This window comes from Kordia sp. (genome assembly GCF_022447245.1).
Classification (GTDB): domain Bacteria; phylum Bacteroidota; class Bacteroidia; order Flavobacteriales; family Flavobacteriaceae; genus Kordia.
Map to the genome: position 1 here is coordinate 1 of NZ_JAKVBC010000033.1, position 57,671 is coordinate 57,671.

At 32.8% G+C, this 57,671-nt stretch carries 63 protein-coding genes, 2 tRNA genes and 1 pseudogene (1 of these 66 running past the window's edge); 32 read left to right on the forward strand and 34 right to left on the reverse strand.

What is annotated here, in order from left to right; genetic code table 11:
* The first annotated feature begins 9 nt into the window (after positions 1-9).
* The 4 genes from MK119_RS18720 to MK119_RS18735 all read left to right on the forward strand — a co-directional run bounded on the left by MK119_RS18720 (position 10) and on the right by MK119_RS18735 (position 3,179).
* The gene (locus tag MK119_RS18720; RefSeq protein WP_290682199.1) at positions 10-672 is read left to right on the forward strand and encodes a Crp/Fnr family transcriptional regulator; all 663 of its coding nucleotides are present in this window, start codon (positions 10-12) and stop codon (positions 670-672) included.
* A gap of 284 nt (positions 673-956) precedes the next feature.
* On the forward strand, positions 957-1,850 hold the full coding sequence (locus MK119_RS18725) for an anti-sigma factor (RefSeq protein WP_290682025.1): 894 nt from the start codon (positions 957-959) through the stop codon (positions 1,848-1,850).
* Positions 1,851-2,117: 267 nt separating this feature from the next.
* On the forward strand, positions 2,118-2,696 hold the full coding sequence (locus MK119_RS18730) for a TlpA disulfide reductase family protein (protein WP_290682028.1): 579 nt from the start codon (positions 2,118-2,120) through the stop codon (positions 2,694-2,696).
* A 24-nt stretch (positions 2,697-2,720) separates the two neighbouring features.
* Positions 2,721-3,179, forward strand: coding sequence for a TPM domain-containing protein (locus MK119_RS18735; RefSeq protein WP_290682031.1), 459 nt, complete (start codon positions 2,721-2,723; stop codon positions 3,177-3,179).
* A 45-nt stretch (positions 3,180-3,224) separates the two neighbouring features.
* On the opposite strand, the gene MK119_RS18740 is transcribed toward MK119_RS18735, so the two are convergent.
* The 4 genes from MK119_RS18740 to MK119_RS18755 are packed head-to-tail and all read right to left on the reverse strand — an operon-like array spanning position 3,225 to position 6,939.
* Positions 3,225-3,677 carry a sterol desaturase family protein gene (locus MK119_RS18740; RefSeq protein WP_290682034.1) on the reverse strand — a complete coding sequence of 151 codons (453 nt, stop codon included), beginning with the start codon at positions 3,675-3,677 and terminating at the stop codon, positions 3,225-3,227.
* Between the two features lie 10 nt (positions 3,678-3,687).
* Complete coding sequence (locus MK119_RS18745) at positions 3,688-4,527, reverse strand: phytoene/squalene synthase family protein (RefSeq protein WP_290682037.1); 840 nt, start codon at positions 4,525-4,527, stop codon at positions 3,688-3,690.
* On the reverse strand, positions 4,511-5,995 hold the full coding sequence (gene crtI / locus MK119_RS18750; RefSeq protein ID WP_290682040.1) for a phytoene desaturase family protein: 1,485 nt from the start codon (positions 5,993-5,995) through the stop codon (positions 4,511-4,513). The genes MK119_RS18745 and crtI overlap by 17 nt, the downstream gene beginning before the upstream one ends.
* A gap of 47 nt (positions 5,996-6,042) precedes the next feature.
* Positions 6,043-6,939 (reverse strand): MerR family transcriptional regulator, encoded by an 897-nt coding sequence (locus MK119_RS18755; protein ID WP_290682043.1) that lies wholly within the window; start codon positions 6,937-6,939, stop codon positions 6,043-6,045.
* A gap of 1,102 nt (positions 6,940-8,041) precedes the next feature.
* Between MK119_RS18755 and MK119_RS18760 the strand changes: the two genes are divergently transcribed.
* From MK119_RS18760 to MK119_RS18815, 12 genes are all read left to right on the forward strand, one after another.
* Positions 8,042-8,407 carry a hypothetical protein gene (locus MK119_RS18760; protein WP_290682046.1) on the forward strand — a complete coding sequence of 122 codons (366 nt, stop codon included), beginning with the start codon at positions 8,042-8,044 and terminating at the stop codon, positions 8,405-8,407.
* 28 nt (positions 8,408-8,435) lie between these two features.
* The gene (locus tag MK119_RS18765; protein WP_290682202.1) at positions 8,436-9,254 is read left to right on the forward strand and encodes a hypothetical protein; all 819 of its coding nucleotides are present in this window, start codon (positions 8,436-8,438) and stop codon (positions 9,252-9,254) included.
* 126 nt (positions 9,255-9,380) lie between these two features.
* Positions 9,381-10,340 (forward strand): peptidase, encoded by a 960-nt coding sequence (locus MK119_RS18770; protein ID WP_290682049.1) that lies wholly within the window; start codon positions 9,381-9,383, stop codon positions 10,338-10,340.
* A gap of 134 nt (positions 10,341-10,474) precedes the next feature.
* The gene (locus tag MK119_RS18775) at positions 10,475-10,927 is read left to right on the forward strand and encodes a hypothetical protein (RefSeq protein WP_290682052.1); all 453 of its coding nucleotides are present in this window, start codon (positions 10,475-10,477) and stop codon (positions 10,925-10,927) included.
* A gap of 85 nt (positions 10,928-11,012) precedes the next feature.
* Positions 11,013-11,534, forward strand: coding sequence for a DUF2975 domain-containing protein (locus tag MK119_RS18780; protein WP_290682055.1), 522 nt, complete (start codon positions 11,013-11,015; stop codon positions 11,532-11,534).
* A 2-nt stretch (positions 11,535-11,536) separates the two neighbouring features.
* On the forward strand, positions 11,537-11,740 hold the full coding sequence (locus MK119_RS18785; RefSeq protein ID WP_290682058.1) for a helix-turn-helix transcriptional regulator: 204 nt from the start codon (positions 11,537-11,539) through the stop codon (positions 11,738-11,740).
* A gap of 598 nt (positions 11,741-12,338) precedes the next feature.
* Positions 12,339-12,572 carry a thioredoxin family protein gene (locus MK119_RS18790; protein ID WP_290682061.1) on the forward strand — a complete coding sequence of 78 codons (234 nt, stop codon included), beginning with the start codon at positions 12,339-12,341 and terminating at the stop codon, positions 12,570-12,572.
* A 52-nt stretch (positions 12,573-12,624) separates the two neighbouring features.
* Positions 12,625-13,347 (forward strand): hypothetical protein, encoded by a 723-nt coding sequence (locus tag MK119_RS18795; protein ID WP_290682064.1) that lies wholly within the window; start codon positions 12,625-12,627, stop codon positions 13,345-13,347.
* A 2-nt stretch (positions 13,348-13,349) separates the two neighbouring features.
* The gene (locus tag MK119_RS18800; RefSeq protein WP_290682067.1) at positions 13,350-13,613 is read left to right on the forward strand and encodes a DUF2024 family protein; all 264 of its coding nucleotides are present in this window, start codon (positions 13,350-13,352) and stop codon (positions 13,611-13,613) included.
* A 54-nt stretch (positions 13,614-13,667) separates the two neighbouring features.
* Positions 13,668-14,270 carry a MarR family winged helix-turn-helix transcriptional regulator gene (locus MK119_RS18805; RefSeq protein ID WP_290682070.1) on the forward strand — a complete coding sequence of 201 codons (603 nt, stop codon included), beginning with the start codon at positions 13,668-13,670 and terminating at the stop codon, positions 14,268-14,270.
* Positions 14,271-14,340: 70 nt separating this feature from the next.
* A complete protein-coding gene (locus MK119_RS18810; RefSeq protein WP_290682073.1) occupies positions 14,341-14,526 on the forward strand; it encodes a hypothetical protein in 186 nt (61 codons plus the stop codon).
* A 228-nt stretch (positions 14,527-14,754) separates the two neighbouring features.
* Positions 14,755-16,410 carry a DNA mismatch repair protein MutS gene (locus tag MK119_RS18815; protein WP_290682076.1) on the forward strand — a complete coding sequence of 552 codons (1,656 nt, stop codon included), beginning with the start codon at positions 14,755-14,757 and terminating at the stop codon, positions 16,408-16,410.
* Between the two features lie 35 nt (positions 16,411-16,445).
* Here the strand turns inward: MK119_RS18815 and MK119_RS18820 are convergent, their stop codons facing one another.
* The 6 genes from MK119_RS18820 to MK119_RS18845 all read right to left on the reverse strand — a co-directional run bounded on the left by MK119_RS18820 (position 16,446) and on the right by MK119_RS18845 (position 21,277).
* On the reverse strand, positions 16,446-17,735 hold the full coding sequence (locus MK119_RS18820) for a hypothetical protein (RefSeq protein ID WP_290682078.1): 1,290 nt from the start codon (positions 17,733-17,735) through the stop codon (positions 16,446-16,448).
* 407 nt (positions 17,736-18,142) lie between these two features.
* Positions 18,143-18,280, reverse strand: a complete 138-nt coding sequence (locus tag MK119_RS18825) for a hypothetical protein (RefSeq protein WP_290682080.1) — start codon at positions 18,278-18,280, stop codon at positions 18,143-18,145.
* A gap of 353 nt (positions 18,281-18,633) precedes the next feature.
* Complete coding sequence (locus MK119_RS18830) at positions 18,634-20,106, reverse strand: serine hydrolase domain-containing protein (protein WP_290682082.1); 1,473 nt, start codon at positions 20,104-20,106, stop codon at positions 18,634-18,636.
* A 601-nt stretch (positions 20,107-20,707) separates the two neighbouring features.
* On the reverse strand, positions 20,708-20,881 hold the full coding sequence (locus MK119_RS18835) for a hypothetical protein (protein WP_290682084.1): 174 nt from the start codon (positions 20,879-20,881) through the stop codon (positions 20,708-20,710).
* A 185-nt stretch (positions 20,882-21,066) separates the two neighbouring features.
* Positions 21,067-21,150: transfer RNA gene (locus tag MK119_RS18840), tRNA-Leu, on the reverse strand.
* Positions 21,151-21,204: 54 nt separating this feature from the next.
* Positions 21,205-21,277 (reverse strand) — tRNA-Lys (locus MK119_RS18845).
* 148 nt (positions 21,278-21,425) lie between these two features.
* Between MK119_RS18845 and MK119_RS18850 the strand changes: the two genes are divergently transcribed.
* Entirely contained in the window at positions 21,426-21,941 is a 516-nt protein-coding gene (locus MK119_RS18850) for a shikimate kinase (RefSeq protein WP_290682087.1), read from the forward strand.
* Here the strand turns inward: MK119_RS18850 and MK119_RS18855 are convergent.
* Together MK119_RS18855 and MK119_RS18860 are read right to left on the reverse strand one after the other, a co-directional pair.
* Positions 21,933-22,433, reverse strand: a complete 501-nt coding sequence (locus tag MK119_RS18855) for a phosphoribosyltransferase family protein (RefSeq protein ID WP_290682205.1) — start codon at positions 22,431-22,433, stop codon at positions 21,933-21,935. The two genes, MK119_RS18850 and MK119_RS18855, sit on opposite strands and share 9 nt — an antisense overlap.
* 72 nt (positions 22,434-22,505) lie before the next feature.
* The gene (locus MK119_RS18860) at positions 22,506-22,898 is read right to left on the reverse strand and encodes an RNA-binding S4 domain-containing protein (protein ID WP_290682090.1); all 393 of its coding nucleotides are present in this window, start codon (positions 22,896-22,898) and stop codon (positions 22,506-22,508) included.
* Between the two features lie 80 nt (positions 22,899-22,978).
* On the opposite strand from MK119_RS18860, the gene MK119_RS18865 reads away from it, so the two are divergent.
* Positions 22,979-23,980: a hypothetical protein gene (locus tag MK119_RS18865; RefSeq protein WP_290682093.1), complete on the forward strand. Its 1,002-nt coding sequence runs from the start codon at positions 22,979-22,981 to the stop codon at positions 23,978-23,980.
* Positions 23,981-24,160: 180 nt separating this feature from the next.
* Positions 24,161-24,553 carry a hypothetical protein gene (locus tag MK119_RS18870; protein WP_290682096.1) on the forward strand — a complete coding sequence of 131 codons (393 nt, stop codon included), beginning with the start codon at positions 24,161-24,163 and terminating at the stop codon, positions 24,551-24,553.
* 188 nt (positions 24,554-24,741) lie between these two features.
* Here the strand turns inward: MK119_RS18870 and MK119_RS18875 are convergent, their stop codons facing one another.
* The 4 genes from MK119_RS18875 to MK119_RS18890 are packed head-to-tail and all read right to left on the reverse strand — an operon-like array spanning position 24,742 to position 27,884.
* Positions 24,742-25,326 carry an outer membrane beta-barrel protein gene (locus tag MK119_RS18875; RefSeq protein WP_290682099.1) on the reverse strand — a complete coding sequence of 195 codons (585 nt, stop codon included), beginning with the start codon at positions 25,324-25,326 and terminating at the stop codon, positions 24,742-24,744.
* A 50-nt stretch (positions 25,327-25,376) separates the two neighbouring features.
* Positions 25,377-26,330 (reverse strand): transketolase C-terminal domain-containing protein, encoded by a 954-nt coding sequence (locus MK119_RS18880; RefSeq protein ID WP_290682102.1) that lies wholly within the window; start codon positions 26,328-26,330, stop codon positions 25,377-25,379.
* The gene (locus tag MK119_RS18885) at positions 26,327-27,037 is read right to left on the reverse strand and encodes a hypothetical protein (RefSeq protein WP_290682105.1); all 711 of its coding nucleotides are present in this window, start codon (positions 27,035-27,037) and stop codon (positions 26,327-26,329) included. Before MK119_RS18885 ends, MK119_RS18880 begins: the two co-directional genes overlap by 4 nt.
* Before the next feature lies 1 nt (position 27,038).
* The gene (locus MK119_RS18890) at positions 27,039-27,884 is read right to left on the reverse strand and encodes a transketolase (RefSeq protein ID WP_290682108.1); all 846 of its coding nucleotides are present in this window, start codon (positions 27,882-27,884) and stop codon (positions 27,039-27,041) included.
* Between the two features lie 331 nt (positions 27,885-28,215).
* Here MK119_RS18890 and MK119_RS18895 point away from each other — a divergent pair, with 331 nt between their 5' ends.
* The 11 genes and pseudogenes from MK119_RS18895 to blaOXA all read left to right on the forward strand — a co-directional run bounded on the left by MK119_RS18895 (position 28,216) and on the right by blaOXA (position 37,950).
* Entirely contained in the window at positions 28,216-28,434 is a 219-nt protein-coding gene (locus MK119_RS18895) for a hypothetical protein (protein WP_290682111.1), read from the forward strand.
* The gene (locus tag MK119_RS18900) at positions 28,434-28,634 is read left to right on the forward strand and encodes a type II toxin-antitoxin system RelE/ParE family toxin (protein WP_290682114.1); all 201 of its coding nucleotides are present in this window, start codon (positions 28,434-28,436) and stop codon (positions 28,632-28,634) included. Before MK119_RS18895 ends, MK119_RS18900 begins: the two co-directional genes overlap by 1 nt.
* Positions 28,635-28,947: 313 nt before the next feature.
* Positions 28,948-30,078, forward strand: a complete 1,131-nt coding sequence (gene tgt / locus MK119_RS18905) for a tRNA guanosine(34) transglycosylase Tgt (RefSeq protein ID WP_290682117.1) — start codon at positions 28,948-28,950, stop codon at positions 30,076-30,078.
* A gap of 6 nt (positions 30,079-30,084) precedes the next feature.
* Positions 30,085-31,164 (forward strand): LptF/LptG family permease, encoded by a 1,080-nt coding sequence (locus MK119_RS18910; protein WP_290682120.1) that lies wholly within the window; start codon positions 30,085-30,087, stop codon positions 31,162-31,164.
* The gene (locus MK119_RS18915) at positions 31,151-32,062 is read left to right on the forward strand and encodes a DMT family transporter (protein ID WP_290682123.1); all 912 of its coding nucleotides are present in this window, start codon (positions 31,151-31,153) and stop codon (positions 32,060-32,062) included. Before MK119_RS18910 ends, MK119_RS18915 begins: the two co-directional genes overlap by 14 nt.
* Positions 32,063-32,113: 51 nt before the next feature.
* Positions 32,114-33,067, forward strand: coding sequence for an acetyl-CoA carboxylase carboxyltransferase subunit alpha (locus MK119_RS18920; protein WP_290682126.1), 954 nt, complete (start codon positions 32,114-32,116; stop codon positions 33,065-33,067).
* Positions 33,068-33,225: 158 nt separating this feature from the next.
* Positions 33,226-34,775: pseudogene (gene dnaB / locus MK119_RS18925) on the forward strand (replicative DNA helicase).
* 60 nt (positions 34,776-34,835) lie between these two features.
* Positions 34,836-35,984, forward strand: a complete 1,149-nt coding sequence (locus MK119_RS18930) for a lycopene cyclase family protein (protein WP_290682129.1) — start codon at positions 34,836-34,838, stop codon at positions 35,982-35,984.
* Between the two features lie 12 nt (positions 35,985-35,996).
* The gene (locus MK119_RS18935; RefSeq protein WP_290682132.1) at positions 35,997-36,362 is read left to right on the forward strand and encodes a hypothetical protein; all 366 of its coding nucleotides are present in this window, start codon (positions 35,997-35,999) and stop codon (positions 36,360-36,362) included.
* Between the two features lie 101 nt (positions 36,363-36,463).
* On the forward strand, positions 36,464-37,087 hold the full coding sequence (locus MK119_RS18940) for a hypothetical protein (RefSeq protein WP_290682135.1): 624 nt from the start codon (positions 36,464-36,466) through the stop codon (positions 37,085-37,087).
* A complete protein-coding gene (gene blaOXA / locus MK119_RS18945) occupies positions 37,084-37,950 on the forward strand; it encodes a class D beta-lactamase (RefSeq protein ID WP_290682138.1) in 867 nt (288 codons plus the stop codon). Before MK119_RS18940 ends, blaOXA begins: the two co-directional genes overlap by 4 nt.
* A gap of 128 nt (positions 37,951-38,078) precedes the next feature.
* Here the strand turns inward: blaOXA and MK119_RS18950 are convergent, their stop codons facing one another.
* The 11 genes from MK119_RS18950 to MK119_RS19000 form a co-directional block, all read right to left on the reverse strand.
* Positions 38,079-38,558: a DinB family protein gene (locus tag MK119_RS18950; protein ID WP_290682141.1), complete on the reverse strand. Its 480-nt coding sequence runs from the start codon at positions 38,556-38,558 to the stop codon at positions 38,079-38,081.
* 233 nt (positions 38,559-38,791) lie between these two features.
* Positions 38,792-39,478 (reverse strand): hypothetical protein, encoded by a 687-nt coding sequence (locus MK119_RS18955; protein ID WP_290682144.1) that lies wholly within the window; start codon positions 39,476-39,478, stop codon positions 38,792-38,794.
* Between the two features lie 7 nt (positions 39,479-39,485).
* Positions 39,486-41,291: a PASTA domain-containing protein gene (locus MK119_RS18960; RefSeq protein ID WP_290682147.1), complete on the reverse strand. Its 1,806-nt coding sequence runs from the start codon at positions 41,289-41,291 to the stop codon at positions 39,486-39,488.
* Between the two features lie 2 nt (positions 41,292-41,293).
* Positions 41,294-42,004 (reverse strand): hypothetical protein, encoded by a 711-nt coding sequence (locus MK119_RS18965; RefSeq protein WP_290682150.1) that lies wholly within the window; start codon positions 42,002-42,004, stop codon positions 41,294-41,296.
* 10 nt (positions 42,005-42,014) lie between these two features.
* On the reverse strand, positions 42,015-43,418 hold the full coding sequence (locus tag MK119_RS18970; protein ID WP_290682153.1) for a hypothetical protein: 1,404 nt from the start codon (positions 43,416-43,418) through the stop codon (positions 42,015-42,017).
* 2 nt (positions 43,419-43,420) lie between these two features.
* Positions 43,421-43,915: a hypothetical protein gene (locus MK119_RS18975; protein WP_290682156.1), complete on the reverse strand. Its 495-nt coding sequence runs from the start codon at positions 43,913-43,915 to the stop codon at positions 43,421-43,423.
* A 6-nt stretch (positions 43,916-43,921) separates the two neighbouring features.
* The gene (locus tag MK119_RS18980) at positions 43,922-44,833 is read right to left on the reverse strand and encodes a hypothetical protein (protein ID WP_290682159.1); all 912 of its coding nucleotides are present in this window, start codon (positions 44,831-44,833) and stop codon (positions 43,922-43,924) included.
* A 20-nt stretch (positions 44,834-44,853) separates the two neighbouring features.
* Complete coding sequence (locus MK119_RS18985; RefSeq protein ID WP_290682162.1) at positions 44,854-45,378, reverse strand: hypothetical protein; 525 nt, start codon at positions 45,376-45,378, stop codon at positions 44,854-44,856.
* 6 nt (positions 45,379-45,384) lie between these two features.
* A complete protein-coding gene (locus MK119_RS18990; RefSeq protein WP_290682165.1) occupies positions 45,385-47,196 on the reverse strand; it encodes an OmpA family protein in 1,812 nt (603 codons plus the stop codon).
* Between the two features lie 16 nt (positions 47,197-47,212).
* Entirely contained in the window at positions 47,213-47,755 is a 543-nt protein-coding gene (locus MK119_RS18995) for a hypothetical protein (protein WP_290682168.1), read from the reverse strand.
* Positions 47,756-47,757: 2 nt separating this feature from the next.
* Positions 47,758-48,819, reverse strand: a complete 1,062-nt coding sequence (locus MK119_RS19000; RefSeq protein WP_290682171.1) for a hypothetical protein — start codon at positions 48,817-48,819, stop codon at positions 47,758-47,760.
* A 319-nt stretch (positions 48,820-49,138) separates the two neighbouring features.
* Here MK119_RS19000 and MK119_RS19005 point away from each other — a divergent pair, with 319 nt between their 5' ends.
* Together MK119_RS19005 and MK119_RS19010 are read left to right on the forward strand one after the other, a co-directional pair.
* Complete coding sequence (locus tag MK119_RS19005; RefSeq protein ID WP_290682174.1) at positions 49,139-50,410, forward strand: asparagine synthetase B; 1,272 nt, start codon at positions 49,139-49,141, stop codon at positions 50,408-50,410.
* An 873-nt stretch (positions 50,411-51,283) separates the two neighbouring features.
* Entirely contained in the window at positions 51,284-51,523 is a 240-nt protein-coding gene (locus MK119_RS19010) for a hypothetical protein (RefSeq protein ID WP_290682177.1), read from the forward strand.
* Between the two features lie 43 nt (positions 51,524-51,566).
* Here the strand turns inward: MK119_RS19010 and MK119_RS19015 are convergent, their stop codons facing one another.
* The 7 genes from MK119_RS19015 to infC form a co-directional block, all read right to left on the reverse strand.
* Positions 51,567-53,912, reverse strand: coding sequence for an ATP-binding protein (locus tag MK119_RS19015; RefSeq protein WP_290682180.1), 2,346 nt, complete (start codon positions 53,910-53,912; stop codon positions 51,567-51,569).
* 524 nt (positions 53,913-54,436) lie between these two features.
* A complete protein-coding gene (locus tag MK119_RS19020) occupies positions 54,437-54,580 on the reverse strand; it encodes a hypothetical protein (RefSeq protein WP_290682183.1) in 144 nt (47 codons plus the stop codon).
* A 406-nt stretch (positions 54,581-54,986) separates the two neighbouring features.
* Positions 54,987-55,154 (reverse strand): hypothetical protein, encoded by a 168-nt coding sequence (locus MK119_RS19025; RefSeq protein ID WP_290682186.1) that lies wholly within the window; start codon positions 55,152-55,154, stop codon positions 54,987-54,989.
* 695 nt (positions 55,155-55,849) lie between these two features.
* Positions 55,850-56,125, reverse strand: a complete 276-nt coding sequence (locus MK119_RS19030) for a hypothetical protein (protein ID WP_290682189.1) — start codon at positions 56,123-56,125, stop codon at positions 55,850-55,852.
* A gap of 351 nt (positions 56,126-56,476) precedes the next feature.
* A complete protein-coding gene (rplT, locus tag MK119_RS19035) occupies positions 56,477-56,821 on the reverse strand; it encodes a 50S ribosomal protein L20 (protein WP_046744546.1) in 345 nt (114 codons plus the stop codon).
* 121 nt (positions 56,822-56,942) lie between these two features.
* Positions 56,943-57,140: a 50S ribosomal protein L35 gene (gene rpmI / locus MK119_RS19040; RefSeq protein ID WP_290682196.1), complete on the reverse strand. Its 198-nt coding sequence runs from the start codon at positions 57,138-57,140 to the stop codon at positions 56,943-56,945.
* A gap of 82 nt (positions 57,141-57,222) precedes the next feature.
* Positions 57,223-57,671: the 3' portion of a translation initiation factor IF-3 gene (gene infC / locus MK119_RS19045; protein ID WP_290682208.1), read on the reverse strand. The gene runs 64 nt beyond the window's last position; 449 of the gene's 513 nt are visible here — the last part of the coding sequence; the start codon falls outside the window, past its right edge — the gene reads right to left on this strand; it ends in the stop codon at positions 57,223-57,225.

Below are 57,671 nucleotides of genomic sequence, written 5' to 3' on the forward strand. Positions count from 1 at the left end.
GATACAATTATGAATTCTCTTTGGTATTTTAATGATGTAAATCTCTTTAATATCTTATGTCCGCACAAGTTCAAAAAGTATAAAAAAAGTCACCAATTTGATACATATAAAAAGCAAGATTATATTTATTTTGAAGATGATTTTGCCAATAAAGTATATCTAATTGATAAAGGAAAAGTGAAGTTAGGATACTATACAGCAGATGGAGAAGAAGTGGTAAAATCCATTTTATCGAAAGGTGAATTGTTTGGGGAAAAAGCAATATTAGGAGAAGAAAAACGAAATGAATTTGCTCAGTCTGTAGATAATTCAACATCTATATGTCCGATCTCAGTTGATACGATGCACGACTTAATGAGAGACAATCAAACCTTTACATTAAAGATCTATAAATTCATTGGTTTTCGTATCAAAAAATTAGAAAGAAGGTTACAATTATTATTGTTCAAAGATACCAAAACACGCCTCATAGAATTCTTAAAAGAGCTCTGTGAAGAGTACGGATACGAATGCGAAAATACAGGGGATCATCTAGTGAAGCATCCATATACGCAGAAAGATATTGCAAGCTTAATTGGAACTTCGCGCCCTACACTAAACATCATAATGAACGAATTGAAAGAAGCAAATATCATCGATTTTAATCGAAAAGAAATTCGTTTTATTAACTAAAAAATAATATCTTTAAGAGCAACAAGAAGGTTAGATTTACAGCCCAAAAGAAGCCCGAAATTGACATGACATCATGACAGTTTCGGGCTTTGGTTTAGTATTGTTGTTTTTGGTTAATTATTTGGTTTCCATTTTTTTATGATATTTAAAAGTTGCATTTTATTAAATGTTGTAAAATGAGTTTTTTAGAAAAAGTGTAAATTTTTTCAGAAGTGTTAGCTAGCTAACATTTTACGTGATTTTACTACAATACATTTGTATCATAATCATAAAAAATACTCGCAATGATAAAAAAAATGTTTTTGGGATTAGCGTTAGGATTCTTCGCAATCTCATGTAGTAATGATGATGATGCCACAGTTGCGTTATCAAACTTAAATGTGAATTTAAACGGATTAGAAAATCTAGGAAGTGACTTTGTATATGAAGGATGGATTATTGTAAATGGAAGTCCAGTATCAACAGGAACATTTACAGTAAATGATTCAGGAGCTTTATCAAGAACTTCTTTTGCAGTGAATTCAGATCAATTAGCAGCAGCAACAGCATTTGTACTTTCAATTGAGCCAACAGTTGATCCAGATCCAGCACCAGCACCAACAAAATTATTAGCTGGAGATTTTTCAGGAAATACAGCAACCGTAGGACTAGGTCCTGTGACAAGTACGGGAGACTTTAATAACGCTTCGGGAGTATTCTTTTTAAGAACTCCAACAGATGAAGCACCAGGATCAGGAGACAACGGAAACGATCATTATGGTGTTTGGTATGGTACACCAGGAATGCCACCAACATCAGGTTTGAACTTGCCACCTTTAGCAGATGGTTGGAAATACGAAGGATGGGTTGTAGTTGACGGTGTAGGTCCATTAACAACTGGAACGTTTACAGGATTTGATACTGCTGATGAATCGAATAGATTCAGTGGAACAGAAAACAATGCTGGACCTCCAATTCCAGGAGAAGATTTTTTCCTTAATGCACCTGATGGTTTTACATTCCCACTTGATGTACGCGGACGTACCATAGTAATCTCTGTAGAGCCTTACCCAGACAATAGTCCTGCACCATTCCTATTAAAGCCCCTAGTAGGAACAGCAGGAAATGATACGGCACCAGCTACACACGACTTTAACCTAAATGCCGCGTCATTTCCAACTGGAACAATAGTGCGATAATCTTTATGATTAAGTATCGTTAGATGGAAGACACGTTATCAGTAATGGTAGCGTGTTTTTTTTGGTCGCTTCGAGTATTATTGAGATCGAAATATATTTCGATTAAAAATACCAAGCAAATTTGTATTGAGAAGTACTTGGAATTTATTTGTTTCTAAAATAGTATGGATTGTTCGTTAAAATAATCAGCAACAAATTAACAAATCATTATTATGAAAGTTCACATATAACCAACGACTAATCCGTATCTTTCAATTTTTAAATCTTATGAAACTCAAAAGAAAACATTGGAGCAATATAATTTTTGTAGCCATCATCGCATTGATCATTTTTACACCTATTGGAACTTTTGTCAAAGTAAAACTGAATCAAGCAAAGATGTTATTCTTTAGTCCAAGCGCTATTGAGGAAATAAATAGAGTCAATATAAGCAACTTTGATTGGAATTTGGTAGATAGTTCAGGAAAAACGGTTAACTTCAAGGAAATGGAAGGAGACATTATTCTAGTGAACTTTTGGGCAACTTGGTGTCCGCCATGTGTTGCTGAAATGCCAAGCTTGAATGAATTGTACAAAGATTATGGTGATAAAATCACGTTTGTTTTTCTTGCGAATGATAAAATTAAAAGCGTCAATTCGTATCTAAAAAAGAACGAATATAATTTACCAGTGTATTATAGTAAAGATAACGAGCCAGAAGAATTACGCTCACCAAATATTCCAACTACTTATTTGATTGACGATCAGGGAAACATTGTGATGAAAGAAGTTGGTTCCTACAATTGGAATAGTACTAATGTCCGAAATCAAATTGATGAAATGTTAGCGTTTTTGTTGGCGGAGTAAATTCTTGTGTAAATCCTGAAACAAATGAATAATCGGAAAGCAAAGTATACCTTATTTAAAATCAATGTGCTAAAGAAAGTATGTTACTTTGCTTACAGAATAAAGTCTGCTTTTGGAATCAGAACTATTGGATTTAAAGATTTGGATACCTTAGTTTTGATGGAATTGTTGACGCGATATAAACCTGATCTTTTTAGTGTTAGCGTAGCGTCTGTAAAAGATGACTTAGACACTGTAGATCTTGATGTTATTCATGATAAAGGAATTCGTTATGACAAAGCAGATTATTTATCAATTATATTAAATGCAAAAGATCGACAAGTTAGAATTGTAAAGGGCGAAAATCTAAATAACTATATAAGTGATGCTGTTGAATCAGAAATCGTCAAAACCATGCAGCATAAAGTCTCAAACGGAGAAATTCTCTTGGGACTTCATTTGGGAATAAAGCGGCTTCAAAAATGTCTTGTTGCACCAAATTAGGGTACAAGAAGTTAATAAAGCAGGTAAACTTTTGGGTTAACTAGTTTATTTACGTTTAAAGTATTTTCTAGGAACCCATAACATTCCAAAACATTCGCCATCACCTTTGCCTAAGTGTTTGTGATGAATTTTATGTGCTCTACGAATGCCCCTTGCATACCAATTATTGGCATTTCGGAACATTTTAAAACGCTGGTGAATAAATATGTCATGTACCATAAAATAGGCGAGTCCGTAAGCAAAAATTCCAACACCAATTGGCAATCCGTACCAAAAAATATCATACTTCCAAAGTAAAAAACAACCAACACTTACTACTGCATAAAAGATAAAGAAAGCATCATTGCGTTCAAACCAAGAATCATGTTCCTTTTTATGGTGATCTTTGTGAAGCGACCATAAAAAACCGTGCATCACATATTTATGTGTTGCCCAAGCCATAAATTCCATCATACAAAAAGTGGTTAAAAAAGTTGCGATCCAGAGTAGGGTTGTCATTGTTTTTAATTTATATCAAATTTAACTGATAATTTACATATGATTTCGCTAATAACGCCATTTTTTGATAATTTGGAATACGAATTCGTGCATTTTTAATCTTTACCGAAGGCGTTCGTTTTAGCTTAAGCAATAGTTTTGAATAATATTTATAGGCAGTAAATACACCAAATTTTGCTTCTATAGGAAGTTTTGCTATTCCTTCTAAGCCGAGCTTAAAGTCGTGTTCTATTTCTGCAATAATCTTTTGCTTGGAAGCTTCGTCTAAGTTTTTCAAATCAGCATCAGGAAAGTAGGTACGATCTAAATCTTCAAAATCAGCTTTTAAGTCACGTAAAAAATTCACTTTCTGGAAAGCAGAACCTAAAGACATTGCCGAAGACTTCAGTTCTTCATATTTTTTCTCATCTCCTTTTACAAACACTTTTAAGCACATTAAGCCAACAACATCTGCAGAACCGTAGATATATTCTTTGTATTCTTCATTAGTTAGATAGATTTTTTTGTCTAAATCTTGACGCATACTTTTCATAAAGGCATCAATCAAATGAATTGGAATATCGTATTTGTGAACGGTATGCTGAAACGAATTTAAAATTGGATTTAAGCTAATCTTGTGTTCCAGTGCGGAATCCCAATCTGCTTGAAATTTATCTAGCAAGTATTCTTTGTCATACTCGTGAAAAGAATCTACAATTTCATCTGCAAATCGTACAAAACCATAAATATTATAAATGTCTTGTCGGATAGATGGAGCTAACATTTTTGTTGCTAATGAAAAAGACGTACTGTACGTTTTCGTAACGAGAGTACTACAATTGTAAGAAACAGAATCAAATAGTGTTTTCATGAGTATTTGGTTGATGTTTGGAGATTAATTCGGCTACCAATTTCCCAGAAATCAACGCTGGAGGAACTCCAGGACCGGGAACTGTTAATTGACCAGTAAAATATAAGTTAGTCACTTTTTTACTTTTCAAATTAGGTCGAAGAAATGCAGTTTGAAGCAATGTATTTGCCATTCCGTATGCATTCCCTTTATAAGAATTGTAATCTTTTACGAAGTCATTGACGCAAAAAGACTCTTTAAATATAACATGTTTTATGATATTTTGCTGCGTAATTTCCTGAAATCTTTCCATAATGATATCAAAATATTGCTCACGAAGCTCGGGCGTATCCTCTAATCCAGGCGCAATCGGGATCAAAAAGAAACCAGCTTCTTTGCCTTCTGGTGCTGCCGCAGGATCTGTTTTGGATGGGAAGTTTGCATAAAATAAAGGTTCTTTTGGCCAAGAAGCTTTGTCATAAATTACATGAGCATGCGCATCAAAATCTACATCAAAAAATAAGGTGTGATGCGATACATTTTCAATCTTCTTATCAAAGCCTACGTAAAATAGGAGTGAAGAAGGTGCAAAAGTTTTCTTACTCCAGTAATTTTCAGAGTATTGACGATATTTTGTGTCCAACAATGTTTCTGAATGATGGTAATCAGCTCCAGAAAGAATAATGTCACCTTCATATTCACCATTTTCGGTAATTGCTTTTTTAGCTTCTTTTCCTTCTACGTGAATTTTTACAACATTTTCATTCGTTTTAATGGTAACACCTAAGCGTTTTGCCAGAGTTTCCATAGCTTGAATAATGCTATACATGCCACCGTCAGGATGCCAAGTTCCCAATCCGAAATCAGCATAATTCATAAAGCTGTAAAAAGATGGAGTGTCACTTGGTTTGGCACCTAGGAATAGTACAGGAAATTCTAATATCTTGATCAATCGGTCGTTTTTGAATTCTTTGCGAACATCTCGTTTGATATTGCTGAAAAATTGACCAATCTTTTTTATAGTTTTAGTATTAACTAGCTCTAAAGGAGAAACACCAGGTTTGTATACCAAATCTTTGATGGCTACATTGTAATTATCTTCTGCATTAGCAATGAACTTTCGAAGTTTAATACTGCTGCCTTTTTCTTCCTCTTCAAAAGCAGCACAGATTTTCTCTAAGGTATCTTCAATACGAATGGAGTCGTTCTTCCCAAAATATACTTCATATGCTGGGTTGAGTTTCTCTAAATGATAAAAATTTGAGGGCTTCGTGTTGAAGTCACTAAAAAAACGTTCAAACACGTCTGGCATCCAATACCACGATGGTCCTAAATCAAACGTAAACCCGTCTCTTTTTAATTGTCTAGCTCTGCCGCCAACAGTTGTATTTTTCTCAAGAATTGTTACATCGTACCCAGCCTGAGCTAAATAACAAGAAGCAGATAAGGAGGAAAATCCAGAGCCTATTATGATAGTCTTTAATTTCATTGTTTAACAAATATAATAAAAAGTTAAACAAAAATAAAAATAGAATTTTAGATTTCTTCAACTAAATCAATTATTGACTTGAATACTTTCAGATTTTTGTAGTTTTTGACATTCTTTATATGTTTGGATTGGTATCCTAGAAGCCATAGGTGGTTGTTGTCAAAACCAATAAACTTATCAAAATCATCTAAATAGTCTTCAAGCTTGTCCTCTGTGGGCGTGACTGTAAAGTAAGAAATAAAATGCAATTCAGGAAAAAAGGTATGAACATTTGTCAAACTATCTATAGGAATTGTTTGTCCCAGATAAATGGTGTGATAGCCTTTTAGCTGTAACTCGTAATTTAAATACAGTAATCCAATTTCGTGGATTTCATTTTCTGGTAAATATAAAACAAAGGTTTTTGAATTATTCGATTTTTCTAGAGATTGTATACGTTCTGTATTAAGAATAATCTTTTGTTTTATTAGACTGGATATAAAATGCTCGTGAGCAGGGTTTATGGTTTGTGTATGCCATAGTACGCCCAATTCATTCAATAATGGAATAAACGTATCGTAAAAAATTTTACGAAATGATTTTTCAGCTAGTAATTTGTTGTAGGTACTATAAAAAAGGCTATAATCAAAATTAAGCATTGATAACTTAAATGAATTCAAAGCTTGGTTATGAATGTTTTTCTCAGTTGCAATTTCTCTAACAAGAATGTGTATTTTATCTTCAGGTATTTGCGCTATTTTTGATATTTTATAACCATTTTTGTAAAGTAGTGTTATATTGAGAAGTTTTTGTAAGCTCTTGATGTCATAGGTACGTATGTTTGTGTCTGTTCTTTCTGGTGCTAATAGTTCATATCTTTTTTCCCAGATGCGAATTGTATGTGCCTTAACCCCGGAAAGATTCTCTAAATCTTTAATACTAAACTTCGTTTTTACAGCATCCATTCGTTTACCCTTTTTCTAAATAGCTTAAACAAAAATACTAATTTTATCGGTATTTTACTTGCTTTATTTCACTTTGTTATTATTAAGAATAATTCTAAATAACTAAAACTGCCATTTCTGAAATCCTTCTTTGAGATTACTTTGGTAAGGATTAACAGTTAACTACTGAATTGCAGTTATATTGTAATGAATATTAGTTACATACAATTGGTTGCACAGTTAAGGCAACCGTACAATTTCCAGTTGGTCTCGCACAAGTAAATGTAAATACATCTGTTTTGTACAGTACCAATTCCTATGCTTGTATTTTAATCTCCTGTATTTATTCTAAAAATGTAAGCTCCAATAAAAAGTTGTTAGTTCATTTACTAGACCTACCTGCGTTAGAGTTATAATTTAGTTGTTTTAACTTGTAAATATATAGTATATTGACTAAGCGCTGAAGTAGTAGTTATTACTTTCGGTTGCAGTAGCCCTAAAACTTAAATGGCTGAATAAAATACTGTTAAAAGCTTTAGCGATGATTCAGAGAAGTATCCCACATGCGAAAAAATTGTAACGCCTCAGAGCCTGTTCCGAAATTTTATGCTGTACCTGTAAAGCATTCACTGAAAATAAAGTGATTCCCGCTATTAACCGATTAAAAAAAAATGTTTTTTTATGATTAAATGTTTTATTGTTTTTGGTTACTTAAATGCACACTAAAAGACTGCCAATAAAGTAAGTTATGTATGTGTTAATTACATTTTTTAAGTAATAAAAATTAAAGTAAAATCCTCAATATAAGTAGTTTAGTGTTGGGATAATACTAGAGGGTAAGAAAAGTGAAATTAAAATAATGTTTGGATTATGATTTTGTAAGTGCGGCATTCAATTTGCTCCAAAAAAGTATGATAAGATAAAACAGAAAAGCACCAACTAAGCCACTGAAAAAGAATACGACAATATCAAAAAAGAAATCGTTTTTATATAGTTCATTCATCATATAAAAGTGACTACGCACACACAAATTTTAAGCAATTCTAAAAATAGTATGTGTTTTAGCTGTTATTCATACTTAAAAACCTGATATTAGCTACTTTAACACCAAAAACCAATCATAATGAAATATATAAAGACAGTTTTAGTTGCAGTCACAATTTTTAGTTTTTTATCTTTTCAAAAAACAGATTCTTTAGTAGGAAAATGGGAAATGTTTAAGATGGAATCTCCTGAAGGTGAAGTTAGAGAAATGGATGGCGGAAAATGGATGGAGTTCATGAAAGATGGCGTGTTAAAAGGAGGGAATTCCTTAGAAACTACTGATAGAGAAGGGAACTGGGAATACAATGCAAAAACTGACGAAGTCACTATTAGTTTCCCAAAAAAACGCCCTGGCGAAGGAACTTTTAAAGTTAGTTGGGTTGATGTCAAAACAATTTATGTCACGATTGATAAAGGAATAAAAATATACATGAAAAGAATTTGATAACAGAAAACACACAGTCTAGCGAGTGATGAAAACAATTTTAGTTGTTAATGGAGAAAAATATTGGAAAGATATTTTGCCAGCTTATAATGTAGTGCAAAAATCAATTCAGCATACTTCTTGGATTTTAAAATCAGGGAAGTTATATGTGTCAGACCAAAATGGTGTGGTTAAACCTGATGCGATTTTGTGGAGAGTTGGCGCAATTAAACCAAGTGAAATTCAAACAAATGCACTGGATTTAATAGCGTTGGCTGGAATACCATGTGTAAATTCTCCTGAGACCTTAAAAATTGGATTCGACCGTTTGTCTATGTTGGCTACGATTAAAAAGTTAGGTTTGTCAGTGATTGACTTCGATGTAGTGAAACGATCTACCGATTTAAATAATATCAAAATGGAATTTCCCTTTGTGGTAAAAGTTGGAAATTATCATGGAGGTTTTGGGAAAGTTTTGGTAGAAGATGAGCGGAAATGGCAAGATATTCAAGATTTACTTTTTGTGACAGAGCACTACATCACGATTGAACCGTATATCAATTATATTCGTGATATTCGTTATATAGCTATCAATAATAAAGTTTGGGCCATGTCTCGTAAAGGAAAGTTTTGGAAAGCCAATATTGAAACTACCGATTTTGAAGAGTTTGAACCTGAAGAAGCATTGGTAAACGATTTAAAAATGTTACAAAATGCTATTGGAGCAGACATTATTGCCATTGATATTTTGGAGGAAGAAAATGGAAATCTTCATATTGTTGAATACAACGATACTCTGGGATTATCAGGTTTATCAGATGAACTCAAGTATGAACAAGCGGCAGTACTTACTAGAGCTTTAAGTTAAGCACATAGTTTTTCCATTATTATTACAGTAAAAATCATTGCGATTCAGTTCGTACAATAGCTTGTAGAATTTAGTTTCCATACACAATTCAAACAAAAATTAAAATATTACAATACTTATAAAATCATGTTTACAGCAGAAGTAAAAAGCAGGATCGGAGAAGATATTGCCATTATGGTACGTCCCGACAACCATCCTTGGAATTACCTTTGTGAATGCGGAGACGCCGCAGCTATTACAGTAAAAGAATTTCAAAATGCAAACGCAATATTTATCAGTCATACACATATTGATCACTTTGTAAATTTCGATTCCGTGATTCGTCATCAGTTGGGAATTCAACGTCGTGTGATTATTTGTGGACCTAAAGGTTTGGCGAAGCAAGTACAATCACGTATTATAAGTTATTCATGGAATTTGATTCAAGAAGGTGCTATTAGTTATGAAATCAGAGAATTGATCATAGAAAATACCATAGATGTCTATGAATTGGAACCGCCAACTTGGGAATTGAAAAAACTAGAAACCATCAACGGAAATATGCTGTTTCAAGAAAAGAACTTTCAGGTGACAGGTATTTTATTAGATCATAAAATTCCAACATTAGCCTATAAATTTCAAGAACACGATACGGTAAAAATTGATATTACTGCAAGTGGTTTTAAAGGAGGAAGATGGGTAAAAGAACTCAAAGATGCTTTTGAGCAAGATCATTCAGATAAAATTATTGCAATAGAAGACCAAGAGTTTAAAGCAAATGAGTTGTTTCATTTGTTGCACATTCAAAAAGGAGATACTGTTGGTGTGATTATGGATCATGCTGCAAATGCAGAGAATCATGCGAAAATAAAAGCACATTTTTCCAATTCACGAAAAGTGTTTGTGGAAAGTTTTTACAAAGATGAAGACAAGGAGCAGGCAGAAATCAATTATCATAGTTACGCTTCTATGTCAGGAAAAATTATGAAGGAATCTGAAATTCAAGAACCAGTTCCAGTGCATTTTTCAAGAAAATACAAAGAAGAAGATGTTGCGCAGTTAATCAGCGAATTTAATGATGCATTGGCAAATTTATCTGTTTCCTAGATCAAATAAGACCTTTACTCATTCAAGGTTTCATATCGTTACTACTTTATTTAGTTTTGGGTATGAAACCTTATTTATATATATGTATCGTTTTTATATTGATAAGTTGTAGTTCTATTTCCACACCTTGTTATATGGGAGTTCCTCCTAATTTTCCAAATAATAAGGATTTGCAAAAAAAAGCAATAACAAAATTATCAGCAAAAGAAAATATGGAACGACTTTCTTTTTTTGAAAGCGATATTTCTGTATATGAAAAGCTACAGCAAATAAGGTATGAAATACGAAACGACATTATGTATACCTTCAAAGACACTACGGCTATGAGAAAGTTTCCAGTACTATGTAAAACAGTTTTTAGATTAAATTGTAATGGGGATTTTTATGATTTAAATATCAATTGGAATCCAAATACATTAGCCTCTCTAGATCTATTAACAATTAAGAATATTGACTCTATAGCTGTTTTAAATAGAGATATGGCAGTCGTTTTATATGGAACTAATGGAAATTGTGGTGTGATTATTCTGCATTCTAATGATAAGCAACTAAAAAGAAATTTAAGAAAAGTAAGCCATGATGAATAATTAATATTTACTATTAAAAAATAAAAATTTATTGTTTTTAAATAAAAAATCGCCGTTATTTGATGTGTGATTGAAATTTAGACTCATGACATCAATAACAGAAAAATTACTTAAATTCATGCGTTTCCTTGCTTGGTTGGCTTTTATTGGACTTTTAATTAAAGCAGGAGCTATTATTATGTCATTTGGTGTGAGCATCCAAAATCCAGAGGCTTCCAAAGATTTATATCAAGGAATGGATTTGTCTCGTTATTTGGATGCAAGTTTTACACACTATACGATCATTGTATTTTATTATATAATCCTCTATTTATTACAAGCATACATTGCGTTATTTGTGGCAAAATTGTTAACTATAGTCAATTTAGACAAACCTTTTACAATGAGTGTTGTAGCGATTTTACATAAAATTAGCATTACTATTTTTGGTGTATGGATCTTAGCAATGGTGCACAATCTTCATGTGATATTATTGGATAAATACGCAGACATTAAAGCGGAACCATTTGCGAGTGAATATATCTTCTTAGCCGGAATTGTATATGTATTGTCGCAATTGTTCAAAAGAGGAGCAGCTATGCAAAGAGAAAACGAGTTAACGATGTAATTATGGCGATTGTAGTACACCTAGATGTCATGATGGCAAAGCGAAAAATGTCGCTAAATGAGCTTTCAGAAAGAGTAGAAGTAACGCTTTCCAATTTGTCAATCTTAAAAAATGGAAAAGCCAAAGCCATTCGTTTTTCTACCTTAATGGCCATTTGTAAAGCTTTAGATTGTCAACCAGGCGATATTTTGGAATATGTTGAGTAACTTGTAATCAAATTATGTGAATGAACAGAATTAACTATTACAAATGGGCTTTTCGCTTTGCAATTTATATTTTCATTATTCGGATAGTGATCTTCTTTTCAACATTAAATTTAGATTCATTGATCCAATTCAATGAACGTTTCTTTTTAATGATGATTTACCTTGGTAAAATTTCGTTAGGATTATTTCTTGCTTCTATCATTTCTTTGATTATTGGTTTTATTCAAAACCAAGAGCAAAATTATCAATTTTGGACAGCTGTCATTTTATGTATTGGCTTTTCTTTTTATTTAGTTCTAGTTGAATTGTCTTATAATAGTTACGTGCTATTTTAATACATTTTTTAAGAATCTACAAAGCAGATTTAAGTCAATTAATGACAAACACGACCTCATTCAAAGAATTTTGAATCAAATTTTTCAAAATTATTATATACTCTCAATCAGTTCAAAATAACAGATATTAAAGGGGATGAAGCCACTTTTTATTCTAAAATAAAGAGATGATTATATTTAAAATTTTAAATTTTATTTTAAAAAGTTAGGAATCCTAACTATATTTGTTCCGCAATAATGCAACAAACTAAAAAAACAAAAACATGAGTACATCAATTTTTTATCATGCAGGTTGTCCTGTATGTGTAAGCGCAGAACACGACATTATTAATTTAATAGGAGCTGACAATGTGGAGATTGTTCATATTGGAGAAGACAAGTCTAGAATCGCCGAAGCAGAACAAGCAGGAGTGAAGTCCGTACCAGCTTTGGTAACACCAACAAAAAATGTATTACACCTAAATTTTGGTGCTTCTATAGCGGATGTTAAAGCTTAATTTTTTAATTCAAATAGTTAGGAGTCCTAATATAATTTTAAAACAAAAAAATATGAAATCAATTGTAATAGCAATAAGTACTGTATTATTTTTTGCAGCTTGTACAGTTTCCTGTGCACAAGAAAGTCCTTATAATAATGAAGACTTTTCTATTCAAAATGTAAAAGTCACGCATAACAGTGATTTAGCAGTAACCGTTTGGGAAATTAGTGTATCTGGAAAAGCAGGAAATACAACGCCTAAAACAGCGGGGCAACTTGATGGAGCACCCGTTTTAGGATATGTGTTTCCAACAACTTTAAAACCTACGGATGTAGGATTTAGTATGACCGATGGAATTGTAGCTTTGGCACTAACATCACATCCCGATTTTGACGATACACCTTTGTGGGATGAAAATGCTGATCAAATATTTAACAATGATGGAATTATTTGGCATCCGCATTGGGTAGTATTGCACAAAGATGAACGTGTAGCTGGCGGACTTTCTGTAAAACAAATTCGAAAAGACGATAAAACAGTTGTATTACCGCCAACAAATCCAGGAATGCCAATGTATATGGATTCTCCAGGCTATCCAGTGGTTACCAAAAATAATACGATAAAAGTGATTGTTCCTGATTATAGGATGAACCATAAAACAGATTTTAGTTATGATGGTGTTGCTGCTTTTATGAAAGTAAATACGAGCAAAAAGAACCTACCAATGTTGGGTGTCTATGAAGTATTTAGTGTAGCGAGTGGAAATTTGTCATTACCTTATAAAGTGCATTAGTGATGAAAGTTTCAGTTTGGGATACGTATGTAAAACGTACAGATAATCGTGTGATGCACTTTGATATTTTGGTGCCAAGTGATGTTACCGCAGAAGAAACCATCTTTTCTTATGGGAAGACGTATTTAAAGTCTAAAGCTATGGAAGGAGCGGAGCTGACTGCTAGAGAATGTAAATTTTGTCATATCGAAAAAGCTTCTGATGAAGTTATGGTAGCGATTGAACAAAAGGGGTATTTTATTATTGAAATGGAAAATTGTAATTAATTTAATTAGGATTACTAACTTAGCCTGTCGAAATTAACTTCGGCAGGTTTTCTTATGAACAATCAAAACATATTCAATCCAAAAGTATCGCAAGATGTGTCTAGTAAAATTGTTACTGGGCTCGAACGTATTTCTGAAGTTTTTAAACTATTACTTTGGAAGAAAGCGAAGCATATTGGTTTGAGTCCTATTCAAATACAAATCTTAGTTTTTGTGGCTTTTCACAAATCAGAACTTTGCAATGTAAGTCATTTGGCGAAAGAATTTAATATTACAAAACCAACCATCAGTGATGCAATTAAAGTATTGCTTAAAAAAGAAATGATTTTCAAAGATCATTCACCAACCGATCAACGCAGTTATACAATTCAGTTGACCGATGTAGGAAAAGATATTGTTGCCGAAACCAATGATTTTGCAGCACCGTTAAAAGCACAAGTCGATTCGTTTGATGAAACTCAGCTGAATGGCTTTTTTGATACTTTAAGCTCATTGATTTACAAACTTAATCAAAGTGAACTATTAACAGTACAACGAACGTGTTACGCATGTAGATTCTATCAAAAAAATGACAATAACGATTATTGTAACTTACTACAAGCAACATTAAAAAGTCACGATATTCGAATTGATTGCCCTGAATTTGAAGAGAAGTAAATAGACATTCATATATTTTTTACTTTGTGCGATTTATATATTTTTTCAACTATTATCTAGCAATGCATTTATGGAAAGAGAAACTATGATCATTTATAATTTTGAAGCTTTGAAAGAGAAAATGCAAACCATGGAATTTTGGGTTGAATGGACTGTATATTCTGATATTGGACCTAATTGGATTGGAAGCTATCGCAAAGTAGCGTTTGTATTAGGAAGTTATAAATTAGCTTTACTAATTTTCATGAAGAAATAGAGGAAAAACTTGTTACTGCATTAAAAATTCCAAAAACGAGTCAAGATTTAGTTATTTACGGAGACGCAGAAATTCTATTAGAAAATAATACCTAAAAAGCTGATTATAGTTGGTATGCCGCAGCTCCTTATGATGAGCCTGAAGATTCTGGTGATGGAGAAACGGTTTTTTATCCATAAGTTGAATTTAATTGTAACAAAACGGTAGGTATGTTACACTAATTGCATAATGATCAAAACAATACTTTATCAAATTAGACATGCATTTTCTAGTTTGTTTTCAAATCGAAAAAAGGCAGTCCATAAAAGATTAAAAACTTCTTTTGGGAAAGAAAAAGATGAGGATTTCAATTTTTCTATGATTGAAAAGTACTTTCTTCATAAAGAGCATTCAACAGCGCACCAAGTGATTTCTGATAAAACCTGCAACGATCTGGATTTTGATGAATTGTTTATGTTTTTAGATCGAACGCATTCCAAAGTCGGGCAGCAATATCTTTACAATCAACTTCGTGTCATACAACCTAACGATCCAAAAAGGACTTTAAATGAAGAAATTATTTCAGAAGTATCTGCTAACGAAACAAAGCGAATAGCAATTCAGCAAATATTAGAAAAATTGAATCACAAAGATGCTTATTACATTCGAGCCTTATTTCAAGAGCCGCATATTTTGCCACCAAAATGGTTTTCAGGTATCAAAATATTGAGTTTTCTAAGCGTAATATCTGTTATACTTTCTTTTTACAAGCCAATTTTCTTTGGTATTTTTTTAGTGATATTTTGTATCAATTTGATTATTCATTATTGGAACAAAAAGAATTTGGTACAGTATATCAATTCCATTCCGCAATTAATCCGATTGAACGTAGTTGCCGCTCATTTATTCACATATAAAAATTTGCAAAAACTTGATGCTAAATTACCAGATGCAATACAAGTGATTCGTAAAGTGAAAAATAGAATGTCCTTTTTTCAATTAGAAGCAAATTTACAAGGAGAATTTGCCATTCTCGCTTGGTTTGTGTTTGAAATTATAAAAATTACATTTCTTATTGAACCTTTATTTTTATTTGGAGTATTACGAAAATTAGATACTAAACGAAACGAAATTGAATCTGTATTTACCTTTGTGGGTCATGTAGATATGTTAATTTCTATAGCTTCTGTACGAAAAAGTGAAGCCTATTGCATACCAAAAATTTACACAAAAACTGAAATAGAGATTTCTGAAATTCGACATCCATTAATCTATGATTGCGTTACTAATACCTTGCATTTACAAAAAAAATCGTTGCTATTGACAGGTTCTAACATGTCTGGAAAAACCTCATTTATTCGTGCAGTTGGAATCAACGTCATTACTGGATTAACGTTAAATACTTGTTTTGCCAAATCAATGTCGTTTCCGATCATGCGAATCTATTCGGCAATACGTATTAGTGACGATTTAATGAATGATAAAAGTTATTATTTTGAAGAAGTAACGACTATCAAAGAAATGATTCAGGAAAGTCAAAAAAATGGGGTTAATCTGTTTTTATTAGATGAACTGTTTAAAGGGACGAATACAGTAGAGCGTATTTCGGCAGGAAAAGCAGTTTTGTCAGCTTTGGCTAAAAATAATAACAAAGTGTTAGTGTCTACACATGATATCGAATTGACAGACATGCTATTCGATAGCTATGTATTGTATCATTTTGGTGAAATTATTAATTCCAATAAAGTAGCATTTGATTATAAGTTAAAAGAAGGAAAACTAAAAAATAGAAATGCAATTAAAATTCTTGAAATGAATAAATATCCTGAAGAGGTTATTCAGGAGGCCATGGACATTTCAAAGAAGCTCGATGCTTCGTATCAAAATAAAAAAAAGACCAACTAATAAGCTGATCTTTTTAATTGATAATTGTATATATGTTATAATGTTGGAACAATTACATGTCCGCCAACCCAACAATTCATCAAAATCTTTTCGCCTCCTTTATAACCTTTTTTGAAAATATCGGTTTTGCTAGGTGCAGATTGCATGTAGGTAGCAGCTAAACCACTCGCTTCACCTTTAACAGTAGTGTCAACATTTCCTGCTTTGCGAGCAGTTTCAGCTGCTTTCCAATAAATGGCTCTTTTACTAAAATCATCTGTTCCACAAACATTCGCACTAGAACCATACAAGCGCGCCAAGTTTAAATAAGCTCTTCCTGAAGATGGATCCGCTTTTGCGGCTTGTAAATAATACGAACGTGCTTTTGATTTTTGGTTATTCTTTTCGGAAGTCTTACCTAATTTATTTAAAAATGCTGCTTTTTTAGATGGATCAGCCTCCAATTGAATATATGCATCTAGATACAGTTGCGCTTTCTTATGATTTCCTTTGCGAGAGTGAATTTGGTACAAATAAAATTTTGAGTTTGCATTTGGTTCAATAGAATCAATGGTTTCAACCATTTGTATAAAGAGTGTACCATCGTCACATTTCTTAGCATCTAACTGTCCCGCAGCTTTGCGAAGCCACGCGATGTTTGTAGCGTTTTCTTGATACTTTTTTTGAAGCATTGGAATCAAAGTTTCACAAGTTGCCACCTTTTCAATATACACATTCATATTGGTGGTAAGTTTCTCAATAGCTTCTGTATTTTTTGGAGCTTTTTCTTTTTCAGCCGCTAACTTTTCTTTGATAATTTCATACTTTTCTATGAGCTTTTCAAGAGAAATGCCATAAGTGCCAGCTTCATACATTTTGTAGTACAATTCAAAGTAATAATACAAATTCAATGGATTTGTGAAATTTTCTTTGTCTTGTGTAAAAGCATCGTCAAACCATTTGTATTGTTCTGCAATGTTGCCGATATTGTATTTCGTCATCAAAGCGCCAATCTTCGGTAAAAACTGTCCTTTTTTAGTCTTTTCCGGGAAAAGCTTCAATCGATCTTTTAGCAGCTGAATTAACGAGGAAGCTGCTTGTTTTTTGTCTGAAGCTTGTTTCAATTCATAATTGAGCAATCGTTCTCCATAGGCATAAATAACATAATTAGTGCTGGCGCAATCTTTCTGTAGTTTTTTTAATTGTGGAGACGCTTCTGCATATTGCTTTGTTTTTACATTTTCAGCAAATAGCGATAGCGTTTCATTGCAGGTGTGTTGGGCTTTCATGAAAAAGCTTGTCAACACACATAAAATGGTAACTTTTACGGTGTTTTTTGTGTTCATAAATTCAATTTTAATCGGTTTTAATTGAAAAGACCACAAAATTTGTTCCGAAAAAGATGAATACTGTTTATCTAGATCGATATCTCTTCTTATTTATTTCATAAAGTATGCTATCTCTTTTGATAGTTTTTTTTGATTTTTTAGGAGCCTTCCTCGAACTGTCCCAATTGGGTGCGCCTAAACGATATTTTGGATCAAAATAATCACTGGTATCAATATTTAGAGAAAGGATGATACTTACGAGAGCAATTGCTATGAGCAAACTAAAACCATGTTTTTTTAAAAATCGATACATCTTGTATTAAATTTGAAAAGTTATTAATGGATTAGCATACTAATTTAAACAATAGTTACAAATGCTACATAGAAGTATTAAGAAAGAAAAGCGACTCATAAGTCGCCATAATTTAATCACAGCCACGAACTGTGCGTGCGGTTGTAAGTGTTCTAGTTCTGGTACTCCAACCTCCTTTGATTCCATTTGAGTGAAAACTAGAAATTGTTTTTTTAGTAAGTTTCAATGAATTTATAGTTCTTTTTTTCATAATTTTAAATTTGGGTTAAACAATGACTGTAAATTATAAAAACTAAAAATGATTCACTTACGGAAATCCCGTATTTAAAATAAAGCTCTGGTGTATAGAATGATCTAAAGAAAGAAAAAAGCGAACCAAAGTTCGCTTAACAATTTAAATTCCAGTAACGTCTTCTTCTACAATAAATCCGCCGACAATTTGATTAAGTTGTTCAATTTCGAATGTTTCAAATTTTTCTAACATGAAACTAATTTTTAAGATTATTAACTAGTAGTGCATGAAATAGGCAAACGTAACCCTAAAAAAGAATTTAATAGTAAAAATTTTAGACAATACTCATTTAAATCTCTTTAGCGGAAACTTTATTCATCTACTTTGAAGAATTGAAACCTATTAAGTCCCCAAACTAAGCCAACTTTATCATCCTCGATTTGAAACATTCCTTCATCTCCAATGGCTAAATCAATAAATTTTAGATCTCCTAAAGCTGTCAATACTTTGGTATCTCCATTATTAGGGTCATTCACAAATAGCTTATCATCTTTAATGCTTATTTCAATAAAATAGTCACCTATGTTGGGTACTTGATAATTCAGTTTGTATTTCCCTGTAAGTCTGCTTAGCTTATCGTTACTTAATTTGATAGCTTTTACTATTCTAGGGTTACTTATTCCCAAATCATAATAATTTGAAATAGCTCTTAATATTTCATCAATAAGACTATTTCCATTATCGGCATTAGTCATAATTATTACAGCAGTTCCACGTTTTGAAAAAGAAATGAATCTATTGGTAAAACCTGCATTTTTCCCACCATGTCTAAAAATTAAAAAATCTTTCCCAAATTGAAGTGAAGGACCTAATCCCCAGTCATTTTTATGCTTCTTGAGCATTTCAACAACGGTTTCTTTTGTCAGTACAGCATTTTCTTTACCTTTTAAGATTTCTTGAATTTCGATACAGTATTTCGCTAAATCGGAAGGCGTTGTCCATAAGCCAGCCGCCGCTTTCTCAGGATAATTGTGCCACAATCCATCTATGATTCTTCCTTGATAATCATAGGCTGCACTTATATTTCCTTTACGATTTGCTAAAGGTTGTTCAAATGTACTGTTCTTCATTCCAATGCTTTTCAATACATTAGTATTTACATAGGTTTCAAATGGTTGCTGCGTCATTTCTTCAACTACTTTTTGAGCAATAGTGTAACCTCCTCCAGAATATCTCCAAATTGTGCCAGGGACAGTATCTACAAATATTTTAGGAGTATTTCCTTCTCCATTTAGCACTTGGGTTGTTGTAGGGATTGTTGTAGATTGTTTATAGCCTGGAAATCCATGTACCGTCACACCAGCAGTATGCGTCAACAATCTTCTAAGTGTAACTTTTTCATTTTTTGTAAACTCATTATTGGGAACTTTCCAATCTTTGAGATATGTGTTTACATCTACATCTAAGTCAAGGATACCTTTTTCAACTAACTGTAATAGCGCTAATGCAGCTATAGGCTTACTAATAGAACCAGCTTGGAATATCGTGTTTTCATCTACTTTTAGATTGGTGTTTGTGTTTGCAGTCCCGTAGCCTTTTGCCCATTTAATCTTTCCATTTTCTACAACGGTAATACTCACTCCAGGAACTTTATAAAAATTCATTCGTTCAATAATATTAAATGTCTGAACAACATCGCCTTCTGCTTGCGTTTCTAACAACAAACCATTTTCAATAGCTTCAATTTCTTTTGAGTCTTGATTCTTAGTTGTGTTTTGTTTTTTAGTTGTTGTTTGACTTTGACATGAAATACATATCAAAAAAATGCAGATTAATTTTTTCATCACTTATGAGTGTCAGTTATAATGTTGTTTTATGTGTATGTTGAATGATGATAAAGTTACACATTCATACTGAATAAAATGACTAAACATATTTTTGATGACATTGAAAAATAAAAAAAACGACCCTAGGGTCGCTTTTCAAAATCATTTTATGGGACAAGTAATGTTTGATTCGCATCGACAAGAAGGACCAAAAGTAAAATAGGTGCAACTTACATTTGAATAGATTGAGCCTCCTTTCAAAATATTTTCAATATTTGAAATAGACTTTTTATTCAGTATTAATGATTTAAGATTTCTTTTTTTCATAAAAATCGGTTTTAAAATTAATCTTGAGTAAGATTATTGAAAAATGAGATAGTAAGTGGTAATCCCTGTAAGAATTAAACTAAAACATATAATAAGAAAATAATATCCTTATTGAGATTTGATTTTCTTGAAGAAGTTTCTTCGTATGTGTAAAGAATCTAAAATTTAGGTTTAAAAACAACAACATGTTGATAAAAGATATTTAATTAGTAAATACTTTTAAATAAAAAAAGCGAACCGAAGTTCGCTGATATTTAGTAGTTTATTTAAAGCGTAATAGCTGTAAACAGTATTAACAATAGTTAAGGTTGCTTTTGCAGTCGTCTGCTAATGTAACGTAGCAATCACCAAGAGTATCTCCATTACACCAATAAGAAGGATCAGGCATATTTCCACCTTTCATTTGATCAAAATTAGAAACAGACTTTTTGTTAAGCTTTAAAGATTTTAAATTCTTTTTTTTCATAATGTATAGTTTTAAAAATTAATGATTGGCTGAAAATACAAATACTAAACACGAACTAGTTACGGCAAAACCGTAATTAACATATAAGTATTAGCAAGGATAGAAGTAGCACTAAAGGAAATATGCTAACAAAAAAAATCCTAATATTGCTATCAGGATTTATCCTCTAAAAAGAAGTTTCTTAGTACCGAAGATGGGAGTCGAACCCACACGCTCTAATGAACACATGGCCCTCAACCATGCCTGTCTACCAATTCCAGCACTTCGGTAAATATGTGCTTTGCAAAAATAAAAAAAGTTAAGCTTTTGCTTAACTCCTTTTGTGACCTGGCTGGGGCTCGAACCCAGGACCCTCTCCTTAAAAGGGAGATGCTCTACCAACTGAGCTACCAGGTCATCCAAAAAGGAACAGTGATTAATTCCTTGAATGCGGGTGCAAATATAACATCATAATTTTATTTTTCAAGTCTTTTTTAATATAATTTTCTCTTTTTTTTTCTGATTTTTGTAAGCGCTTAAAAATAAATAAATTATAATAGAAGAAATGACGATCGTACTTTTAGGATATATGGCTAGTGGAAAGAGTTCTGTTTCAAAATTATTAGGAACCGAATTAAAATTACCTGTACTCGATTTAGATGATTATATTGAAATGAAAGAGGAAAAAACAATTCCAGAGATTTTTGAATCGAAAGGGGAAATTTATTTTCGAATGAAAGAGCATACGTATTTGAAAGAAATACTAGAAACTAAAAAATCAATGATTGTATCTTTAGGAGGAGGAACACCTTGCTATGCAAATAATATGAATCTGATTCATGAATACACAAAACAAACATTTTATTTGCAAACTTCGATTCCTGAAATTATTAATAGAGTAAAAGATGAAAAAGCGAAACGTCCACTGATTAGGATAATTTCAGATGAAGACTTGCCAGAGTTTATAGGGAAGCATTTGTTTGAACGCAATTCATTTTATCAACAAGCTACGTATAGTATTCTGACAGATAAAAAAACTATTGAAAGTTTAGTAGAAGAAATTAAGGCACAATTAAATTAAATACGCAGTGTCTTGCTCTGCAAATACGACATCAATATGTTCTTGAATGGAAGTTGATAAAGAAATACCTTTAAAATCTGCCTTTATAGGGTATTTTTTGTGATTTCTATTAACAAGTACTGCAGTTTTAAAATTCTTTAAAGGAACGTCTAAAAAGTGCTTTACACCGTAAATTAGAGTTGTACCTGAATTCAAAACATCATCAATAAGAACTAAAGGCTTATTAATGTAAGATTCTTTAGGAATAGAAGTCGAGATTGTTTGTAATGGGTTTTGTTTATCTATCTTAACTTCACACAAGGTAATAGTACCATTAGTGATTTTTTCTAATTCCACTTTTATTTTTTGTGCAAAAACAAATCCATTTTGCGCAATTCCTGCAATGATGATTTCTTCTTCATTCACATTCGATTCCAAAATTTGATAGGCAATACGGCGTGTTTTGTGCTGAATTTGTTGGTGATTAAGTATAATATTTCCCGTTACGGTCATAACTTCAAAATTTAAGTAAACTACTTCGGAGAACATCTGCGAAGCTTTCAAATATGCTATTATCGAGTAAAATTAAGAATAAGTTTCATCACGATCAAAACCATCATCTAGATATTCGTCAATTTCACGACGATCTTTTTTGGTAGGTCTACCAGTTCCTTGCTTGCGATAATGATCTTTAGCGTGTTTTAATAATTCTAAATGCTCAAAATTTTCTTTAGGAGTCGTATCCACACGATAAATATCAACGAGTTTAGCACCCAATCTGCTCGTTGGAATATCGAGTACGGTCAAATGTCGTGTAATTTGATCCTTACGAACTTCAATTTTATCCGTAGGATATACTTCTCGAGATGGTTTTACAGTAGCACCATTAATTTTAATATGACCCTTTTTACAAGCCGTTGTAGCCATGTTCCGAGTCTTAAAATAGCGCACGCACCATAAGTATTTATCTATCCTCATACAAAAAGTCTAAAAACTGCGTTAAAGAATATACAAAAGTAGGATAAAATTGTATCTTGCAACCCAAAATTTAAAAAACAATGATGAAGTTTGTAAAATTTACAATTCTAACGATAATTGCGACTGTGGTTGTTTTTTCGTGTAAAAGTGATGATGATCCAGTTTCTTTTTTAGAACTAAGAGATAGAGGTGAACAGCAGATAGAAGATGATGCTGCGCTTGTAGAGTTTTTAAGTACACATTTCTACAATTATGAAGATTTTGATTTTACGAATCCAGAAAGTACAGCGAATGATACTTTTACAATGACATTTGGTAAAATTGAAGGTGAAAATGCTGATAAAACACCATTAATTAACCAAGTTGAAACACGTACCACTACCTATTTTGATGTAGAATATAAGTATTATGTATTAAATTTACGTCAAGGAGGAGGAAAGTCTTTTTCTAGTTTTGATGAGGTGAATTTAACTTACAGAGGTCAAACCTTAGATTTAGAAACATTCGATTTTAGAGTAACACAACAAAATATATTATTAGTTGGCGCAGCCGTAAGTACCGTTCGAGGTTTTCAATTAGGATTACCTGAGTTCAATACCGCAGAAAATATCGTAGAGGGAAGCAATGGTTTCTTAGAAGCTAGAAATGGAGGAATTGGTGCTATATTTTTCCCTTCAGGATTAGGGTATTTTAGTGTGGCTCAAGATGGAATTGATGCGTATTCTCCATTAATTTTCTCCTTCAATATATTTGATGCTACTTATGCAGATATTGAATCAGACGGTTTATTATCCTCTATGGAAGATTTAGATGGAGATAACGATGTAACGAATGATGATACAGATGGAAATGGAGTTCCAAACTTTAGAGATACAGATGATGATGGAGATGGAACGCTGACAGTGAATGAAGTAGTACAAAATACATATACATTGAATCCAGGTGATCCAGAGCCGACGTATGCATCGAATGAATTTGTAAAAACAAGAGATACAGATGCAGCTGGTGTGACAACAATTGAAACAGTTGTTTTGACAGATACTGACGGAGATGGTACTCCAGATTATTTAGATAATAACTAGAGGATTTCAAAAAAAATATCAATGAAAGCACTTCTTAATCGAGGTGCTTTTTTTGTGCTAACATTTTTTTAGAAGATATATGTGATTTGAATAGATGTAATTTAGTTTATTTTCTTTTTTCTAATTTAGTCACTAAGTTTTCTACAAAGGCATGCATCAATAGCATTTGAAAAGTATTGCATGCATGAATATAAATTAAACAACGCTTTTATTGAAAAGTTAACTTCAAAAGGATTTTACCAATATTCATATACATTTGAAGATTTTAATTTGGGGAAATTTCAAGAAGACATCAGAGATTTATTTTCTTCATTTTTTAGTAAAGAATATTTAAAAGAAAATTTGTCCATTCCAGATCAATATATTGATTTCTTATGTTGCATAAGAGGATATTTACACAACAGCTGGGATTATTTTCATGGTTCAGGATTGGTGCTAAGTGATATAAAGTATTGGTTAGACTTATATGATGAAGAATTTAAAGAAATGGAAAACACGGAAAATGTCTTAAGATTGCATATAAGTATTGCACCTGAAGGTGATAAACATGTAATTCTTTTAAACTGTGATTAAGGCTCTAAAGATACACATCCATAGGATGGATATTCTTATAAAATTCCCAATTGGGATAATTTGGCGGCTTTTTTTATAGAAGATTATAGCATATAAAACCGATTCAATTTACTTTTGAGAATAACTTGAAAACAAAAAGCACTTCTTAACCGAAGTGCTTTTCTTTATGTTATTATTTAATTTAAAAACTATAATCGCAAAGAAAGACTAAAAATTAATTGACTTGGTCTAGAATCTAAAGTTCCAATTGCTATATTGTTTGAATCTAAAATAGTGGCTTCGTTTTCTGAGAAACCTCTTTCATAGCGTACATCAAATCCTATATTTCCAATTTTTACAGCAGCTCCAAAATTGAAACCTACCGTAATGTCATTACGAACATCAGAAATCGTAAAATTTTCATAATCATTGTCCAATATATATTGAAAAGCTGGACCCGCAAAAACACTCAATGGTCCAATCACATCAATTCCTAAAAGAACAGGTACATCAATTTTAGACATATCATACGCATTTGAATTGTATTCACTTTTTGTTTTTGTATAAACAACTTCTGGACGAAGGTATAATTTGATAAAATTAATTTCATAATACGCTCCTAAATGATATCCAATTTTTGCATCTCCACTATCTTCTAAAATATTTTCTCCTGCTGTAACAATTTCACGTAACTCACCATTGGAGTTAAAATTTAATCCTGCTTTTACTCCAAATTGTGCAAAGGAACTCACTGAAGCAAGCAGAAATACGAAACATAATAGGTTGTTTTTCATAATATTAAAATTTAATGTTATCATAAAGAAACGAATTATTTTCGAATCTATTATTTTCGAATCATAACTTTATTTACCGCTTTTACAATAGAAGCGGCATTTAAACCATACTTTTCCATCAATTGTGCTGGCGTACCAGATTCTCCAAATGTGTCATTTGTTGCAACAAATTCTTGCGGAGTTGGTCTATGCAACGCTAGTGTACGTGAAACACTTTCTCCCAATCCACCTAAGAAATTGTGTTCCTCAGCAGTAACTACACAACCTGTTTTAGCAACAGAGGCTAAAATAGCTTCTTCATCTAATGGTTTAATGGTGTGAATATTAATTACTTCTGCTGAAATTCCAGCAGCTTCTAAGGTTTCAGCAGCTTGTACTGCTTCCCACACCAAATGTCCTGTAGCAACAATGGTTACATCTGTTCCTTCTGTTAATTGTACAGCTTTTCCAATTTCAAAAGTTTGATCTTCAGGAGTAAAATTAGCTACTTTCGGACGTCCAAAACGTAAATATACAGGTCCGTGATGTTCTGCAATAGCTAAAGTAGCAGCTTTTGTTTGGTTGTAATCACAGGTATTAATTACGGTCATTCCTGGCAACATCTTCATCAATCCTATATCTTCTAAAATTTGGTGAGTTGCACCATCTTCTCCTAACGTAATTCCAGCGTGAGAAGCACAGATTTTTACATTTTTATCTGAATAAGCTACCGATTGACGAATTTGATCGTATACACGACCTGTTGAGAAGTTTGCAAACGTTCCTGTAAATGGAATTTTTCCTCCAATGGTCATTCCTGCAGCAATTCCAATCATATTTGCTTCTGCAATTCCAATCTGGAAAAAACGTTCTGGATGATTGTCTTTAAAAGCATTCATCTTTAACGAACCTGTCAAATCAGCACAAAGTGCCACTACATTTGGATTCGTTTTTCCAAGTTCAGTCAATCCGTCTCCAAATCCTGAACGTGTATCTTTATTTCCGGTGTTTGTATATTTTTTCATTCTTTTATTTCTAGTGTGTTGTTGATTGTAATTGTTCTTGAAATCTTCTTGATGCTGATTGCTTTTAACAAAGGTTTATTTTTTTCTGCAACATATAATATGATTCCTTGAGGCAAATCCATTTTTACAGAAAGTTCATTATCACTAATAAACATCGTATTAAAAAGCCCTCCAAAAACAATATTATTGTTTACAGGATATGATACGTCAAAAACTACATCCAATTTATTTTTTTCCTCAGGCTCGCTGCTAGGATATATTTTATAAATAGTTCTTTCCTTATTTAAAACTGGAATAGTTTCAGAAGACTTGTCAGCTATTAAATTTATAGGTTCATTGATTTCTTGTGGAGATTTAGGAACCATCGATAACAAATCTACTTTCATAAAAAATGATAACTCTTTGTTATATATGCTTATATAAAATTTAGTAGACTGAGTATCATAAATGATACTTGACAAAAAATTTGGTAAGTTTTCATTTTTAGGTTTTAAAAACATAAAAGAATACCCATCAGCTATTTTCGAATAATTAGTCCATAAATAACGTCCAGATTTGTCAAAGGCTACCTTAATAGTATCTGTTCCTTTTGTTCGATCTTTAATCTCGTAACTCACTTCATAATCAAAAGTAGCGCTAAGTGTATCTTGTTGTGCTATTACAAATGAAGTGGCAAAAAAAGCAACTATAAATAAAAACTGTTTCATTTTAGTAGTCTCCTAAAGTTTCTGGGTTTTGTGCCAAAGCACTTTCTAATTGCTCATCATTGGGAGCTTTTCCATGCCATGCATGTGTATTCATCATAAAATCAACACCATTCCCCATTTCTGTATGCAATAATACAACTACAGGTTTTCCTTTTCCAGTCTTCGCTTTCGCTGCAGCCATTCCATCTTTAATCGCTTGAATATTGTTTCCTTCTTCAATCTCTAATACTTCCCAACCAAACGCTTCAAACTTAGCCGAAAGTGAACCTAAAGGCAATACATCGTCTGTTGCACCATCAATTTGTTTCTTGTTATAATCAACTGTTGCAATATAATTGTCAACATTGTTTCCAGAAGCATACATAGCAGCTTCCCAAATTTGACCTTCTTGCAATTCTCCATCACCATGTAAAGAATAAACAATGTGTTGGTCTCCGTTTAACTTTTTAGTCAATGCAGTTCCAATAGCAACCGACATTCCTTGTCCTAATGAACCAGATGCAATACGAATTCCTGGCAAGCCTTCATGTGTTGTTGGATGTCCTTGCAAACGAGAATCTAACAAACGAAATGTATTCAATTCATCCACAGGGAAATAACCTCTTCGCGCCAAAACGCTATAAATAACAGGAGAAATATGACCATTCGATAAAAAGAAAACATCTTCTTCCTTACCATCCATTGAAAAACCATCATTCAGTTTCATGATGTCATTGTATAAAGTAACTAAAAATTCAGCACAACCTAATGATCCTCCTGGGTGACCAGAATTTACTTTGTGTACCATTCTCAAGATATCTCTACGTACTTGAGTAACTAAATTTTCTAACGATTTGTTATCAGACATTGTGTATTTGTTAGTAGTTTTTGTAAAGCACCAAAAGTAAGTCATAAAATAGCGTTAACAAAAGAACTTTGCAGGCTTTTATTAACGAATTTGTGTGAATAAGCTAAAAAGTGAATAAGACTTCGTAAATATTTGAAAATGAATTGATAAAGTTTTGGATAAATGCTGTTTTATGAAGTGTGTAAAATATATTTTAAATAGTAAGTACAACTAAAATATAAAGAAAGAGAAAATCTGTATAAAAAAGTCAGTAGTTTCAAGCCTTTTGAGCCTTAATCTTAAATTCAATATCATTAAAATTTTATGCCTTTAATTTTAGAATTAAGAAGACATGGATATTCAATCAAAAAAAATTGAATTAGTAAAAACAATACTAGCTATTGAGAATGTTAATTTCATTCAAAAAGTAGCTGATTTTGTGAACAAAGAAACTACTGATTTTTGCAATGAATTAAGTCTTTCCGAACAAAATGAAATCAAAGAAGGAATCAATCAACTAGATCAAGGTAAAAGAATTCCTTATGACGAGTTTATGAAGAAAATTTCCTAATGAAAGTATTTTTATCTGAGTTAGCAGAAAATAAACTTCTTAGTTTATCCAAATACTTGTTAGAAAATTGGAATTTGAAAGCTAGAAATCAATTCCTTAAAAAAATCACAGAAAAAACACATCAAATTTTACAGCAACCAGAAAGTTGTCCTCAATCAAAACAATTCAAATGTTTATACAAATCTGTTGTAAACAAATAAACTACTTTTTATTACAGAATTTTAATTGAACTTTAAGAGATTGAGGTTGTTACGGTATTTGGTTCTAGACAAAATCCTAATAAATTGAAAAGAGATATTGAATAAAATTCACGCGAACTATTCTTGAAAATAAATTAAAACTAAAAGAATTCTGAATTTTAAGTTTTCATTAATCAAATCATCAGTAAATCTTACCTATATTTGCCAACTGATGAAGCCGCTATATCGCGCGATTTTAATACTTTTTTTGGGCTTTCACCAGAAATATTTCGCGGTAATAAACAAATAATAAGTAGGCAATAGTGATACGATAATGAAATTTGATTTAAAAGGAAAAGATCCACAAAGCAAAGCAAGGGCAGGAGTATTGACAACTGATCATGGAACGATAGAGACGCCTATTTTTATGCCTGTGGGAACCATTGGAACGGTAAAAGGTGTACACCAACGTGAGTTGAAAGAAGATATTAATCCTGATATAATTTTAGGAAATACCTATCATTTATATTTGCGTCCGCAAACAGAAATTTTGGAAAAAGCTGGTGGATTGCATAAATTCATCAATTGGGATCGTAACATTTTAACAGATTCTGGTGGATATCAAGTCTATTCCTTATCGGCCAACAGAAAAATTAAAGAAGAAGGTGTAAAATTCAAATCGCATATTGATGGTTCTTACCATTTCTTTACGCCAGAAAATGTCATGGAAATTCAACGCACAATCGGAGCCGACATCATTATGGCTTTTGATGAATGTACGCCGTATCCTTGCGATTATCGTTATGCGAAACGTTCAATGCACATGACACATCGTTGGTTAGATCGTTGTTTGGCACATTTAGAAAAAACACCGTACAAATACGATTACAGTCAAGCGTTTTTCCCAATAGTTCAAGGAAGTACTTATAAAGATTTACGTAAACAATCTGCCGAATTTATTGCATCGCGTGAAGCAGAAGGAAATGCCATTGGTGGATTATCGGTAGGTGAACCAGCAGAAGAAATGTATGCAATGACCGATGTGGTTTGTGAAATCCTTCCAGAAGACAAACCACGTTACTTAATGGGTGTTGGAACACCAATTAACATTCTTGAAAATATCGCTTTAGGTGTAGATATGTTCGACTGTGTGATGCCAACACGTAATGCCAGAAACGGAATGTTATTCACGGCACACGGAACCATTAACATAAAAAATAAAAAGTGGGCAGATGATTTTTCTCCTATTGATGAAATGGGGATTACTTATGTAGATTTAGAATATTCAAAAGCATACGTACGTCACTTGTTTACTGTAAATGAGTTGCTTGGTAAACAAATTGCCACCATACACAATTTAGGATTTTACCTTTGGTTGGTTAGAGAAGCTAGAAAACATATATTAGCAGGAGATTTTAACGAGTGGAAGAACAAGATGGTGAAACAAATGGATAAACGTTTATAGTATTTTATGAAAATATTAGATTGGTACATCATTAAAAAATATCTATTAACATTCTCTGTAATGTTATTGCTATTTGTTCCTATTGGAATCATGGTTGATATTTCGGAAAATATTGATAAAATGTTGGCTACCAAAGCTCCAACAGATGAAATTATCATGTATTATGTAAACTTTGTTCTATATTTTGCCAATCTCTTATTTCCTATATTTTTATTCCTTTCGGTAATTTGGTTTACTTCCAAAATGGCAAATGATACAGAAATCATTGCAATTTTAAGTTCTGGAGTTTCGTATTTACGTTTCTTACGCCCGTTCTTAGTGGCGGCTTCGATCGTTGCTATTGTTGCTTTTGTGATGGGAATGTACATTGTTCCCAATGCTAGTAAAGGTTTTAATGAGTTCCGATTTGAATATATCAAAAGAGGACGAAAACAAGTACGTAACAACTCCGAAATATATAAGCAAATCACAAATAACGATTTCATTTATCTAAAAAACTTCAACTTTAAAAGTAAACGAGGAGATAACTTTACCTTAGAACATTTTGAAGACAATGTGCTGCAATATAAATTGCAAGCACGTACCATAAAATACAATGAAGAAGACAGTACATATACTTTACGGGGTTACAAAAAACGTATTGTTGGCGCTATGAATGATAGTTTAATAAGTGAACGAAAAGTAGATACTATTTTTCCGTTTGACGTGGAAGATTTAACACCAGTAACGTATATGGCAGAAACTTTAAATTATCAAGAATTAGACGAGTTCATTAAAAAAGAGAAGCAGTCTGGATCGCCAAATGTCAACAAACATTTATTAGTAAAATACAAACGTTGGAGTTTGCCAATTACGGCATTTATTCTAACCATTATTGCAGTTGCGGTATCTTCTATGAAACGTAGAGGAGGAATGGGAGTCAACCTTGCTTTCGGAATTTCCATAGCCTTCATATATATTTTCTTTGATAAGATATTTGGAACCATGGCAGAGAAATCAGGATTCTCTCCAATGTTAGCTGTTTGGGTTCCAAATATTGTCTTTGGCGTATTAGCCTTATATTTGTTGTACAATGCTAGGCGATAAACTCAAAAATTATTTACATCTACATCTATTAGTCTTTATTGCTGGCTTTACAGCAATTTTAGGAAAATTGATTACCATCAAAGCAATTCCATTGGTTTGGTTTCGTATGCTAATTGCTGGAGTATTGATGTTTGCGTTTATCAAATTCTCAAAAATCAAACTAAAAATTTCATTAAAAACATTTTTCAAATTTGCGATAGCTGGTATTGTGGTAGCATTGCATTGGATTACTTTTTTTGGTGCAATAGATGTCTCTAATGTATCCATAACATTAGTGATGTTTTCTACAGGTGCGTTTTTTGCATCGTTTATAGAACCCATTGTCTACAAACGAAAAATTGTGTGGTACGAGATTGTTTTCGGAATTATTGTGATTGTTGGTGTATCAATTATTCTAAATACAGAATTTAAATATATAAACGGGATCCTTTTGGGAGTCTCTTCAGCATTTTTGTCTGCTTTATTTTCGGTATTGAATGGTAAATTTGTTGAAAGTCAAGATGCTTCCACCATTTCGTTTTACGAATTTATCTGTGGCGTGGCATTTATTTCGATCTATTTGGCGTTTGCTTCAGATGGATTTTCAAAAGAAAACTTCTTTTTTTTAGAAACAAATGACTGGATATACATCTTCATTTTAGCTTCTGTTTGTACAGCGTATGCATTTATCGCTTCTACATATATCATGCGCTATATAAGTCCATATACGGTAGTCTTAACCTATAATTTAGAAATCATTTATGGAATTATATTGGCGTTATTATTGTTCCCTGAAGATGAAAAAATGACACCAGGATTCTACTATGGAAGCTTGCTCGTAGTAGCAACAGTTTTAGCAAATGGAATCCTAAAAAATCGCAGAAAAAGAAAATCAGGAGATGGCATTGATATTTCCTAAATTAAAGTTTTATATTTGTAAACTTAAATAACTAATCGTATACTCAAAAGCATGGAATATTTAGAGTTTGAGCTACCTATTAAGGAATTAAAAGATCAATTGACAAAATGCAAGGCAATTGGCGACGAAAGTGACATCGATGTTACAGAAACATGTCAACAGATCGAGAAAAAATTAGAAGAAACCAAAAAAGATATTTACAAAAATCTATCGGCTTGGCAACGTGTACAACTATCACGTCATCCAAACAGACCGTACACCTTAGACTATATCAACGCATTGTGTGGAGACTCTTTCCTAGAATTACACGGAGATCGTAATGTAAAAGACGACAAAGCAATGATTGGTGGATTGGGTAAAATTGGCGATCAATCATACATGTTTATTGGTCAACAAAAAGGATACAATACTAAAACACGTCAGTACCGTAATTTCGGAATGGCGAATCCAGAAGGATATAGAAAAGCATTGCGTTTAATGAAATCTGCTGAGAAATTTGGAATTCCAGTAGTCACATTAATTGACACTCCAGGAGCATATCCAGGTTTAGAAGCGGAAGAGCGTGGACAAGGAGAAGCAATTGCTAGAAATATTTTAGAAATGACACGGTTAAAAGTGCCAATCATCACGGTAATTATTGGTGAAGGTGCTTCTGGTGGAGCGTTAGGAATTGGAGTAGGAGACAGCGTATTAATGCTTGAAAACTCTTGGTATTCGGTAATTTCTCCAGAAAACTGTTCTTCTATCTTATGGAGAAGCTGGGAACACAAAGAAAAAGCAGCAGATGCTTTAAAGTTAACAGCAACCGATGCAATGAAAATTAAAGTGATTGATGAAATCATCAACGAACCTCTTGGTGGTGCACATACTGATCGTGAAGGAACATTCATCGCAGTACGTGATGCCATAGTTGCACATTATGACAAATTAAAAAACTTATCACAAGAAGATTTGGTAGGTTCTCGCATGGAGAAGTATTCAGAAATGGGAGAATTTAAAAAATAAACCTGTATACTCATAGGGAAGACGAAAAATCCGAAGTGAAGGCTTCGGATTTTTTTTCCGCTTATTAACAAAAAAAAGAACTTATTAACAATATTTTTGTTGAGATTCTAGTTCAAAAATAAAACCACAAAGTAAAAGTATTAGTTACTTTCGCAATCATGGAAAATGTAAACCCTAAACAAACATATAAAACAGACAAAGGCAATCTAATTAATCTTGAGAAAGGAAAACTGCCTCCACAAGCTGTCGATTTGGAAGAAGTTGTACTTGGTGCAATGATGATTGACAAAAAAGGTGTGGATGAAGTAATTGACATTCTAAGTCCTGAAGCTTTTTATAAAGAAGCCAATAAATACGTGTATGAAGCCATTTTTCAATTGTTTGAAAATTCGGAGCCGATTGACTTACTCACGGTTTCTTCACAACTTCGTAAAAACGGAAACTTAGAAGTCGTTGGTGGTGATTTTTATTTGATTTCACTAACGCAAAAAGTATCTTCTTCAGCGCATATTGAATTTCACGCACGTATCATTCTGCAGAAGTTTATTCAACGTAGTTTGATTAAAATCTCAAATGAAATTATAGAAGATGCCTACGATGAAACTACAGACGTTTTCTCATTACTAGATAAAGCAGAATCACGTTTATATGAAGTAACGCAGGGAAACATTAAAAAGTCGTCGGAAACGGCGCAAAGTTTGGTAATTCAAGCCAAGAAAAAATTGAAGAAATCTCTAACAAAGAAGGTTTAAGTGGTATTCCTACTGGATTTACCAAACTAGATAAATTAACGTCTGGATGGCAACCGAGTGATTTAATTATTGTTGCAGCGCGTCCAGGTATGGGTAAAACGGCCTTGACTTTATCGATGGCAAGAAACATTGCCGTTGACCAAAATATTCCTGTGGCATTCTTCTCTTTGGAGATGGCATCGGTACAGCTAATTACACGTCTAATTTCCTCGGAAACTGGTTTATCTTCCGAAAAACTTCGTACGGGAAAGTTAGCAAAACACGAATGGGAACAATTAAATGTAAAGGTAAAAGGACTCGAAAAAGCACCTTTGTTTATTGACGATACGCCATCACTTTCCATTTTTGACTTGCGTGCAAAAGCGCGTCGTTTGGCATCACAGCACGGAATTAAGATGATTATGATTGATTACTTGCAGTTAATGACCGCAGGAGGAAGTCAAAAAGGAGGCAACCGTGAACAGGAAATCTCGATGATTTCTCGTAACCTAAAAGCCTTAGCGAAAGAATTATACGTTCCAGTAATTGCCTTATCACAGTTATCGCGTGCGGTAGAAACACGTGGAGGAAGCAAAAGACCATTACTTTCTGACTTACGTGAATCTGGAGCGATTGAGCAGGATGCCGATATTGTATCGTTTATCTATCGTCCAGAATACTATAAAATTGAAGAATGGGATGATGAAGAACGTTCGCCAACGGAAGGACAAGCCGAATTTATTGTTGCAAAACACAGGAATGGTGGTTTGGAAAACATTCGTTTAAAGTTCTTAGGACACTTAGGTAAGTTTGATAATTTAGAAACTTTTGATTCTCCATTCGAATTCCATTCTAAAATGAACGATGCAGCGAACGACGATACGTTCAAAACAGACAATTTACCAAGTGCTGATGAAGCTTTTGGAAGTTCTATGAACGATGATTTTAATCCAGACGATAACGAAGTTCCTTTCTAAGAAATCCGTATTTTTGTAGAAGCCAGTTCAATTAATTTTTTTTAACAGAATGCTTTATATATGAAATACGACTACATAATTGCAGGATCAGGATGTGCAGGACTAAGTTTGCTTTACAGAATGCTGAAAGATCCGCAATTAAGTCAAAAGCGTATGTTGGTTATCGATAAAGAACAAAAAAACAAAAATGATCGTACTTGGTGTTTTTGGGAAAAAGGAAACGGATTGTTTGAATCGATTGTAACACATCAATGGAAAACCTTGGCGTTTTTATCAGATGATTTTCAACGAAAATTTGACATGCCAGCATATCGTTATAAAATGATTCAAGGGATTGATTTTTATAACTATGTGTTAGATTTTGCCAAACAATTTGAGAATGTGACGTTTGCTTCAGAAACGATTACTCAAATTACTTCTGAAAATGATCTGGCAGAAGTTGTTACTGAAAATACTACGTATATAGCGAAGTATGTGTTTAACTCTACCAGTCTTTTCTATCCGAAAATGGACATTGGAAATTCACTTTTACAACATTTTGAAGGTTGGGTAATCAAAACCAATGAGCCAGTTTTTGATGCGACTGTTGGACGATTGATGGATTTTCGTTTAGATCAAACCCATGGCGCAACATTTATGTATGTATTGCCTACAAGCGAAACCGAAGCTTTGGTTGAATACACACTCTTCACGGAAAAAGTTTTAGAAAAAGAAGCATATAAAACAGCACTAAAAGATTATATCACAAACCATTTAAAAGTTGACGATTATAAAATTTTGCATACAGAATTTGGAATCATTCCTATGTCATTAGCGAAATTTTCAAGAAGTGTTCCGAATCAAAAAAATATTATCAACTTAGGAACTGCAGGCGGATTTACAAAAGCGAGTAGTGGTTATACGTTTCAATTTGTGCAAAAGCATACTGAAAATGTGATCCAGCTATTGAAAGAAGGAAAACATCCAAATCCGAAATTAACGTTTCGTGACAAGATGTATCAATGGTACGATCGAACGCTGTTGGAAGTAATTCTATCAGATAAATTAGAAGGAAAAGAAATTTTCGCTACGATGTTTAAAAAACGTGCTATCGAAGATATCTTAGCATTTTTAGGAAATGAAAGCTCTTTTTGGCAAGATGTTAAACTGATGAGTTGTTTGCCAATTATGCCGTTCTTGACTTCTGGCGTAAAGCAATTGACAAAATAAATCACGATCATTTTGAGGATAAACCTATTAGTAAATCGAACATCCAATCCAGCAGTATCAAAAGCGCAATATGAGCAATTGGATTTTGAATATGCACACCATCAACACGGAAATGGACCGTTTCATTATGCTGCTGAAGAGAATGGATTTGTTTTTGAAACTTATCCTTTGACTAAATCGCAAGAAAAAGAAGACACTTCCATCAGGTTGGGTTTTGACGTCTCAAATCTTGTAGATAAGATAAAAACTTTAGAAAATTCTGCTAGGAAAATTCTATCGCAACCTACAAAAACAGCATGGGGATTAGTGGCTTTAGTGCAAGATTTAGATGGAAGAAAGATTGAATTAAAAAATAAAATAAGCGACTTTCTTTCATGAGTTTGTTTTCTAGAATATTTGGTAGCAATGACGATTCTAAAAGGCAAGAATATGTGCATTATGTACTTTATGAGGCTAAGGGGAAATATTGTTTGAAAAAGATGAAGAAAACGATTTTGATGTTTCCAGATCGAATCAATACAAATGCACATGCTGAAGCGAAAACACAACATGTTTTTACTAAAAAATTTCGCTCTCTACTAGAATTTTGGAGCTACATTACAAAATCAAAAAAATGGTATCTGGAATATCAAGCAGATACAATTGAACATATAGAAAAATATATAGAAACGTTGGCTCCATTGATTGCAAAAGAAACCAATGAATTGAGACGAAATATGGAATTTTCCAAAAGTGACAACTTCATTATTGCACAGTGGGATAATTTACTATTTCGGTATAAGGACAAAAGCGAATTGGTTCTTCAGGAAAGTAAAAAGCTAAAAACTTTCTGTGCAAATTGTAAAAATGAAAGAAGAGGATTTAGTCAACGATATCCAAAATCAATTTGTCATGAATGTTCATCAAAAGTGACTGACAAGAATGGAAGAAGTATTGAATTCTTTAATTCAGAAGCACTAGGTTCTGGTTGCCAAGGATGTTATTCTGGAACAAACCAAAAAGAAAAATACGAACTGAACGTATGTTATATTGATGGTAAAGAATTTGTAGCAGAAGAAGCCAGATTTGGAGGAATTGTTATTAATCTAAAAGAAGAACTATGAAAAAAATCTGTATGCTTTGTCTGTGTATTTTATGTTTTTCTTGTAAAAGAAAAAAGGAAGAAGCAAAAAAAGTTTCAGTACCAGAAGAAAGTGCCACTATACCCGAAACAAAAGATAATTTGATTCAAAAAGAAAGTTTTCAAAAAATCATAGATTCAGCCAGCCTAAAAGGTTCTATTTTGCTATTTGATATCAAAAAAGAGCGCTATTACTCCAATGATTTTGTTTGGGCAAATACAGGGAAATTGCCAGCATCTACCTATAAAATTCCAAATTCAATCATAGGTTTAGAAACGAAAGAAATCGATTCAAATACCATATTCAAATGGAATGGAGAAAAACGAATGTTCAAATCTTGGGAAGCGGATTTGACATTGTACCAAGCATTTCAACGCTCTTGTGTTCCTTGTTATCAAGAAGTAGCACGAAAAGTAGGAGTGAAGCGCATGAATCATTATATAGAAAAGTTTCAATATGGAACTATAAAAGTTGATTCTGCAAATTTGGAAAACTTTTGGCTCATAGGAAAAGCAAAAATTACCCAATTTCAACAAATCGATTTCCTAAAACGTTTTCAGCAAGAAATCTTACCAATATCAAAACGAACCTCTACTATTGTGAAGGAAATCATGATTATCAAAGAGACAGAAAATTATGTATTACGAGGAAAAACAGGTTGGTCTATTGAAGGAGAACATCATAATGGTTGGTTTGTTGGTTATATAGAAAGTAATGATCAATTGGTGTTTTTTGCAACAAATGTAGAACCTATTTCAAAAGACTTTGATCGTAAAAAGTTTCAAAGAAATAGAAAGTTAATTACTTTTAACGCTTTGGAGCAGCTGTTTGGAATGAAACTGTAGATTTTTGAAAAAAATCGTAGCAATCTGCTAGTTTCTTAAAGTATTTTTGATTGATCTATAAACAGATTACCTCGTCATGTTTCCTCGTAATGACTTTTCAATTAACTGTAAAATAGAATTTTATTCGGTTATTTCACATGTCCAATGCCAAATGCCATGTCTTCAATTTTATACAAATGATTGTGGTCATGCATTAGTAAATGTCTGAGCATGATGTATGGCGTATAGGTTTTATATTCTGGATGAATTGCCAACTTATTCCAATCGTTTGCGTCAAATGCTTTTGCTAGTTCAATGGTTTTGTGGCGAATTTCAAAAAAATCTTCAATGGTTTTATGTAAATCTAACTCTATGAAAAAGTTCTTATCAAAACTATCTCCAGATAAAGGTTCAAATACTGGCTTTTCCTGTTCTTTAAAATCCTTGAGTCGTTTTTGAAACCCATACATATCACCAACTCCAATATGTGTGGCATGTTCATGAATAGACCATTTTCCATGAATAATTTGCTTTTTATAAAGAGCTGGATTTATTTCAGAAATTAATTCTTGCAATAGTCTTGGAGTTTCGCTTAGTGCGTTTAGTATTGGTTCAATTTGTTGATTCATTTTTAATAGTTCACTAGAATTTTACGGAAGCTAAAGCTAGATGAATTTTGATTGAAATCAAAGATTAGATGATGTCAATAATAAACAAAAAGTTAATAATTACGTCATTGCGAGATTTTTGAAATAAATCGTGGCAATCTTTTTGTTTCAAAAACTATAGTTGAATTAAAAACAGATTACTTCGTCATACTTCCTCGTAATGACGTATCTAAGCTTTCAGCAACAAAAAAAATCTAAGCATCATCAGGATCAGGAGCATTCACGTTAAGAGTAATAATATCATCAGCGCGAATCATACTTGGTTTGTTTACGTCAAAAGCTGGTACTTGTATATCAAAAGTTGATTCGTCGGTGATAGCTTCATCATCTACATTTTCTCCAAATTCGTATCCAAGTCCGTATTCGGTCAATAAGGTTTTAATTTCTCCAAAACTTCTTTTGACCATCGTATTGTTTTCACCTTCTTTTTCAATAATATTTGGTAAAAAACGAATGATTTGTGCTTCTGATGGCGGAACAGGAACAATATCAAATTGAATTTCTGCCGTAGCGTTCAATCCTAAATTGTACTTATTCGTATTGGAAGCGTTTACAGGAGTTGCATACATTTTTGGTCTAAATGAACGTGTACTTTGCAATGAATTTCCAGTACTCTGCTGTGAAATAGATAATGAAATTTTGGCTTTTGCTGTGGTTTTCGGAATCGTATAAAAAGTAGGTTGATAACCAACTTCACGCAGCATTTTTAAGGTTTCAGAAGCTTTATCTGGATCACTGTTATATATTTCTAATGTTTGTCTTAATGAGCCTTCGTCTAGCGCTGCTTGTGCTTCTCCAACACCTTCTCCAATGGAAGCGATAAAATCTCCAAGTGGTGCAGCAAAGGCATCTTTTACATAATCATATGAATTGCTTGACATAATTTTTTTAGTTTATTGGTTTTGCGAAAATTACTATTACTTCTTGTCCTTCTTCAACAGCTGCATCTGGTGCTGGCGATTGTTTGAATGATTGTCCTGCGATGAGGGAATTGTCATTTGTAGCATGGTATACGGCATCGAGTTTTAAGCTATTGTTCAGTAACACTTTTCTAACGGCAGTTTCCGTTAATCCTAAAATATTAGGCATTTTTTGCGCAACGCTAGTTGCTGTATTTCCGCTTGGAACAATATCAATACTAATATCACTAATTGCGGCACTGTTTACTTCTTTGGCAGATTCATAATCTAACAAACCAAATACAGTTCCGTTCGGACCTTTTTCAACCGTTGTTTTCAGATTTAAAGAGATATTGGCGAGTTTATATTTAGAATTTACCAATTCTTCATCAGCCTTAATAACATCATTTACGATACTTCCGTAGACTTTACTAGCAGATAATTTATTCGGATGATCCGTTACGGTAAAGTCTCTAGCTTCTTCAAGTTCTTGTTGTAGTTTTTGATTATCACGTTCTAAAGTTTCTACCAGTGTTTGTTTGTTTTGTATTTCTGTCTCTTTAGCAATAACCAAGGCTTTTTCTTGTCGTACTGTTTCTTGTAATTGTGAAATACTTGTTAGGAAAGATACTTTTTCTTGTTCCAAATTGTCTTTTACAATGGTTAAATCTGAGACTTGTTGCTCCAGATTCGTTTTTACAATATTAATGTTTGCAACCTCTACTTGTAGATCGTTATATAAAACTTCAAAATTACTTTCGCTTACATTGACAGCTTCCATATTTTCAATTTGCGTTCGCTGTGCGGCAAGCTGTGTTTCTAAATTAGCTTTATCAGTTTCAAGTGTTTTTCGTAATTCTCTTTCGCTGGCTAAATTTGAAGATACCGTTTGTAAATCGATGCTTAAATCTGCAACTTGTTGTTCTTTTGTACCTAAATCATTTTGTGCGTTTTTCAACTGATTTTGTAAAGCCGTTCGCTCATTTGTTAAAGAACTTACAGAATCATTTAGTTGTGTAACTTCTGCTAATGCAGTATCTCTTTCTATAGCAATAGCACTTATATCACCTGAAGAACTTTCCAAGGTTTCTAGTTGTTCTCGCTGTGTAGCAATTTGTGTTTCTAGAGTTTCTACAAGTGTTCTTTCATCAGTAAGATTTGTTCTAATAGCTTCTAAGCTTGCATTTAAATCAGCTACTTCTTGTGAACTATTTTGAATATTGCTTTGTGCAGTCGCTAATTGAGTTCGTAACGATTCACGTTCATCGTACAAAGAAGTAATTGTGGAGTTTAATCCAGAAATTTGTGCAATAGCATTGTCTTTCTCTTCTTCTATGACGCGAATTGAACTCATTAGTTCAAACATTGGAACTTCAGAAGCGATTACAATATGGTCACTCTTTGTGATGTATTTCTTAGGATCTAACAACCAACTTTTATTAAAATTGAGGGTAATTTTAGAATCACCTGTAATCGTTACATTAAATGTAGTCGCAATAACTTCAGGAAGTCCAGCTTGCGAGTTTGCATTAATGATTCTAAACGAAGGAGTTCCTCCAGATTTTAAAACTTCACGAACGACACGTACGGTTTGATTCTTTGTAGAAATTCGAGAAGGAATCGTTAGCGTATATGCTAATTTTCCGCTTCTTAAAGCAAGTGCATCTGTTAGCGCTAGCCACGATTTTGTATTTACATTGTAAAACTGTACTTGTACTTTTATTGTTTTTGCAGCTTTGTTAGATGCATCATACAAAATGTGCTGAAACTGTATGCTTTGTATATTAATTGCCATGACTATTTTTGAATTGAAATTTTAGTGAGTACATTCCCAACATTCACTTCTATGATTAAAATGTTTCCATTGGCAAAGTCAACACCATCTACTTTTACTTGTGTTTTGGCTTTTCCATTTGCGTCTGTACGAATCTCACTTGTGTTTAAGAAAGCAGTTCCGTGATTCAAGCTTGCACTCGGATTTAACGCTTCTGTTTTTTGTTGATTGTAATTAAACTCCACCAATGCATCTGATATTTTTTCACCTGCGGCATTAAAGACTTCAACATCGATATCGTAAATATGAATATTAGAAGTCGCTTTTGGTGTAGCATTGATGATCATTTGTGGTAAACCTTCGTTTGGTACAACTGCGATAAAGCGTCCAGAAATAGTACTCGTTACTTTATTCGTTTCTTTTGTATCTGAAGAAACACTTGCCACAGGTTTAAAAGCCAACGATCTGGCATATCCTTTTTGGAAAGATTGTGCTTGTGATAGTGCAGCTGTTCTTCCAGCAACGGCCGAAGTTGGTTCTGTACTTGTTTCTTTCTCAAATTCGGCTTCTACTTGTAAATTAAAATCCAAATAGGGTAAGGTATACAAGGTGTTTGGTCTACCAAATTCATCATAAGGTTTTACATTCCTCAAATGATTTTGCGCCTCATTCAAACTATCGGAAATTCCTAGTAGTATTTGTTTTAGGGTTAATGCGTTATTTGATGTGCTCATGTGTATATTTTTAAAATGCGAAACTATCTTTCTGCTTTTTCCCGTTTTTTAATGTATCAATACCTTTTTTAATATTTTTGATTGTATTGAAATCAACATTTAACTTTTTGTCTGCAACAGTAAAGCTTTGTGTTTCTTCTTTTTTTGTTTGTTGTTTTTGAATGAAATCAAAATCGAAAGCATTTTTTGTATTTGAGTCTTGTCCGCTAATAAAATCAACCGCTTTTAGTTTTTTCTCAAACAGATTGGGCACTGATTTGGTTTTTTCTAGACGTTTGTTAGCAGTATTGAATAACTGATTTACCTTGTCTAGTTTTTTTCCAGTTTTATTGACAATATCCATTCCTTGGGAAACTTTTTTGCTGAACGTTTGCAATTCAGGAGATTTTACAACACTGGCAACTTTGTTGATGCCAGTTTGTACTTCACTTCCTTTATTACGAATTGTGTGAAACGTATCTGTAACTTTTGATACCTTTTTGGTCACTGTATCAAATGTATCTATTGCTTTTGAAACCTTTTTAACAGTAGATTTTACTGTTTGTACTTTCTTTTTCTGAGCCGGATTGTTGACAAACGAATTGAGTTGTTCTTTTCCTTTCTTAGCAGTTTTCGCAACTGTTTTATTAGTTTTTTTTCTTTGTTGTATAGGCGCAACAACGTTTCGTTTATTTACATTTTGTAAAAGTGTTTTTTCTTGCCTTTTTGGTTTTTGCGTTTTTGGCTTTGATGTTGAAGGCTTTTGTACGGTTGGTTTCTTTTGTGATTTTGGAGAAACCTTAGCTACGGATGTTGATGGTTTCTTGGTAAAATCGTCCATAGTGCGTACTCCTTTTTGAACTTTTCTTGTAAACTCAAGTATAGTAGTAGCTTGCTTCTTTTTCTTTGATACGATTGTTGTTTCAGGCGTACGTTTGACATTCGGAATGTGAACTTCAGGTTTTGCAGCTTTCTTCTTTTGTATAAAATCAGTATTGGGTTTTGCCTTTTTCTTCTTTTTTGAAGTTGTCGGCATTCTTGAAATATCCCTCTCTTTTCTTTTTTTAGTAAAAGAAGGAGTTACTTCCCAACGGTCGTCGTGTTTTTTGCGATGACTTTCTTTGCGTTTTTTGCGTTTTTCCTCTTCTGCAGCTTCCTCTTTCTTCTTCTCATCAATCGTTTTTATTTCATTCTCATACTTTCTATCTGTGTTTGATTTCTTCTTCTTACCAGTGAGTTCTGCCATTTGATCTTCGAGCTGTTTTTGCTCTTCAATCAAGGATTTTAGACTCGAATTAAATTCGGCTGCATCTTCTAATGATTTGTTTGAATTTTTAGCATCGGGAGAAAGTAACGAAGCTATATTGTCTATAGCCGCGTTTTCCTTCTTCGGTGCTTTTTCCTTTTTAACAAAGCTTTTCCAATGTTTAGCCATCTTTACGAACTAGTATTTGAATTATTTGAAGGTCTTTTACTGTCTAACTCAGTTTGAATCATTGCTTGCAAGCGTTGTTCAAAAACTGGAGGATTAGGAACGGTTACTAATTTGGTTCTGACTAATGAACTTGCTTCTGCGGAATATTGATACTTTTGTGAATAGCTAGCCGAAACTGTGGCGCTTACAGCTGCAAATCCTACATTGAATCCTCCAGTAACGGATACTGAAGCTCCAAATTCTCTTGATTCCATCATAGAAACAGACATTTTACACTCAAAAAATGTATCGACAAATTGGTAAAATGTTGGTGTAAACCCCAAGGCTAATAGACTGTATTCTTCACCGCCCATTTCTACTTTGGTGTTTACAAGTTCTTTTGCCAAATCCATAGAAACTCTATCCAAAGCTCTTTGCGCTTCTGCAATCCCTATACCCAGAGATTTTATCATCTCTGGTAAGGGTGCATTTTGTATTTCTCTGGTGATTCTACCCATGGATTACTAGTTTTCAGCTTCTTCTCTAGCTAATGCCATTTGTTGTTGAACACGCTCTTCAAGTGCTGCTGGTGGTGGAATCGGAACTAACTTTGTTTGTAATAAACTAGATCCTTCAGCCGAATAGCTATACTTTTGAGAGAAACCAGCGTTTACTTGTGTAGTTGTCACAGTTTTATTGGTTTTTAAACCTCTTCTCCAGCTAAAGCTTGCGCTTCTATCCGTACTTTTTGAGTTACGTTGGTATTGGTATGAAGAAGATCCTTCTCGTGTAAACTTGATACTAATAGATACTTTGATGATTGTATCCACAAACTGATAGAAAGTGGGAGAGAACCCAAGTTCTAACATGGATAAACGCTGTGGTAAGTACAATGTTTTTTCCTCTGCAGATGGATTTTTCATCTTTTTTCCAGGAACTTTAGCTGGTTCACTAGCTGATTCGTAGGCCTTTGTTGAAGCATTATACTTATACCAACTAGACCCATTTCTATAATGAACATCTGCATTATTTTGATCATCAGGTTTATAGGTTGCTGTAGCTGCGTCTGTCGTTAAATCTTTATTTACATCTATTACAGGCGTAACGTATGCGTCTTGAATATCTGTAGGATTTATTTTTGCTATGATAGCTGATCTATATGCCTGATCTGTATTTGAATTATACAAATCAATAGCATCGCTAGTTTGTACTTTTTCTTTTCCAAAAAATACACGACTGTCTTTGAAATTGATAAACTCTCTTCCGTTGATAGTAGATTTGACAGGACTTAATCCTCCCATCATTTCTGCTACTTCGATCGAGTTGGAATCTAAGGCCATTTGTGCATTGGCAATAGATGTTGCCATGCTCTCGATCATTTGTCCCATAGGTACATTTAGTAATTCTTGCCCTATTTCTGGATTTTTATGAAACATATGTTATAATTTTTAATTTGTTACTCTTCTTTGTTGATGGTTCCTTTTAATAATTCAAGATATATATCAGGTGCAGGCAACGATACTATCTTTGCTGCAATTGATGAGGAGCCTTCTGCGGATGAAGAAAACTTCCGTGAATAATGCGCTGATACAGAAACTCCAAACATTTGTGTTGAGGTAGACTCACTATTGCTATTGTTTGAACTTGAGTTACTGTTGGAGTTACTGTTGGAGTTGCTGCTATTTCCATAGCTGAATCCTAATGCGCCTCCGTAGCTTTCAGATTCAGCCATAGAAAATTCCATTTTCATTTCTACAGAAGCTTCTGTAAAAGCGTAAAATGTGGGTGCAAAACCAAGGCTTAATAAACTGTATTCTTCATCGCCTATGTTCACTTTTACCGCAGCTAATTCATTAGCCAAACGAATAGAATTAGCATCTAAAGCCGATTGCGCATTGGCAATGGACATTCCGAGCTTCTCTAACATCATTGGCAACGGAGCGTTGGTAATTTGCTGTATTACTTTAGGCGTTGTACTCATCAATTATTAATTTGAATTTGTGTTTGTATTTGTCAGTGACTGAATGTAGTTTTCCAGTGCTGTTGGTGGCGGTACAGAAATCATACGTGCCGATACTGAAGCATTTCCTTCTACAGACATGTTGAACTGACGTGCATAACGAACATCTAATGAACCACTGATAGCTAGTGAACGATCACCTTTAAAATCTTTTTGAGATTGTTTTAGTTTTGAGAATTCGTTTTGTGTTTCTCCTACATAAACTTTTGTGGTTTCTTTATTCATGTCAGCAGAAGCTTCGTTGTTCACCTTTACATTAACTTCCTTATTTTCTTTAGAGTGAATAAAGTAGTTGATCTTGGTTTCTTCATGTAAGAGGTAATAGGTTTCGTTTACTTTTTCAATGTATAACTCCTGATATTTTCCTTTACTATTTACAAGAGATGATAGTTGATTTGCAAGCGAATCACGCAATACATACGTTTTTCCACCATACTTGAATGTGATATCTAAACCTGAAGCTGTACTTGAATTATTTGCTTTTACGTAAACAAAATAATTTGGGCCTACAGTTTTTGGATCAGCGCCACTTACAGTGATTTCACCTCCATTGAATTGGATGTAATCTGCGGCGCCACTAGGAAATACTACAGTTAATTTACGAATTGTAGCATCTTTTGCAGAGCTTCCATTGGCTAAAGATTCGCCCTCAGTTTCTGTTTTTACACGAGTGTCATCAAATGTAACACCAGCAATTTTACTGAGTTCGCTTCTGAATGAGTCTGCTCTTTTTTGTCCAAGTGCTTCATTGTATTTAGCATTTTTGTCACTCGTACTTCCGCTACCGTCTGTATATCCTTTTACTGTAATATTTAATGATGAATCTCGCTTTAAAAGCATCGCTAATGCCGTAACATCTGCTTGATTTACAGCATCTGACTTAACACCGTTAGAATATGCATAATCAATATCATATTTGTCCCAACCAAAGAAAAATTCGTATACTTTTTTTCCTCCAGATCTGTGGATACCATCTGCGTTGATTCCGATAACGGTTCCACCATTAACCGATCTTGCACTTGTGAGCGTAGTGGCGAAATCTGTTGCTTTTTCAAATGTTTTCCCAGTTTTGAGTGTAATTACGGGTTTCGGATTGCTTGTAGGATATGAAGATGAATCCATTTTTAATAGTCCTTCTGTGTCTGTGTGAACATAAGGTTCTTTTACAACTACATATCCTTCTTCTTTTGCGATGTATACATCCGTTGAAGAGTTTTCTTCAAGTACTCTTTCATCTTCAATAACACTTTCTACTCGTAATTCATTTGCTTCATCACGCATTTGCTCTTTTGCTTTTTCTACTTTAGAATATGAGCCTTCTTCTTTGTGAATTTTGAATGATTTTTCATTTACGCTAACATCTTCAGAAGTCTTTGCTTTTAAGGCAATATCTTTTTGCGTTTTAGAATACTTGCTTAAAGATTTACTTTTGTTTTGTTTTAATTGGTTAAAGAAGTCTTTGTCAAAAGTAGTGTTGTTTTTGTAGTCAACCGATAAACTGAAATCTACTTCCACTTCTTCTTTAACAGCCATTTTTAAGCTGATAGATGCTGAAATATCAGCATAATCAAAAGCATAAAATGCGGGTTGAAACCCTAGTTCTAATAATGATTTCCCAGCTACTTTACTTTCGGAAAGTCGAATTAGCTGCGAAACCGAGTTCGTGTCGAGCCGCTCCTGTGCTTCAGCAATACCTAAAGCCAGCGCGGTAACCATACTACTAACGTCAACGTTTTGTAGTATTTTTGATCCTTGATCAAATGTTTTTACGTCTGCCATTTTCTGTTTTTAAAAGTTAGAATGGAGAAACGCCCTCAGGTAAATCCATGGCAATTTTGGGATTTACAGATTCTTTTCTCACAATAAAATAATTATGTTTCTTTTGGAGTCTTGTCAATTGATCTCTATTGACTTTGTATCCTCTTTGCAACCAACCTAAAAGTTCATCTGTAATAGGTTGTTTACCTCTTCCAAGATCTTTTTGGATCTCTTGAAGCAATACTTTTGCTTCATCTTGTTCTTCTCTTAATACATGCTGAATTGCTTGACGTTCGCTTACAAAAGCGTTGTGCTTTCTCACAAGTACATTTTGTTCTTTATCTTTTAAGAAAGAGCGATAGTTTTCACAGAATTCAATCACTTGATCATGCGCTCCAGAAAGCTCTAAGGTTTCCATTACACATTGACTGTAATGTTGAAAAAAGAGTTCACTATCTTTTTCTTGTTGTGACATTTTCATTGCTTCCTTATAATGGCGTAATGCTTCTTTATAATTTTTGTCTAAAGCATGCATTTTTCCACGTTCAGCAATTCGGTAGTGTAGCATATTTGTTTCCATAACTAGTTTATGATTTCAGGGTTACATTGTACTTGTTCTAATTGTGCTAGAAGGTATCTTGCTATTAATGGAGGCACTTCTTCCTTACTTGTCCAACTTGTTGCATTTGCTTTAGGAAGGTTTTCTATAGCAATGAATTGTGCTAGAATTTTAGATACATTTTCAGCATCTTCTATTTCATCTATGTGTAACTTTTTCTTAAAGTTGTAATCTTTTTCAATAGTCGTTACCAATCCGATAGCAGCACATTCATCGGTAATTACTATTGCGGTATTTCTATTGACATTTTCGAATAATGAAATTGGAAGCGCTGCATGTATATCATCCAAAATTTCTTTTGGCATACCTACTTTTTCAATTAAGAAGTTTGTGTGTGCTTCGTTTGCAACGTCAAAGTCTTCCAATAGAATAGAAACAAGTTGATGACTTTGATTAAGAAGTTTTACACCTTTGTCAGATTGGTATTGTCTCCACAATAATTGCGAATGATCATAGGATACATTTTCAATTACATAAGCTGTTTCTGTTTCTACAGCCTTGGTTTTAAGAATTTTTTCAATGTTTTTTAATTGTGAATCGCCATCTTTTTTGCTAATTAAAATGGTGTATGCATCTTTTCGTGGATTCGAAAAATGCACATTGGCATCAGTGCGTTTTTGTAATGCTTCTGCAGTAGCTATAGATACATTTCCAAGGACAATACTTGGTTCGTTCAATAATAAATTAAGAACTTCCGATTGCTTACATCCTAAGAAAACAGCTAATTGTTCTATGACTTTTGGTAATAGTAGAATATTATCTAAAGTCACACTAATATCAATAGATTCTGTTTTTAAATTGATTTCGTCATCTTTAGTACAAACAGAGACATCTAAACCTAATTTGGTAAGTGTATCTTCAGCTTTTTGCGCTGTATCCTTGTCTACTTTTTGAAATAAAATAGAAGGTGCGTTGTACAATAATTTTAAGATGTAATCTTGTGGAACTTTTAAAGCTTCCGATAATACTTTTGAAGCTCCTGGCGTTGCATTTCCTATAGAGTTAATAATTACGGTATTTTCCATAAAGAGTTGTAGTTAAAAATTAGTGTTGTAAAACTACTTCTGTACGAATTTTTAGCGGCGAGTGTTTTGATGCTTTTTGATTCAGTGTTTTCCCCTTTTTTTATAGGGTGAATACATGTGAGACCAATGTTTATAGGCTCTTTTTAACTATTTGTAAAATTGTAATACGCATATTTCTAGTGATTTATTGAATTTTAAATAGTGTGTTTTTCTTTAAGAAAAGAGAAGCGAACATTAAATTTTAGTAGAAATTGTTACAGAAATGATAAAAACTTTATAAGGGTATAATTTTTGCGTATCTTTCCGTAGTATAAATATCATGCAATTGAAAATCAAAAACAGCTTCACATTCATATTATTACTACTGTTTTCAGTGAGTAGTTATGCTTCATATATTCTGATTCCGATGGATGCAGCATCTCAAAAAGATCATTTAAAAGCGTATGGAATTACCTATTGGTCACTTGAAAAAAAGATCAAGGTAAAATGGTTGCTGAATTATCGTGGTGGTTCTTTTTTGTTACCTGCCGTTGATGCGTTAGAGAAAGAATGTAAAATTCGAGGTGTTTCTTATGAGGTTTTATCAGATGCAAAAACGAATACTATTTTAGAAGAAATAGCAAGCCCGAGCAAGAATCAGGAAGCAGTTATTTTAGAAAAAGCACCTAAAGTTGCAGTATATTCTCCAAAAGGAAATGTTCCTTGGGATGATGCTGTAACCATGGTTTTGACCTATGCAGAAATTCCGTATGATGTTGTGTATGATGAGGAAGTATTGGCAGATGATTTGATAAAGTACGATTGGTTGCACTTGCATCATGAAGATTTTACTGGACAATATGGAAAGTTTTATGGGATTTACCGTTCTGCACCGTGGTATATTCGTGAAAAGAAAGAAGCCGAAGCGTTGGCAAAGAAGCTAGGATATTCAAAGGTTTCAGAAGAAAAACGCGATGTTGCTTTAAAGATTCGCGATTATGTAATTGGAGGTGGATTTATGTTTGCGATGTGTAGTGCCACAGATAGTTTTGATATTGCATTAGCTGCGGAAGGCGTTGATATTTGTGAGCCGATGTTTGATGGTGATGTGTCTGATAGAAATTATCAAAACAAGATTGATTACAGTAAGACTTTTGCTTTCACAGATTTTGAGTTGGAGCGAAGTCCTACAAAATATGAGTTTTCTTCGATCGATATGACTTCTAAAAGACGTATTGTAAAAGATGCAGATTATTTTACGTTGATGGATTTTTCAGCAAAATGGGATCCAATACCTACCATGTTGTGTCAAAATCATACAGCTTTGGTCAAAGGATTTATGGGACAAACAACAAGTTTTGATCGTTCTCAAATTAAACCATCTGTGTTAATTTTAGGAGAAAACAGAACCAATGGAGAAGGTCGCTATATTCATGGAATTAAAGGAAAAGGATTTTTTACATTTTATGGCGGACACGATCCGGAAGATTATCAGCATAGAGTAGGAGATCCGAAAACGGAATTAGAATTACATCCGAACTCGCCAGGATATAGACTTATTTTGAATAATATCTTGTTTCCAGCAGCGAAAAAGAAAAAACAGAAAACTTGATTGTCGATACAAATATAATCCAACTGAACCCAGTTGAATTTTTTGCTTTTGAATAGATTGTTTGGTTTAGTAAGGAACAGTACCTTGATTGCAGCAGAAGGAAAGACATTTATAACTCCTAAATCTGTAAAAACTAAAGTTGATCAAGAACTTACACCACTAGGTAAGCTAAGTTTTACGAACGTTCCGTTAATAGTATCGGTGATATTTTCACCAGATTGAAAAGTATGTCAAGGTGATTGCCCGCCATCGTTAGCAATTGTGATTGGGTTTACATTTACAGTTACTGATAAAGATATCCCTCAATGATTTACTGCATTAAAATAATTAGTTTATGCCATGATTTCATTTTTTTAAAAATTACTACTTACTCTGTTTTGAGGATTTTCAGTTTTCTCCTTTTCAAAAAAGAAAACATTCTATTCTATTCTATTTCTCTTTTGATTACATGACAAATTACAAAAGAGTTATGCAGTAGTTTTAGGATACAATTACGTATTTCATAAAAACCTGTAGTTATACAACCCTTTTTTGTAAGCATAAATTATCCAATTTACGGTGATTGTAGTTTTGATTGCGAATTTTCTTAGATAACTTTATAGTATTGTGAACCTTAAAAAGAAATTACAATGCTTGAAAAGTTTGAAAAATTTAAAGTAGAAAATCCAGAAATAATCACTGGTGGAGTAGAACGAATTGGAAGTATTTACGATTAACTATAAGCGAACTTTGGTTCGCTTTTTTACTGCTTTGTTTTTTTGATAGTTTTACTCTAAATAGCTAACATAAATCGTTTAATTTAGGATACTATAAGTTTGAAAACTCCCTATTTATGGCTTGTTTAGCTGTATTATTAATTTTAAAACTTTTATTATGGAAAAAGACAAGCTCACAAAATTTAGACTCAATAAGAAAACAATTTCAAAGTTAGATGCATTGCAACAACGCGGTGGAAATAATGTTGAATCTTTGGCAAAACCATGTATATTAACACTGGATGTAAACGGTATTAATATTTGTTTTGAAACACAAGCTTACAAAACATGTGGCGAAAGCATTTTCATAGATTGTATTACACAAACAGAATTACCAACGTGTAGAGATTGTGTATAAAATATTGTTTTGCAAAAGCGAGTTGTATGGCTTGCTTTTGCACTTAATTACTCGTTGTTAGTAAATATAAAATTTCATTAATCGATTTTGCATTGATGGGTTTTGTGATGTAATAATTTACACCAGCTTCTTCCGCTTTTTGTCTTGACTCTGGAAATACATCCGCAGAACATGCAACAATTGGAATATTTTTTTTCTCTTTTTCTAATGCGCGAATTGCAGCAGTAGCTTCCAAACCATCTAAGACAGGCATTTGGATGTCCATCAAAATCAAATCAAAATCTTGCATTTTTACAACTTCAACTGCTTCTTGACCATTTTCTACAATCGTAGTTTTTGCTTCCCATTTTTTGAGCAATTGTTTTATAAAGAGTTGGTTCAGTTTATTGTCTTCTGCTACTAAAATTCGCTTGTGTCGTAAATTATGATTGACATCTTGTGTGTTTTGTAATTCGACATCACTTAAATCACTAATGGTATAGTTTAAATCAAAATGGAAAGCTGTTCCAACATTTTGTTCACTTTTTACTGTTAAATTTCCGTCTAAAAGCGATACAAGTTCTTTGGTAATACTTAATCCTAAACCAGTACCTTCTGGCTTCTTTTCACTGTGATTTGACTGATAAAAGCTTTCAAAAATACTATTCAGATTTTCCTTAGGAATACCATAACCAGAATCTTCAATAGTAAAATACAATTGAATGGTTTTGTCTTTGAGTTCTTTCGCAGTAATGTTGATATTGATAAACCCTTTTTTGGTGAACTTGATGGCGTTTCCTATCAAATTGTTCAATATTTGACTCAATCGATATTGATCACCCACAATATATTTAGGAATCGTGTTGGTAATATTCATCGTAAAATCGAGTCCTTTTTCTTCAGCTTTAATTTTAAATCCTTTGTGCAGGTTGGAAATGAGTTCTGTAAAATTAAAATCTACTTTTTGTACATTCAGTTTTCCAGCTTCAATCTTAGAGAAATCAAGAATATCATTGACAATCATCAGTAAGTTTTCTGTAGAAAAACGAATGGCCTCAATATTTTCATACTCTTTTTCGTTTCCAGTAAAGTCTTTTCGATTAAACAATTCTGACAAACCAAGAATCACATTCAATGGTGTTCGAATTTCATGACTCATATTTGATAAAAACGTGGTCTTTGCTTTGGCAGATTTTTCAGCAATGATACGTGCTTCTTCAATACGAATCATATTTCGAATTTCTGTAGAAATATCACGAATTACACAGAAAAATAATGTTTTACTATTGATATAGATTGGGTTGATTTTTAAGTTGTAATAGATAATTTCTTCATTTTCATACAACTCAAACTCAAAAAATTCTTGTTCTAATCCTTTTGATGTATCTAAAGAAAATTTATCGATTACGGTTTTTAATTTTTTAGACAAATCTTCTGGTAAAAGCTTGAAAAAATTGATTTGATTTTCACGAGCATTGATAAATTTTGCTGCTTTTTTATTGGATCGAATGATAATTCCATCAATATTAAAAATGATATTGGCATCTAAGGAATTATGAATTACTGCAGAATATAATTTTTCGTTTTCTTCCAGTTCTTTTTGGATTTGAGACTTTTGAAAAATCTCTTTGCTTAGTTTAACATTGATATCTTCCAGACTTGAAATTTGCGACTTTAACAAACGATGTAATTGTCCTTTACTTGGAAGATTTAAGTTTTCGGCAACTAATAATTGTTCAGGGACTAAATTTACGATAATGGTGAAATTTTGTAGTAAATAGTAATTGTTAAAGTGTTTGTTGTACGCACTATTGTATATGCTCAACATGGCATTGGAGCCAAGACTTTCTTGAATTTCCTTTTGAATTAGATTCGAATATTCAAATAGATCTTTTGAAATGGAAGCAGCTTTTTGCTGTGTAATTGTTTCAAATTTCAATGGCGAATTGACAAGTAAATCTTCAGCTTTTACCAAAAAACTGTGATCAAAACTTCCAAGTAAATCTTTTGATTTTAGCAATACATCTCTTAAAAATAGTTCAGATAAAATTACTTTTTGTGTATGATCGTCCTCAATAAACAGTACATGTATTTCATCTTCTTTCGTAAATAAAGAATATTTTTTTATTATTTTTTGTCTAAAAGCTGTTTTGTTGAATTTTGTATCGGGTTGTAACGATAAAAAATCTTCAATTTCTAAATATAAATTAGGGAAGTTTGCAATACGTTCCTCTTCAAACATATTGTCAAATACCTTAAGTTTAGAACTCAATTCATAATGAACATAATATTTGTAAAGTTTCGTTTTTAAATCTTCTAAAAAAGCTGAAATCGTAGCGCTAAGAGATGCGTTCTTATTTTTGGACGCTTTTTGTAGGTTGCGTTTTAAAAATTTATTAAGATAGGACATTTCTAAATCTTACTTGACTTATATATTTTGTAAAACCCTAAAGCAGATAATCCCCAAGTAGCAATTAATGCCGTAAACCAGACGATTTTTCCAATGTTATGTCCAAATAATTCTCAATTTGAGAATATTATGGCAGTGGTAGCATGTTGATGTCTTTGCAATACAATAGCTACATTATCAACCAGTGTATTCGATAGAATATTAGTCATAAGCTATACATAGGAGAATTTGACCTAAAAATATAATAAATTGAAAAAAAATCAAATTTTTAAGAGTTAAATTGAATATTATTTTAACTTTTTAGTGATTTACATAGAAATATTCAATTAAATTAAAGAAAAATCTTTAGCTAATCTTAGAGATTTTGTGCAATTTTTAGGGAATTATGCATTTTTTTTATTTTCAAATTAATGAGTGATTATAACAACAAATTTGTGCTTTGATGAACAAAATGAAAGGTTATTTTTTTGAATCTATATATAAAGGATCAACGGCTTTGTAACACGCAATAATCTGGGCATTCGTCAATTTGTAGAGTTGTGAAATTGGTGTTTGTGTTGCATCGTAATTTTTAATTTCACCATGATTTTTAGAATCCATTCTTTGGCAACATCACTAATCATTTTATTAGATAAACCTGTTGGTGATGTGTTTACACCATCTATCATGTTGGCAAGTTCTAATCGTGATTTGTGACTAAAAACTATTTGTCATAAACGTCTTTGGTATTCAATAATGGTAGCGCCTAAATTTTATATTCATCTTAGAGAACTTTTCTATCTAACGAATGTCTTCCTTCATGTGCAAACATAGTGGCTCTGTTTCTGTAAGCTTCACAGTGTTCGATGGATTTTAATTGTAATTGTACGCTTAGATAGCCTTGGGTTTTTAACTCATTATATAAACCATCTAAAGCATCCAATTCTAATTTTTGTGATAAGCCAGAGAAAATGGTTTTTTCATCCGAGCTATTGCTGAATAATTTTTCAGTGATTTCTTTTTCAATCTTTGGTCTTTTTATAGGATCCGTAACTCTTTGCCAAGCATTGATAGGTAGTGATTTAAAAAGTTGTTTTACACATAAAAAAAATCTTCAACCGCAAATCCGCCTGCGCCGTGATATTCCCAAAACCAACTAGGATAACCATTTGAGATCATCATATCTACTTCTGTAAAAGTAAAATCATTTTCATGATTATACAGTTTTATGGTTTCCTTACGCTCATTTACAATATGTCCCATGACCAAACCAAGTGTAATAGAACTACTAGTAGAAGCAATAATTTATAAAGTTCCAAAATGAGTTCTGAGCTTTCTTCGAAATTCTTTAAAGTTGTATTCTCTATTATTCTTTTCGAAAATAGACATAACTTTCATTAAGTTTTCATTCATCGATGTGAAGTTATTCAAATACGTTTCTTTATTTTGAGTGATTTTTTCCTCACTTTTTCTATGACAGATAAGCGATAATATTCATTGGTATTTTCTTTTAATTCTTGTAGATAGTTCGTGTAATGTATAAGATCCTGAATTTTTGTATAAGCCTTAATTTTGGATTGAAGATTTATATTTTCAGTTAGTGCAATTAATTTGGTATACTTATGAAATCTAGAATTACTTAATGCCATAATAATCTCTTTTGTGCGCTGAAAGTCATTTGTAATAGTAGTTCTTGATGGGGAATTCTTGCGACAGATTTTTCGCTGATTGTTTTAAATACGAAAACGCAGCATTTGCATCTGTGAAGCGGTAATAGGCCTACCAATTTTTTAAAGCTAACTTTCCATCTTTCAATAAGAGCAAAACACCTAATAAAACTTCAGTGGCGTTTACATGTGTTTGATTTTTTTGCAATATCTTTTGTAAAAGAGTAGCAGCTTTTTGTAGTTTGGATACGTCAGAAGATTTTCCTTGGAGTGATACGCTAGTAGCTTCTTTTAGAATGGTTTACTATATAGGTATGTTGCATATATACTATCAGCAGAAGAAGTTACATGTTCAGGCGTTTTTTCTGCAGCCACTAAAGCTTTTGTGTAATTTTCTCTTTCATTTTCAATTCTATTAATAACAACATAGCTTTCAGAAATATAGTCTCCAATATGTATGGCTTCCGCAAGTCTTTTCTTTGCCAAATAATAATCATTATAAAACTTCCAATCTTGAACACTCAATTTACGTAATGCTATATAACGATCTTTTTTTAGATACAGCATCAAGCTTCAGTAATGAATTAAATAATTCTCGAGAGGTTTCTAGTTGCAAAGAATTTTGAGCTCCAAAAGCAGCTAATAACTTTGGTCATTCTTTATTTCTTGGGCTTTAGTAACAACACTTATTAGTAAGAAGAGGAGCGGTGAAAAATTGAGTTTATTCATCATGTAAAAAATTAGTTTAAACTAAAAATTTAGTTCGACTATTTTCAAAGTGATTGTATTGTTACTTATAATAGGAAAGGAGTCTACTTAGTATAAAATGAATATTATTGTTGACAGTGAAGTAACCGTATAAAAAAACCGACACTAAAAAGTATCGGTTTCTAAGCGAAATATATATTGTTTGACGATTTATTTTACTTTATCAACGATTGCTTTGAAAGCTTCTGGATGATTCATAGCTAAATCAGCTAAAACCTTACGGTTTAATTCGATGTTATTAGCTTTTACTTTCCCCATAAACTGAGAATAAGACATTCCATTCAAACGAGCACCTGCATTGATACGGGTAATCCATAATGCACGGAATGTTCTTTTCTTATTTCTACGGTCTCTGTATGAGTAACTCATAGCTTTGTCAACCGCATTCTTAGCAACTGTCCAAACGTTTTTACGTCTTCCAAAGTAACCTTTGGCTTGTTTTAATACCTTTTTTCTTCGGGCTCTACGAGCAACCGCGTTTACTGATCTTGGCATATTTTTAAATGATTTTTTGTAGTAGGCGATTCAAAAATTCTAAATTTTAACTTCTGAATTATGAATTCTTTATATTGGCCTAACTCCAGGGTTTATAAATTGTTTTAACCGAAAGAACGGATTACTTTAAACGTAATTGTTCTTTAATACTATTAACGTCACTGTCGTGTACTAATGTACTGTGCGTTAATTTTAGCTTACGCTTCTTAGACTTCTTTGTTAAGATGTGACTTTTAAAGGCGTGCTTTCTTTTAATTTTACCAGAACCTGTAAGCTTAAAACGCTTCTTAGCGCTGGATTTTGTTTTCATTTTAGGCATAATTCCTAATTATTTAAAAATACTTCGCTTATTCTTCAATTCAACTCTACAAACATAAATTATGTTGAGCGAAGTTGAAACATTATTTCTTTTTTGGTGCGATGAACATAATCATTCGCTTTCCTTCTAACTTTGGCATTTGCTCTACCTTTCCGTATTCTTCAAGTTCTTGAGCTAATTTCAGTAATAAAATTTGCCCTTGATCTTTATAGATGATAGAACGTCCTTTAAAGAATACATACGCTTTTAGCTTAGCTCCATCTTTTAGGAACTTTACAGCATGTTTCTTTTTAAATTCGTAATCATGTTCATCAGTTTGAGGACCAAAACGAATTTCCTTAACAGTAACCTTTGATGCTTTGGCTTTTAATGATTTCTCACGTTTTTTTTGTTCATAAAGGAACTTCTTATAATCCATAATCTTACAAACAGGAGGATTAGCTTTAGGTGAAATTTCAACTAAGTCTAATTCTTGTTCGGCAGCTATGGCTAGTGCTTTCCTTGTTGGATAAACGCCAACTTCAACATTAT

Coding starts and splice junctions, on each gene's coding strand:
- MK119_RS18720 (WP_290682199.1), top strand. CDS start 10: ATGAATTCTCTTTGGTATTTTAATGATGTAAATCTCTTTAATATCTTA.
- MK119_RS18725 (WP_290682025.1), top strand. CDS start 957: ATGATAAAAAAAATGTTTTTGGGATTAGCGTTAGGATTCTTCGCAATC.
- MK119_RS18730 (WP_290682028.1), top strand. CDS start 2,118: ATGAAACTCAAAAGAAAACATTGGAGCAATATAATTTTTGTAGCCATC.
- MK119_RS18735 (WP_290682031.1), top strand. CDS start 2,721: ATGAATAATCGGAAAGCAAAGTATACCTTATTTAAAATCAATGTGCTA.
- MK119_RS18740 (WP_290682034.1), bottom strand. CDS start 3,677: ATGACAACCCTACTCTGGATCGCAACTTTTTTAACCACTTTTTGTATG.
- MK119_RS18745 (WP_290682037.1), bottom strand. CDS start 4,527: ATGAAAACACTATTTGATTCTGTTTCTTACAATTGTAGTACTCTCGTT.
- crtI (WP_290682040.1), bottom strand. CDS start 5,995: ATGAAATTAAAGACTATCATAATAGGCTCTGGATTTTCCTCCTTATCT.
- MK119_RS18755 (WP_290682043.1), bottom strand. CDS start 6,939: ATGGATGCTGTAAAAACGAAGTTTAGTATTAAAGATTTAGAGAATCTT.
- MK119_RS18760 (WP_290682046.1), top strand. CDS start 8,042: ATGAAATATATAAAGACAGTTTTAGTTGCAGTCACAATTTTTAGTTTT.
- MK119_RS18765 (WP_290682202.1), top strand. CDS start 8,436: ATGAAAACAATTTTAGTTGTTAATGGAGAAAAATATTGGAAAGATATT.
- MK119_RS18770 (WP_290682049.1), top strand. CDS start 9,381: ATGTTTACAGCAGAAGTAAAAAGCAGGATCGGAGAAGATATTGCCATT.
- MK119_RS18775 (WP_290682052.1), top strand. CDS start 10,475: ATGGGAGTTCCTCCTAATTTTCCAAATAATAAGGATTTGCAAAAAAAA.
- MK119_RS18780 (WP_290682055.1), top strand. CDS start 11,013: ATGACATCAATAACAGAAAAATTACTTAAATTCATGCGTTTCCTTGCT.
- MK119_RS18785 (WP_290682058.1), top strand. CDS start 11,537: ATGGCGATTGTAGTACACCTAGATGTCATGATGGCAAAGCGAAAAATG.
- MK119_RS18790 (WP_290682061.1), top strand. CDS start 12,339: ATGAGTACATCAATTTTTTATCATGCAGGTTGTCCTGTATGTGTAAGC.
- MK119_RS18795 (WP_290682064.1), top strand. CDS start 12,625: ATGAAATCAATTGTAATAGCAATAAGTACTGTATTATTTTTTGCAGCT.
- MK119_RS18800 (WP_290682067.1), top strand. CDS start 13,350: ATGAAAGTTTCAGTTTGGGATACGTATGTAAAACGTACAGATAATCGT.
- MK119_RS18805 (WP_290682070.1), top strand. CDS start 13,668: ATGAACAATCAAAACATATTCAATCCAAAAGTATCGCAAGATGTGTCT.
- MK119_RS18810 (WP_290682073.1), top strand. CDS start 14,341: ATGGAAAGAGAAACTATGATCATTTATAATTTTGAAGCTTTGAAAGAG.
- MK119_RS18815 (WP_290682076.1), top strand. CDS start 14,755: ATGATCAAAACAATACTTTATCAAATTAGACATGCATTTTCTAGTTTG.
- MK119_RS18820 (WP_290682078.1), bottom strand. CDS start 17,735: ATGAACACAAAAAACACCGTAAAAGTTACCATTTTATGTGTGTTGACA.
- MK119_RS18825 (WP_290682080.1), bottom strand. CDS start 18,280: ATGAAAAAAAGAACTATAAATTCATTGAAACTTACTAAAAAAACAATT.
- MK119_RS18830 (WP_290682082.1), bottom strand. CDS start 20,106: ATGAAAAAATTAATCTGCATTTTTTTGATATGTATTTCATGTCAAAGT.
- MK119_RS18835 (WP_290682084.1), bottom strand. CDS start 20,881: ATGAAAAAAAAGAATTTAAAATCTTTAAAGCTTAACAAAAAGTCTGTT.
- MK119_RS18850 (WP_290682087.1), top strand. CDS start 21,426: ATGACGATCGTACTTTTAGGATATATGGCTAGTGGAAAGAGTTCTGTT.
- MK119_RS18855 (WP_290682205.1), bottom strand. CDS start 22,433: ATGACCGTAACGGGAAATATTATACTTAATCACCAACAAATTCAGCAC.
- MK119_RS18860 (WP_290682090.1), bottom strand. CDS start 22,898: ATGAGGATAGATAAATACTTATGGTGCGTGCGCTATTTTAAGACTCGG.
- MK119_RS18865 (WP_290682093.1), top strand. CDS start 22,979: ATGATGAAGTTTGTAAAATTTACAATTCTAACGATAATTGCGACTGTG.
- MK119_RS18870 (WP_290682096.1), top strand. CDS start 24,161: ATGCATGAATATAAATTAAACAACGCTTTTATTGAAAAGTTAACTTCA.
- MK119_RS18875 (WP_290682099.1), bottom strand. CDS start 25,326: ATGAAAAACAACCTATTATGTTTCGTATTTCTGCTTGCTTCAGTGAGT.
- MK119_RS18880 (WP_290682102.1), bottom strand. CDS start 26,330: ATGAAAAAATATACAAACACCGGAAATAAAGATACACGTTCAGGATTT.
- MK119_RS18885 (WP_290682105.1), bottom strand. CDS start 27,037: ATGAAACAGTTTTTATTTATAGTTGCTTTTTTTGCCACTTCATTTGTA.
- MK119_RS18890 (WP_290682108.1), bottom strand. CDS start 27,884: ATGTCTGATAACAAATCGTTAGAAAATTTAGTTACTCAAGTACGTAGA.
- MK119_RS18895 (WP_290682111.1), top strand. CDS start 28,216: ATGGATATTCAATCAAAAAAAATTGAATTAGTAAAAACAATACTAGCT.
- MK119_RS18900 (WP_290682114.1), top strand. CDS start 28,434: ATGAAAGTATTTTTATCTGAGTTAGCAGAAAATAAACTTCTTAGTTTA.
- tgt (WP_290682117.1), top strand. CDS start 28,948: ATGAAATTTGATTTAAAAGGAAAAGATCCACAAAGCAAAGCAAGGGCA.
- MK119_RS18910 (WP_290682120.1), top strand. CDS start 30,085: ATGAAAATATTAGATTGGTACATCATTAAAAAATATCTATTAACATTC.
- MK119_RS18915 (WP_290682123.1), top strand. CDS start 31,151: ATGCTAGGCGATAAACTCAAAAATTATTTACATCTACATCTATTAGTC.
- MK119_RS18920 (WP_290682126.1), top strand. CDS start 32,114: ATGGAATATTTAGAGTTTGAGCTACCTATTAAGGAATTAAAAGATCAA.
- MK119_RS18930 (WP_290682129.1), top strand. CDS start 34,836: ATGAAATACGACTACATAATTGCAGGATCAGGATGTGCAGGACTAAGT.
- MK119_RS18940 (WP_290682135.1), top strand. CDS start 36,464: ATGAAGAAAACGATTTTGATGTTTCCAGATCGAATCAATACAAATGCA.
- blaOXA (WP_290682138.1), top strand. CDS start 37,084: ATGAAAAAAATCTGTATGCTTTGTCTGTGTATTTTATGTTTTTCTTGT.
- MK119_RS18950 (WP_290682141.1), bottom strand. CDS start 38,558: ATGAATCAACAAATTGAACCAATACTAAACGCACTAAGCGAAACTCCA.
- MK119_RS18955 (WP_290682144.1), bottom strand. CDS start 39,478: ATGTCAAGCAATTCATATGATTATGTAAAAGATGCCTTTGCTGCACCA.
- MK119_RS18960 (WP_290682147.1), bottom strand. CDS start 41,291: ATGGCAATTAATATACAAAGCATACAGTTTCAGCACATTTTGTATGAT.
- MK119_RS18965 (WP_290682150.1), bottom strand. CDS start 42,004: ATGAGCACATCAAATAACGCATTAACCCTAAAACAAATACTACTAGGA.
- MK119_RS18970 (WP_290682153.1), bottom strand. CDS start 43,418: ATGGCTAAACATTGGAAAAGCTTTGTTAAAAAGGAAAAAGCACCGAAG.
- MK119_RS18975 (WP_290682156.1), bottom strand. CDS start 43,915: ATGGGTAGAATCACCAGAGAAATACAAAATGCACCCTTACCAGAGATG.
- MK119_RS18980 (WP_290682159.1), bottom strand. CDS start 44,833: ATGTTTCATAAAAATCCAGAAATAGGGCAAGAATTACTAAATGTACCT.
- MK119_RS18985 (WP_290682162.1), bottom strand. CDS start 45,378: ATGAGTACAACGCCTAAAGTAATACAGCAAATTACCAACGCTCCGTTG.
- MK119_RS18990 (WP_290682165.1), bottom strand. CDS start 47,196: ATGGCAGACGTAAAAACATTTGATCAAGGATCAAAAATACTACAAAAC.
- MK119_RS18995 (WP_290682168.1), bottom strand. CDS start 47,755: ATGGAAACAAATATGCTACACTACCGAATTGCTGAACGTGGAAAAATG.
- MK119_RS19000 (WP_290682171.1), bottom strand. CDS start 48,819: ATGGAAAATACCGTAATTATTAACTCTATAGGAAATGCAACGCCAGGA.
- MK119_RS19005 (WP_290682174.1), top strand. CDS start 49,139: ATGCAATTGAAAATCAAAAACAGCTTCACATTCATATTATTACTACTG.
- MK119_RS19010 (WP_290682177.1), top strand. CDS start 51,284: ATGGAAAAAGACAAGCTCACAAAATTTAGACTCAATAAGAAAACAATT.
- MK119_RS19015 (WP_290682180.1), bottom strand. CDS start 53,912: ATGTCCTATCTTAATAAATTTTTAAAACGCAACCTACAAAAAGCGTCC.
- MK119_RS19020 (WP_290682183.1), bottom strand. CDS start 54,580: ATGATAGATGGTGTAAACACATCACCAACAGGTTTATCTAATAAAATG.
- MK119_RS19025 (WP_290682186.1), bottom strand. CDS start 55,154: ATGGGACATATTGTAAATGAGCGTAAGGAAACCATAAAACTGTATAAT.
- MK119_RS19030 (WP_290682189.1), bottom strand. CDS start 56,125: ATGCTGTATCTAAAAAAAGATCGTTATATAGCATTACGTAAATTGAGT.
- rplT (WP_046744546.1), bottom strand. CDS start 56,821: ATGCCAAGATCAGTAAACGCGGTTGCTCGTAGAGCCCGAAGAAAAAAG.
- rpmI (WP_290682196.1), bottom strand. CDS start 57,140: ATGCCTAAAATGAAAACAAAATCCAGCGCTAAGAAGCGTTTTAAGCTT.